49 protein-coding genes and 1 other RNA gene are annotated in these 57,671 nt (G+C 70.7%); 24 read left to right on the top strand and 26 right to left on the bottom strand.

The features are described 5' to 3' along the window. Positions 1 to 10: 10 nt before the first annotated feature. Positions 11 to 796 carry a polyphosphate--glucose phosphotransferase gene (ppgK, locus tag AB0K67_RS29300; protein WP_364066801.1) on the top strand — a complete coding sequence of 262 codons (786 nt, stop codon included), beginning with the start codon at positions 11 to 13 and terminating at the stop codon, positions 794 to 796. Between the two features lie 113 nt (positions 797 to 909). Here ppgK and AB0K67_RS29295 read toward each other — a convergent pair whose 3' ends face one another. Beyond that, complete coding sequence (locus AB0K67_RS29295; RefSeq protein WP_364066799.1) at positions 910 to 1,341, bottom strand: MarR family transcriptional regulator; 432 nt, start codon at positions 1,339 to 1,341, stop codon at positions 910 to 912. A 58-nt stretch (positions 1,342 to 1,399) separates the two neighbouring features. Here AB0K67_RS29295 and AB0K67_RS29290 point away from each other — a divergent pair, with 58 nt between their 5' ends. From AB0K67_RS29290 to AB0K67_RS29280, 3 genes are all read left to right on the top strand, one after another. Beyond that, entirely contained in the window at positions 1,400 to 1,759 is a 360-nt protein-coding gene (locus AB0K67_RS29290) for a VOC family protein (RefSeq protein ID WP_364066797.1), read from the top strand. Positions 1,760 to 1,968: 209 nt separating this feature from the next. Further along, positions 1,969 to 5,805: an ATP-dependent RNA helicase HrpA gene (gene hrpA, locus AB0K67_RS29285; RefSeq protein WP_364067195.1), complete on the top strand. Its 3,837-nt coding sequence runs from the start codon at positions 1,969 to 1,971 to the stop codon at positions 5,803 to 5,805. 116 nt (positions 5,806 to 5,921) lie between these two features. Continuing rightward, positions 5,922 to 6,575 (top strand): HAD family hydrolase, encoded by a 654-nt coding sequence (locus AB0K67_RS29280; RefSeq protein WP_364066795.1) that lies wholly within the window; start codon positions 5,922 to 5,924, stop codon positions 6,573 to 6,575. 105 nt (positions 6,576 to 6,680) lie between these two features. Here the strand turns inward: AB0K67_RS29280 and AB0K67_RS29275 are convergent, their stop codons facing one another. The 6 genes from AB0K67_RS29275 to AB0K67_RS29250 form a co-directional block, all read right to left on the bottom strand. Next, a complete protein-coding gene (locus tag AB0K67_RS29275; protein WP_364066793.1) occupies positions 6,681 to 7,004 on the bottom strand; it encodes a DUF5709 domain-containing protein in 324 nt (107 codons plus the stop codon). Between the two features lie 108 nt (positions 7,005 to 7,112). Continuing rightward, positions 7,113 to 8,657, bottom strand: a complete 1,545-nt coding sequence (locus tag AB0K67_RS29270; RefSeq protein WP_364066791.1) for a gamma-glutamyltransferase — start codon at positions 8,655 to 8,657, stop codon at positions 7,113 to 7,115. Positions 8,658 to 8,691: 34 nt separating this feature from the next. Continuing rightward, entirely contained in the window at positions 8,692 to 9,003 is a 312-nt protein-coding gene (locus AB0K67_RS29265; RefSeq protein WP_364066789.1) for a MerR family transcriptional regulator, read from the bottom strand. A 62-nt stretch (positions 9,004 to 9,065) separates the two neighbouring features. Then, entirely contained in the window at positions 9,066 to 9,497 is a 432-nt protein-coding gene (locus AB0K67_RS29260) for an Hsp20/alpha crystallin family protein (protein ID WP_364067193.1), read from the bottom strand. 166 nt (positions 9,498 to 9,663) lie between these two features. Continuing rightward, a complete protein-coding gene (locus tag AB0K67_RS29255) occupies positions 9,664 to 11,397 on the bottom strand; it encodes an ABC transporter ATP-binding protein (RefSeq protein WP_364066787.1) in 1,734 nt (577 codons plus the stop codon). Positions 11,398 to 11,534: 137 nt separating this feature from the next. Beyond that, on the bottom strand, positions 11,535 to 12,692 hold the full coding sequence (locus AB0K67_RS29250) for a helix-turn-helix domain-containing protein (protein WP_364066785.1): 1,158 nt from the start codon (positions 12,690 to 12,692) through the stop codon (positions 11,535 to 11,537). A gap of 106 nt (positions 12,693 to 12,798) precedes the next feature. On the opposite strand from AB0K67_RS29250, the gene AB0K67_RS29245 reads away from it, so the two are divergent. Beyond that, complete coding sequence (locus tag AB0K67_RS29245; protein WP_364066783.1) at positions 12,799 to 14,892, top strand: M6 family metalloprotease domain-containing protein; 2,094 nt, start codon at positions 12,799 to 12,801, stop codon at positions 14,890 to 14,892. A 67-nt stretch (positions 14,893 to 14,959) separates the two neighbouring features. On the opposite strand, the gene AB0K67_RS29240 is transcribed toward AB0K67_RS29245, so the two are convergent. Continuing rightward, a complete protein-coding gene (locus tag AB0K67_RS29240) occupies positions 14,960 to 15,832 on the bottom strand; it encodes a hypothetical protein (protein WP_364066781.1) in 873 nt (290 codons plus the stop codon). 64 nt (positions 15,833 to 15,896) lie between these two features. Here AB0K67_RS29240 and AB0K67_RS29235 point away from each other — a divergent pair, with 64 nt between their 5' ends. Further along, entirely contained in the window at positions 15,897 to 16,748 is an 852-nt protein-coding gene (locus AB0K67_RS29235) for a tyrosine-protein phosphatase (RefSeq protein ID WP_364066779.1), read from the top strand. Positions 16,749 to 16,962: 214 nt separating this feature from the next. Here the strand turns inward: AB0K67_RS29235 and AB0K67_RS29230 are convergent, their stop codons facing one another. The 4 genes from AB0K67_RS29230 to AB0K67_RS29215 form a co-directional block, all read right to left on the bottom strand. Further along, positions 16,963 to 18,015 (bottom strand): Gfo/Idh/MocA family oxidoreductase, encoded by a 1,053-nt coding sequence (locus tag AB0K67_RS29230; protein ID WP_364066777.1) that lies wholly within the window; start codon positions 18,013 to 18,015, stop codon positions 16,963 to 16,965. 64 nt (positions 18,016 to 18,079) lie between these two features. Further along, positions 18,080 to 18,979 (bottom strand): PAC2 family protein, encoded by a 900-nt coding sequence (locus AB0K67_RS29225; RefSeq protein WP_364066775.1) that lies wholly within the window; start codon positions 18,977 to 18,979, stop codon positions 18,080 to 18,082. A 341-nt stretch (positions 18,980 to 19,320) separates the two neighbouring features. Further along, on the bottom strand, positions 19,321 to 20,337 hold the full coding sequence (locus AB0K67_RS29220) for a hypothetical protein (protein ID WP_364066774.1): 1,017 nt from the start codon (positions 20,335 to 20,337) through the stop codon (positions 19,321 to 19,323). Positions 20,338 to 20,480: 143 nt separating this feature from the next. Continuing rightward, a complete protein-coding gene (locus AB0K67_RS29215) occupies positions 20,481 to 22,580 on the bottom strand; it encodes an AAA family ATPase (RefSeq protein ID WP_364066773.1) in 2,100 nt (699 codons plus the stop codon). 243 nt (positions 22,581 to 22,823) lie between these two features. Between AB0K67_RS29215 and AB0K67_RS29210 the strand changes: the two genes are divergently transcribed. The 3 genes from AB0K67_RS29210 to glpK all read left to right on the top strand — a co-directional run bounded on the left by AB0K67_RS29210 (position 22,824) and on the right by glpK (position 25,770). After that, on the top strand, positions 22,824 to 23,285 hold the full coding sequence (locus tag AB0K67_RS29210; protein ID WP_364066771.1) for a GNAT family N-acetyltransferase: 462 nt from the start codon (positions 22,824 to 22,826) through the stop codon (positions 23,283 to 23,285). A gap of 157 nt (positions 23,286 to 23,442) precedes the next feature. Further along, complete coding sequence (locus AB0K67_RS29205; protein ID WP_364066769.1) at positions 23,443 to 24,249, top strand: MIP/aquaporin family protein; 807 nt, start codon at positions 23,443 to 23,445, stop codon at positions 24,247 to 24,249. A gap of 9 nt (positions 24,250 to 24,258) precedes the next feature. Beyond that, positions 24,259 to 25,770, top strand: a complete 1,512-nt coding sequence (glpK, locus tag AB0K67_RS29200) for a glycerol kinase GlpK (RefSeq protein WP_364066767.1) — start codon at positions 24,259 to 24,261, stop codon at positions 25,768 to 25,770. 568 nt (positions 25,771 to 26,338) lie between these two features. Here the strand turns inward: glpK and AB0K67_RS29195 are convergent. The 3 genes from AB0K67_RS29195 to AB0K67_RS29185 form a co-directional block, all read right to left on the bottom strand. Further along, on the bottom strand, positions 26,339 to 27,187 hold the full coding sequence (locus tag AB0K67_RS29195) for an ABC transporter permease subunit (RefSeq protein WP_364066765.1): 849 nt from the start codon (positions 27,185 to 27,187) through the stop codon (positions 26,339 to 26,341). Continuing rightward, entirely contained in the window at positions 27,184 to 30,117 is a 2,934-nt protein-coding gene (locus AB0K67_RS29190) for a CocE/NonD family hydrolase (RefSeq protein ID WP_364066763.1), read from the bottom strand. Before AB0K67_RS29190 ends, AB0K67_RS29195 begins: the two co-directional genes overlap by 4 nt. Before the next feature lie 103 nt (positions 30,118 to 30,220). Further along, on the bottom strand, positions 30,221 to 30,628 hold the full coding sequence (locus AB0K67_RS29185; protein WP_364066762.1) for a PaaI family thioesterase: 408 nt from the start codon (positions 30,626 to 30,628) through the stop codon (positions 30,221 to 30,223). 110 nt (positions 30,629 to 30,738) lie between these two features. Here AB0K67_RS29185 and AB0K67_RS29180 point away from each other — a divergent pair, with 110 nt between their 5' ends. The 4 genes from AB0K67_RS29180 (at position 30,739) to AB0K67_RS29165 (ending at position 33,974) form a co-directional block, all read left to right on the top strand. Further along, entirely contained in the window at positions 30,739 to 31,533 is a 795-nt protein-coding gene (locus AB0K67_RS29180; RefSeq protein WP_364066760.1) for a hypothetical protein, read from the top strand. After that, positions 31,515 to 32,069: a cytochrome P450 gene (locus AB0K67_RS29175; protein WP_364066758.1), complete on the top strand. Its 555-nt coding sequence runs from the start codon at positions 31,515 to 31,517 to the stop codon at positions 32,067 to 32,069. The genes AB0K67_RS29180 and AB0K67_RS29175 overlap by 19 nt, the downstream gene beginning before the upstream one ends. Positions 32,070 to 32,382: 313 nt before the next feature. After that, the gene (locus tag AB0K67_RS29170) at positions 32,383 to 32,709 is read left to right on the top strand and encodes a hypothetical protein (RefSeq protein ID WP_364066756.1); all 327 of its coding nucleotides are present in this window, start codon (positions 32,383 to 32,385) and stop codon (positions 32,707 to 32,709) included. An 80-nt stretch (positions 32,710 to 32,789) separates the two neighbouring features. Continuing rightward, positions 32,790 to 33,974, top strand: coding sequence for a hypothetical protein (locus AB0K67_RS29165; protein WP_364066754.1), 1,185 nt, complete (start codon positions 32,790 to 32,792; stop codon positions 33,972 to 33,974). 10 nt (positions 33,975 to 33,984) lie between these two features. Here the strand turns inward: AB0K67_RS29165 and AB0K67_RS29160 are convergent, their stop codons facing one another. Next, positions 33,985 to 35,019 carry a CopD family protein gene (locus tag AB0K67_RS29160; protein ID WP_364066752.1) on the bottom strand — a complete coding sequence of 345 codons (1,035 nt, stop codon included), beginning with the start codon at positions 35,017 to 35,019 and terminating at the stop codon, positions 33,985 to 33,987. Beyond that, positions 35,016 to 35,756, bottom strand: coding sequence for a copper resistance CopC family protein (locus AB0K67_RS29155; protein WP_364066750.1), 741 nt, complete (start codon positions 35,754 to 35,756; stop codon positions 35,016 to 35,018). Before AB0K67_RS29155 ends, AB0K67_RS29160 begins: the two co-directional genes overlap by 4 nt. Before the next feature lie 52 nt (positions 35,757 to 35,808). Between AB0K67_RS29155 and AB0K67_RS29150 the strand changes: the two genes are divergently transcribed. Further along, the gene (locus AB0K67_RS29150; protein ID WP_364066748.1) at positions 35,809 to 36,579 is read left to right on the top strand and encodes a class I SAM-dependent methyltransferase; all 771 of its coding nucleotides are present in this window, start codon (positions 35,809 to 35,811) and stop codon (positions 36,577 to 36,579) included. A 102-nt stretch (positions 36,580 to 36,681) separates the two neighbouring features. Here AB0K67_RS29150 and AB0K67_RS29145 read toward each other — a convergent pair whose 3' ends face one another. Both AB0K67_RS29145 and AB0K67_RS29140 read right to left on the bottom strand, forming a co-directional pair. Further along, positions 36,682 to 37,281, bottom strand: coding sequence for a TetR family transcriptional regulator C-terminal domain-containing protein (locus AB0K67_RS29145; RefSeq protein WP_364066746.1), 600 nt, complete (start codon positions 37,279 to 37,281; stop codon positions 36,682 to 36,684). A gap of 162 nt (positions 37,282 to 37,443) precedes the next feature. Continuing rightward, the gene (locus AB0K67_RS29140; protein WP_364066744.1) at positions 37,444 to 38,730 is read right to left on the bottom strand and encodes a HAMP domain-containing sensor histidine kinase; all 1,287 of its coding nucleotides are present in this window, start codon (positions 38,728 to 38,730) and stop codon (positions 37,444 to 37,446) included. Positions 38,731 to 38,943: 213 nt separating this feature from the next. On the opposite strand from AB0K67_RS29140, the gene AB0K67_RS29135 reads away from it, so the two are divergent. The 3 genes from AB0K67_RS29135 to AB0K67_RS29125 are packed head-to-tail and all read left to right on the top strand — an operon-like array spanning position 38,944 to position 42,644. Next, entirely contained in the window at positions 38,944 to 40,110 is a 1,167-nt protein-coding gene (locus AB0K67_RS29135; RefSeq protein WP_364066742.1) for an acyl-CoA dehydrogenase family protein, read from the top strand. After that, positions 40,107 to 41,129 (top strand): acyl-CoA dehydrogenase family protein, encoded by a 1,023-nt coding sequence (locus AB0K67_RS29130; protein ID WP_364066740.1) that lies wholly within the window; start codon positions 40,107 to 40,109, stop codon positions 41,127 to 41,129. The genes AB0K67_RS29135 and AB0K67_RS29130 overlap by 4 nt, the downstream gene beginning before the upstream one ends. Next, complete coding sequence (locus AB0K67_RS29125; protein ID WP_364066738.1) at positions 41,130 to 42,644, top strand: AMP-binding protein; 1,515 nt, start codon at positions 41,130 to 41,132, stop codon at positions 42,642 to 42,644. 45 nt (positions 42,645 to 42,689) lie between these two features. Here the strand turns inward: AB0K67_RS29125 and AB0K67_RS29120 are convergent, their stop codons facing one another. From AB0K67_RS29120 to AB0K67_RS29105, 4 genes are all read right to left on the bottom strand, one after another. After that, positions 42,690 to 43,634: a zinc-binding dehydrogenase gene (locus AB0K67_RS29120; RefSeq protein ID WP_364066736.1), complete on the bottom strand. Its 945-nt coding sequence runs from the start codon at positions 43,632 to 43,634 to the stop codon at positions 42,690 to 42,692. Between the two features lie 101 nt (positions 43,635 to 43,735). Then, the gene (locus AB0K67_RS29115; RefSeq protein ID WP_364066734.1) at positions 43,736 to 45,166 is read right to left on the bottom strand and encodes an Nramp family divalent metal transporter; all 1,431 of its coding nucleotides are present in this window, start codon (positions 45,164 to 45,166) and stop codon (positions 43,736 to 43,738) included. 64 nt (positions 45,167 to 45,230) lie between these two features. Beyond that, positions 45,231 to 46,040, bottom strand: coding sequence for a GNAT family N-acetyltransferase (locus tag AB0K67_RS29110; RefSeq protein WP_364066732.1), 810 nt, complete (start codon positions 46,038 to 46,040; stop codon positions 45,231 to 45,233). Positions 46,041 to 46,158: 118 nt separating this feature from the next. After that, positions 46,159 to 46,701 (bottom strand): DinB family protein, encoded by a 543-nt coding sequence (locus AB0K67_RS29105; protein ID WP_364066730.1) that lies wholly within the window; start codon positions 46,699 to 46,701, stop codon positions 46,159 to 46,161. Positions 46,702 to 46,790: 89 nt separating this feature from the next. Here AB0K67_RS29105 and AB0K67_RS29100 point away from each other — a divergent pair, with 89 nt between their 5' ends. The 3 genes from AB0K67_RS29100 to AB0K67_RS29090 all read left to right on the top strand — a co-directional run bounded on the left by AB0K67_RS29100 (position 46,791) and on the right by AB0K67_RS29090 (position 50,178). Beyond that, complete coding sequence (locus tag AB0K67_RS29100; RefSeq protein WP_364066728.1) at positions 46,791 to 47,750, top strand: YafY family protein; 960 nt, start codon at positions 46,791 to 46,793, stop codon at positions 47,748 to 47,750. An 884-nt stretch (positions 47,751 to 48,634) separates the two neighbouring features. Then, a complete protein-coding gene (locus AB0K67_RS29095; protein ID WP_364066726.1) occupies positions 48,635 to 49,528 on the top strand; it encodes an alpha/beta hydrolase in 894 nt (297 codons plus the stop codon). Next, positions 49,525 to 50,178, top strand: coding sequence for a TetR/AcrR family transcriptional regulator C-terminal domain-containing protein (locus AB0K67_RS29090; RefSeq protein ID WP_364066724.1), 654 nt, complete (start codon positions 49,525 to 49,527; stop codon positions 50,176 to 50,178). The genes AB0K67_RS29095 and AB0K67_RS29090 overlap by 4 nt, the downstream gene beginning before the upstream one ends. Before the next feature lie 181 nt (positions 50,179 to 50,359). Here the strand turns inward: AB0K67_RS29090 and AB0K67_RS29085 are convergent, their stop codons facing one another. The 3 genes from AB0K67_RS29085 to AB0K67_RS29075 all read right to left on the bottom strand — a co-directional run bounded on the left by AB0K67_RS29085 (position 50,360) and on the right by AB0K67_RS29075 (position 54,074). Continuing rightward, positions 50,360 to 51,460, bottom strand: a complete 1,101-nt coding sequence (locus tag AB0K67_RS29085; RefSeq protein WP_364066722.1) for a M20 family metallopeptidase — start codon at positions 51,458 to 51,460, stop codon at positions 50,360 to 50,362. A gap of 40 nt (positions 51,461 to 51,500) precedes the next feature. Next, entirely contained in the window at positions 51,501 to 52,526 is a 1,026-nt protein-coding gene (locus AB0K67_RS29080; RefSeq protein WP_364066720.1) for a dipeptidase, read from the bottom strand. A gap of 96 nt (positions 52,527 to 52,622) precedes the next feature. Beyond that, positions 52,623 to 54,074 carry an NAD(P)/FAD-dependent oxidoreductase gene (locus AB0K67_RS29075; RefSeq protein ID WP_364066718.1) on the bottom strand — a complete coding sequence of 484 codons (1,452 nt, stop codon included), beginning with the start codon at positions 54,072 to 54,074 and terminating at the stop codon, positions 52,623 to 52,625. A 103-nt stretch (positions 54,075 to 54,177) separates the two neighbouring features. Between AB0K67_RS29075 and AB0K67_RS29070 the strand changes: the two genes are divergently transcribed. The 4 genes from AB0K67_RS29070 to rnpB all read left to right on the top strand — a co-directional run bounded on the left by AB0K67_RS29070 (position 54,178) and on the right by rnpB (position 57,482). Next, positions 54,178 to 54,978, top strand: coding sequence for a Nif3-like dinuclear metal center hexameric protein (locus tag AB0K67_RS29070; RefSeq protein ID WP_364066716.1), 801 nt, complete (start codon positions 54,178 to 54,180; stop codon positions 54,976 to 54,978). 2 nt (positions 54,979 to 54,980) lie between these two features. After that, positions 54,981 to 55,721 carry a C4-type zinc ribbon domain-containing protein gene (locus AB0K67_RS29065; RefSeq protein ID WP_364066714.1) on the top strand — a complete coding sequence of 247 codons (741 nt, stop codon included), beginning with the start codon at positions 54,981 to 54,983 and terminating at the stop codon, positions 55,719 to 55,721. Then, on the top strand, positions 55,718 to 56,992 hold the full coding sequence (locus AB0K67_RS29060; protein WP_364066712.1) for a bifunctional RNase H/acid phosphatase: 1,275 nt from the start codon (positions 55,718 to 55,720) through the stop codon (positions 56,990 to 56,992). The genes AB0K67_RS29065 and AB0K67_RS29060 overlap by 4 nt, the downstream gene beginning before the upstream one ends. Positions 56,993 to 57,091: 99 nt before the next feature. Next, an RNA gene (rnpB, locus tag AB0K67_RS29055) (RNase P RNA component class A) lies at positions 57,092 to 57,482 on the top strand. Positions 57,483 to 57,671: the final 189 nt, after the last annotated feature.

The raw sequence follows: 57,671 nt of genomic DNA, 5'->3' as shown, positions 1-57,671 counted from the left end.
GAGGAAAAGCATGAAAGTCTTGGGCATCGACATCGGCGGTTCCGGCATCAAGGGCGCGCCGGTCGACACGGAGACCGGTGAATTGGTGGAGGAGCGGCTGCGCATTGCCACGCCTGAGCCGTCGGGGCCGGACCCGGTGGCCGGAGTGGTGAGCGCGATCAAAGAACATTTCGACTGGAACGGTCCCGTCGGCGTGACCTTTCCCGGCGTCGTCGTGGGCGGTGTGGTGCGCTCGGCGGCCAACATCGACCGCTCGTGGATCGGCGTGGACGCGGCCCGGCTGTTCGGCGGCGCGACCGTGCTCAACGACGCCGACGCGGCGGGCCTGGCCGAGATGCGCTTCGGCGAGGGGCGCGGGCGGCAGGGGACGGTGCTGGTGCTCACGTTCGGCACCGGCATCGGCAGCGCGCTGTTCACCGACGGGGTGCTCGTGCCCAACACCGAGCTGGGGCACCTGGAGCTGCGCGGCAAGGACGCCGAGCACCGCGCCTCCGCCAGGGTGCGCGAGGAGCACGACCTGAGCTGGGAGAAGTGGGCGGGGCGGGTGGAGGAGTACCTGCGGCACGTCGAGATGCTGTTCTCGCCCTCGCTGATCATCATCGGCGGCGGTGTGAGCAGGAAGGCCGAGAAGTTCCTGCCGCACGTGAAGCTCGACACGCCCATCGTGCCCGCCGGTCTGCAGAACCAGGCCGGCATCATCGGCGCCGCCCACGCCGCCGCCGGACGCGCAGAGCCGCCGCAAGCGTCCGGCCGCGCGACGGCCGCGCATAGCCGCCGCAAGCCCCCGGACGCGTGACGGCCGCTGCAGGCCCGTCGCGCGCCGAGGTCTTTCACGGACGTGGTGCCCGAGCCGGTCACCGCGAGCAGGCCCGTCGCGCGCGCCGGGCCTTTCACTTCACGCCGGCGGCGTCAGCCTCCGAGGGCCTCGGCCATGGTGGCGAGGCGGCGCGCCAGCGCCTCCGCCTCCTCCGGGGTCATGGGGGAGTTCATCCGCTGCTCGACGGCCGTCACATCGGCCCTGGCCGCATCCAGGCGCCGCCGCCCCTCCTCGGTGAGCCGGGCGGGCAGCGCCCGGCCCGACGGGGCCGTCGCGGGCCGCTCGACGAGCCCGGCCTCCTGCAGGTGCTGCAGCAGCACGTTCATCGACTGCCGGGTGACGAACGTGCCGCGCGCCAGCTCGGCGTTCGACATGCCGGGCCGCTGCCTGAGCAGCTCCAGGCACGAGTACTGCGGGGTGGTCAGCCCGTGGGCGCGCAACGCGTCGTCCATGGCCGCCCGCAGGGCCGCCTGCACCCGCTTGAGCTGGTAACCCACGCTGAGATCGAGGTCCTCTTGCGCCATGTCAGCATTCTGACATACAGTCTCTATGTCAAAGTCCTGACATCGCAGAGGAGACACCATGACCGCCATCGGAATCGACTTCGTCGCCCTCCAGGTCCGTGACCTCGACAGGGCCGCCGAGTTCTACGAGAGCCGCCTCGGCCTCAAGCGCGCCCCCTCCGCCCCGCCCGGCGCCGTGGTCTTCGCCACCGAGCCCGTTCCCTTCGCCGTACGGGAGCCGCTCCCCGGCGTCGAGCTGCCCGAGCGCCCCGGCACCGGCGCCGTCCTGTGGTTCGCCGCCGACGACGCCCAGAAGCTGCACGACGAGCTCAAGGAGGCCGGCGTGCCGATCGTGGCGCCGCCGGCGGACGGCCCGTTCGGGCGCGTGTTCAGCTTCGCCGACCCCGACGGCTACGTGATCACCGTGCACACCCGCTAGGGCGGCGATATTTGGGATGCGCGCGGCGGGCGCGTGGGGCAGCATGGACGGTTGGCTCCGGTGACGCGGGGCTCAAATATCCTGAAAGCAGTATGGGAACGCCTTCGTTGTCCTCGCCGTCCACACCTTCCCACCAGGCCCACCCGGCCCACCAGGCCCGACCGGCCCGTGCCGATCGGCCGGCCCGGCCTTCCGGATCCCTCGCGGAGATCCAGGCCCGCCTGCCCGAGCTCATGCCGCGCGACCAGCGGCGGCTGCGGCGCAGGCTCGACGGCATGCGCCGGGTGCGCTCCCGCGAGGCGCGCGACAAGATCGCCGCCGAGATTCTGGCCGACGTGGAGCGTGCCGAGCAGCGCCTCGAACGCCGCCGCGCGGCCGTGCCGGCGGTGACCTACCCGGAGAACCTTCCGGTCTCGCAGCGCAAGGACGACATCCTCGCCGCGATCCGCGACAACCAGGTCGTGATCATCGCCGGCGAGACGGGCTCCGGCAAGACCACCCAGATCCCCAAGATCTGCCTGGAGCTCGGGCGGGGCGTACGCGGTGTGATCGGCCACACCCAGCCCCGCCGCATCGCCGCCCGCACGGTCGCCGAGCGCGTGGCCGAAGAGCTCGGCACCGAGCTGGGCGAGGTGGTCGGCTACAAGGTCCGCTTCACCGACCAGGCGAGCGACCGCACCCTGGTCAAGCTGATGACCGACGGCATCCTGCTGGCCGAGCTGCAGAACGACCGCATGCTCGACCAGTACGACACGCTGATCATCGACGAGGCCCACGAGCGCAGCCTCAACATCGACTTCATCCTGGGCTATCTGAAACAGCTGCTGCCCAAGCGCCCCGACCTCAAGGTCATCATCACCAGCGCCACCATCGACCCCGAGCGCTTCTCCCGCCACTTCGACGACGCGCCCATCATCGAGGTCTCCGGCCGCACGTACCCGGTCGAGGTGCGCTACCGCCCGCTGGGCGACGACGACGACCAGACGCAGGGCATCGTCGACGCCTGCCGCGAGCTGATCGGCGAGGGCCCCGGCGACATCCTGGTGTTCCTGTCCGGCGAGCGGGAGATCCGCGACGCCGCCGACGCCCTGGGCAAGGCCGAGTTCCGCAACACCGAGGTGCTGCCGCTGTACGCCCGGCTGAGCGCCGCCGAGCAGCACCGCGTCTTCCAGCCCCACACCGGCCGCCGCATCGTGCTGGCCACCAACGTCGCCGAGACGTCCCTGACCGTGCCCGGCATCAAATACGTCGTCGACCCCGGGTACGCGCGCATCTCCCGCTACAGCCACCGCACGAAGGTGCAGCGGCTGCCGATCGAGCCGATCTCGCAGGCCAGCGCCAACCAGCGCAAGGGCCGCTCCGGCCGTACGTCCGAGGGCATCTGCATCCGGCTGTACGAGGAGGAGGACTTCCTCAACCGGCCGGAGTTCACCGACCCCGAGATCCTGCGCACCAACCTGGCCTCCGTCATCCTGCAGATGACCTCCATCGGGCTGGGCGACATCGAGGCGTTCCCGTTCGTCGAGCCGCCGGACCGCCGCCAGGTCAAGGACGGCATCAACCTCCTGCACGAGCTGGGCGCGTTCGACGCGGGCAACAAGCTCACCCCGATCGGCCGCAAGCTCGCCCAGCTCCCCGTGGACCCGCGCCTTGGCCGCATGGTGCTGGAGGCGGAGAAGAACGGCTGCCTGCGCGAGGTCATGGTGATCGCCGCCGCGCTGTCCATCCAGGACCCGCGCGAGCGCCCCGCCGACAAGCAGCAGCAGGCCGACGAGAAGCACCGCCGCTTCGCCGACCCCGAGTCGGACTTCATGGCCTACGTCAACCTGTGGAACTACCTGCGCGACAAGCAGAAAGAGCTGTCCTCCAGCGCGTTCCGCCGGCTGTGCAAGGCCGAGTTCCTCAACTACCTGCGCGTGCGCGAGTGGCAGGACATCTACAGCCAGCTCCGCCAGACGCTCGGCGTCCAGCCCAACAGCCGGCCCGCCGACCCGCAGCAGATCCACGCCTCGCTGCTGGTCGGCCTGCTGTCCCACATCGGCGTCAAAGACGTGCTGGACAAGCAGCGCGATCAGGGCGGCCGCCGGCCGATCCAGGAGTACATCGGCGCGCGCAACGCCCGCTTCGCCATCTTCCCCGGCTCCGCGCTGGCGAAGAAGCAGCCGCAGTGGGTCATGTCGGCCGAGCTGGTCGAGACCTCGCGCCTGTGGGCCAGGGTCAACGCCAAGATCGAACCCGAGTGGGTCGAGCCGCTCGCCCAGCACCTGGTCAAGCGCACCTACTCCGAGCCCCACTGGGAGAAGAAGCAGGGCGCGGTGATCGCCCTGGAGAAGGTCACGCTGTACGGCGTGCCGCTCGTCGTCGGCCGCAAGGTCAACTACGGCCGCATCGACCCCGACCTGTCGCGCGAGCTGTTCATCAGGCACGCGCTGGTCGAGGGCGACTGGGACACCCACCACAAGTTCCTCAAGGAGAACCGCCGGCTGCTCGGCGAGGTCGAGGAGCTGGAGAATCGCGCACGCCGCCGCGACATCCTCGTGGACGACGAGACGCTCTTCGACTTCTACGACCAGCGGGTGCCCGCCGACGTCGTCTCGGCCCGCCACTTCGACGCCTGGTGGAAGAAGGCGAGCAAGGAGCAGCCCGACCTGCTCACGTTCTCGCCCGAGATGCTGGTCAACGAGGGCGCCGACGTCAGCGCCCGCGACTACCCCGACACCTGGAAGCAGCTCGGTCAGCGGATGAAGCTGACCTACCAGTTCGAGCCGGGGGCCGACGCCGACGGCGTCACCGTCCACGTGCCGCTGGCGCTGCTCAACCAGATCACCTCCGACGGCTTCGACTGGCAGATCCCCGGCCTGCGCGAAGAGCTGATCACCGCGCTGATCCGGTCGCTGCCGAAGAACCTGCGGCGCAACTTCGTACCCGCGCCCAACTACGCCAAGCAGGTGCTGGCCGGGGTCAAGCCGGGCGGCGAGCCGCTGCTGGAAGCCGTCGAGCGCGAGCTGTTCAAGCTCACCGGGGTACGCGTGCCGCGCGACGCCTGGCAGCTCGACCAGGTGCCCGACCACCTGCGCATCACGTACCGGGTGATCGACGAGAAGCGGCGCACGGTGGCCGAGGGCAAAGACCTCGACGAGCTCAAGCGCCGCCTGGCCCCGCGCCTGCGCGAGACGCTCTCCCAGGCCGGTGACGACCTCGAGCAGACCGGCCTGCACACGTGGAGCTTCGGCACCCTGCCCAAGGTGTTCGAGCAGGGACGCATGAAGGGCTATCCGGCGCTCGTGGACGCCGGCGACTCCGTCTCCATCAAGATCTTCGAGACCGAGGCGGAGCAGCGCCGCTCCCACTGGCCGGGCGTGCGCCGCCTGCTCCTGCTCAACGTCACCAACCCCGCCAGGTCCCTGCTCGGCGGCCTGTCCAACCAGGCCAAGCTGGCCCTGTCGCGCAGCCCGCACGGCGGCGCGGTGGCGCTGTTCGACGACGTGATCAACGCGGCGGTCGACAAGCTCATGCTGGAGGCGGGCGGCGCCGTCTGGGAGCCGGACGCCTACGACCGCCTCTACCAGCACGTCCGCGCCAACCTGTACGACACCGCGAGCGACGTGCTGGCCAAGGTCGAGCAGATCCTCAGCGTCTGGCACGAGGCGGGGGTCCGGCTGGAGTCCCTGCGCCCGAGCGCCGCCACCGACGACGTACGCGACCAGCTCGGCAGGCTCGTCTATCCCGGCTTCGTCACCGCCACCGGCTATCGCAGGCTGCCCGACGTGCTGCGCTACCTGCGCGCCATCGACCGCCGCCTCACCAAGCTGCCCGAGGACCCGTGGCGCGACGAGGAGTGGATGGACCGCGTCCACAAGGTCGAGGACGACTATGACGAGCTGCTGGACAAGCTGCCTCCGGCGCGGCGGAACGACCCCGACGTGGTGGAGATCCGGTGGATGATCGAGGAGCTGCGGGTGAGCTTCTTCGCCCAGACCCTCGGCACCCCCACGCCCGTCTCGGAGAAGCGCATCGCCAAGGCGATGGACCGGCTCCTGCCCTGAGCTTTGGCGCGGTCGCCGACACGCCCGGCGCGTGAGAGAATCGCCCCTTGCGTCGATTGTCCGGTTCTCCAGGGCCGGGTGGCCGGCGCTCCGTGGCCGTTCGCGCAGGAGGATCGATGATCAGAGCAGTGGTGTTCGACGTCGGTGAGACGCTCATCAGCGAGAACCGCATCTGGCGCCGCTGGGCCGAGCGGCTGGGCGTCACGCCCTTCGAGCTCATGGGCGCGCTGGGCGGCATGGCGGCCATGGACCGGCCGCACACCGACGCCTTCCGCCTGCTGCGCCCCGAAATCGACCTCGACGCCGAGGCGGCGGCCTGGGAGCGCGACGACCCCGATGGCCTGCGCAACCGCTTCGACGCCGATGACCTCTACCCCGACGTGCGCGAGGCGCTGGCGGCCATCAGGGCGGCGGGATACCAGGTGATCATCGCCGGCAACCAGCCGCGCCGGGCCTACGACGCGCTCGTGGCCATGGACCTGCCCGCCGACTCGGTGCACACCTCCGACGGCTGGGGGGTGGCCAAGCCGGAGGCGGGCTTCTTCGCCAAGGTGGCCGAGGTCGCGGGGTGCGCGCCCGGCGAGATCCTGTACGTGGGGGACAGGCTGGACAACGACGTGCTGCCGGCCGCGAAGGCGGGCATGCGCACCGCGCTGCTGCGCCGCGGCCCCTGGGGTTACCTGCACGCCGAAAGGCCGCAGGCGAAGGCCGCCGATGTCATCATCGACGACCTCCACGCCGTGCTCCCCGCCCTGCGCGACCTCACCTGAGTCACCTGGCGGGCGACCCTCGCGTGCGACTCCTTGCGGGCGACAGGCGAGGTCGCCGGACCGCGCCTGAGGTCCTCGGCGCGCGGGTCAGCTGAGGTGCGCGGGTCAGCTGAGGTCGTCCTCCGAGTCGATGCGCAGCGCCCGCTCCTCGGGCGACAGGTCGTCGGTGTCGCCGACGTACAGCGTGGCGATCTCCTCGCCGTCCAGGTCGGGGCCGAGCCCCTCGTCCGGCTGGGTCAGCCGGTGCTTGGGGCGCGGCCCGCGCAGCCGCTCGGGCGCCTCGCGCCGCAGGCGCTCGTCGAGCGTGTCGTGATGCCGGGGGTCGTCTTCGACGATCTCATGCCGGAATCCGAGGTCGTCGGTCCACTCCTCGACCTCGATCTCCTGCTCGTCGGCCAGACCGAACCGATCCGGCGGCAGCTCCGTCATACGACTACCCCTACCCTCTGGACGGGCCGGAATCCTAGGATCCGCCCTTCTTCGAAAGCCTGGGCCGGTTTCCGGGCGGCCCTGTAGCGGCACCCGCTACCCGAGGGGTCAGCGTCCAATCGCGGAGCCGACGAGCGAGCGCGGGTCGGCCGCGCCCGCCAGCATGCCGTCCTCGCGTACGTCGATGAGGTGGGCGTGGCCGAACGAGCTCCCGTAGGGGAGCGCCGCCACCCGGTGGCCGAGCGCCGCGAGCCCGTCGGACCAGCCGGCGCCCTCCTCCAGGTCGAGCACGGCGTCGTCGGGCGCGTCCCAGGTGTCGAACCCGGTGCCGCCGGTGCCGAGCCGCCAGCGCGGCGCGGCGATCGCGCGTCCCGGCTCCTCGCCGTGGCGCAGCAGGCGGGTGATGACCTGCAGCAGGATCTGCGGCTGGGCGTCGCCGCCCATGGTGCCGACGACGGACCTGAGCGTGCCGTCGGGGCGGGTGATCAGGGCCGGGGTCAGCGTGTGGGGCGGGCGGCGGCCGGGGCCGTACTCGGCGGGATGGCCGGGCTTGAGCGAGAAGCCGATGCCGCGGTTGTGGAGGTTGATCCCGGTACGGGGCTCGAACACCATGCTGCCGAACCCGGCCGCGTTCGACTGGATGAGCGAGACGCCCATGCCGTCGCCGTCGACCACGCACAGGTACGTCGTGTCACCGGGCTGTGCGGGCGCGGCGAGCCGCAGCCTGGACCGGGAGTCGATACGCGCCCGCCGCCGGTCGATCTCGGCCGGGTCGAGCAGGTCCTTGGCGTCCTCGTGCAGCACGTCGAGCCGGTCGTGCCCGGCGATCCTGGCCGACTCGGCGAGCAGGTGGGCCCAGGCGGGGTGGGCCGGCGATGCGGGCAGGTCGAGGCCCTCGGCGATGGCGAGGGACATCAGCAGCAGATAGCCCTGGGAGTTGGGCGGCATCGAGTAGACGTCGTGTCCGTACGCGCGGGTCTTGAGCGGCTCCACCCAGTCGGCGCCCGGCAGCGCCAGGTCGGCCTCGATGTACTCGCCGGCCCCGAGCTCCATCAGGCCCTGACCGAACTCGCCCAGGTAGAAGCCCTTGCGGCCGCGTTCGGCCACGGCCTTGAGCGCGCGGGCCACGCCGGGCCGGGTGACGCGGTCGCCCGCGGCGCGTACGGAGGCGAAGTCGCCGCCGCCGGGCCGCCGGGCGGCGCTCGCCGCGCCCGCCGGCATCAGCGGCGAGGCGGGGAACCCGGCTTCGGCCAGCCGGATCGCGGGCGCCAGCAGCTCGGCCATGGGCAGCCTGGCGTACTTGGCGTGGAGCGCGACCCAGCCGTCCACGCACCCGGGCACGGTGACGGATCTGATGTCGTGCAGGTGGGGCATGCGGGTATGGCCCTCGGCCCGCAGGCGGGCGGGATCGGCACCGGATCCGGCCCGTCCTGAGGCGTTCAGCGCGGTGACGGTCGCACCGTCGTGGACGAGGGCGAACAGGTCGCCGCCGAGCCCGCACATGTGGGGGGCGACGACCGCGAGCACGGCGTTGGCGGCGATCGCCGCGTCGGCGGCCGAGCCGCCGCGCTCCAGCATCGCCAGCCCGGCCGCCGATGCCAGGTGGTCGACGCTGCACACCATGCCGGATGGCGCGTATCTCGTGTTGTGCACGGCACGAGCGTACGCGCCTTCGTCACGCCCGACGTCACTCCTTCTCGCGCAGCCGCGCCTTGGTCTCCTCGAGCTCCTGGCGCAGGGCGGCGATCTCCCGCTCCAGCTCCAGGATGCGGCGGATGGCGATGAGCGTCATGCCTTCCTCGGCCATGCGGGTGACGTGCTGGACGATGAGGATGTCGCGCCGCGAGTAACGCCGCTGGCCGCCGCTCGACCGGCTGGGCTTGATCACGTCGTGCTGGTCGAGCCGGCGCAGGAAGGCGTGCTGCACCTTCAGCATCTCCGCCACCTGCCCGAGCGAATAGAGAGGCGCGTGCTCGTCGTCGAGGGGCAGGTCCGGCATGTCATCTCCTCACGTGGTCGGGGGCGGGGGCGGTCCGAGGATGCCCGCCCCCGGACCGCGTGTCAGGCCTTGAGAGCCTTGGGCTCGCCGCGCCGGATCGCTACCTTACGCGGCTTCGCCCGCTCCAGAACGGGGATGCGCACGGTGAGCACGCCGTTCGCGTAACCCGCGTCGATCTTGTCGCTGTCGAGGTGCTCCGACAGGTAGACACGCCGCGTGAACGTGCCCATCGAACGCTCGCGCACGAAGAGCCGCGCGTCGTCGGGAACCTGCTCCTCGCGCCGGGCGGTGACGCTCAGGACGCCGCGGTCCACGGTCACGTCGATCGAGTCGGGGTCGATGCCGGGCAGGTCGAAGCGCAGGATCACGTCGTCGTCGCGGCGCACGCCGTCCATCGGCATGATCGCGCCGTCGCCGTCGAAGGCCTGCCGGGCGATGCGGTTGAACTGGCGCTCGAACTCCTGCAGGAACGGGTCGATCGAGGTCAGCAACATTTCCACGTCCCTCCCTTGTTGGTTGTGAGTCTGTAGCTAACCTCCAACTTCAGTTATAGGTTAGCTACTCATCCGTTCGCAACCAAATCGGGGGAAAACCTATTCCCGCCCAGGTCAGGCGAGGATGCCGCTCAGCAGGCCGAGCACATGCCACGTTCAAACGCGGTCAGACGAATTCCGCGGGCTGGTCCCGGCTCACCAGGGCCGCGTAGTGCCCGCCGCGGGCGATCAGCTCGTCGTGGGTGCCGCGCTCCACGATCCGCCCGTGGTCGAGCACCACGATCTGATCGGCGTCGCGCACGGTGGACAGGCGATGGGCGATGGTGATCGTCGTACGCCCCTTCGCCAGCGCGTCGAGCGCCTCCTGCACGGCCTTCTCCGTCTGCGTGTCCAGCGCGCTGGTCGCCTCGTCGAGCACCAGGATCGGCGGGTCGCGCAGGATCGTACGGGCGATGGCCAGGCGCTGCTTCTCGCCGCCGGAGAAGCGGTAGCCGCGCTCGCCCACCACCGTGTCGTAGCCGTCGGGCAGCGCCGCGATGTGGTCGTGGATGCGCGCCGCCCGCGCCGCCGCCTGAAGCTCCTCGTCGGTGGCCGACGGGCGGGCGAAGCGCAGGTTGTCGGCGACGGAGGCGTGGAACAGGTACGTCTCCTGCGAGACCACCCCCACGGTCGCGCTGAGCGTCGCGAACGTCAGCTCACGCACGTCCACGCCGTCGATGGTGACCCGGCCGCCGGTGACGTCGTACAGGCGGGGCAGCAGGTAGCTCAGCGTGGTCTTGCCCGAGCCCGTCTCGCCCACGATGGCCAGCGACGAGCCCGCGGGCACCGTCAGGTCGATACCGGTGAGCGTGGGCGTGTCGCCGTAGGAGAAGTCGACCTGCTCGAAGCGGACCTCGCCGCGCACGTCCGTCAGCTCCCGTGTACCGGGTTGGATGTCCACCGGCAGGTCGAGATACTCGAAGATGCGCCCGAACAGCGCCAGCGAGGTCTGCACCTCGACGCCGAGCCGCAGCAGCGACACCATCGGCCGGAACAGGCTCGTCTGCAGCGTCGTGAACGCCACCAGCGTGCCCACCGAGATCGCCTCGGTGTGACCTGCGGCCCAGTAGATGGTGGCGGGCATGGCGGCCATCACGAGCTGGATGGACGCCTGCCGCCAGCGCCCCGCCATGCTGGTGGCGACGCCCAGCTCGGCCAGCTCGTGCGAGGACCTGGCGAAGCGCTCGGTCAGCTCCGCCGAGCGGCCCATCGTGCGCCCGAGCAGGATGCCGCTGATCGACAGCGACTCCTGCACCATGGAGGCGATGCCGGCCAGCTTGCGCTGCCGCTCGGAGGTGATGCGCTTGCGCTCGGCACCGACCTTGCGGCTGATCCACACGAACACCGGCAGCAGCGCGAGCGAGAGCAGCGTCAGCCGCCAGTCGAGCGCGGCCATGGCGGCGACCGTGGCGATCACCGTGGTCAGGTTGGAGACGAGCGAGGCGGCCGTCGAGGTGACGACCGCCTGCATGCCGCCGATGTCGTTGGCGATGCGCGACTGCACCTCGCCGGTTCTGGTGCGGGTGAAGAACGCGAGCGACATGCGCTGCAGGTGGGCGTAGACGGAGACGCGCAGGTCGTGCATGACCCGCTGGCCCACGGTGGTGGACACCAGCGTCTGCAGCACGTCGAACACCGTCGTCGTGATCGCCACGAGGATCATGCCGAGCGCCAGCAGCGTGAGCAGCCCGGCGTCCCTGGCCGGGATCGCGACGTCGAGCACTTCGCGCAGCAGGAACGGCGAGGCCAGCCCCACCAGCGAGGACAGCAGGATGAGCAGGGCCACGACGGCCAGGCGGCCGCGGTAGGCGCCGAACAGCCTGATGATGCGCCCGATCGGCGCGCGCGGTTCCTCCGCCAACGTGGAGCTCCCTTCGCAGACGGCCATCCCCACAGAGGGTAGGTCGCGGCCGGCCGGCGAGCCGCGCGCGGGCGGGCCAGGAACAGCCTGCGCCGCGACGACTTCGGCGCCCGCCGGAGAGCCGCGCGTGGATGGGGTCAGGACTGATCCGGCAGGTTCCTCGGCAGGTAGCGCCCGGACAGGCGGGCCAGCTTCAGGCTGAGGTGCAAGGCCAGCCGCTCACCGCCGTCCTTCAGGTCGGTGCGCGCCAGCTCCTCCACCCGCTGCAGCCGGTAGTACAGCGAGGTGCGGTGCAGCCGCAGCGCCCGCGAGGTGGCCACCGCGCTGCCCGCCAGGTCGAGGTACGTCTCCAGCGTCTCCAGCAGCGGCAGGTACTGCTCGTCGGCGAGCAGCCCTTCGAGCCCCGGATGCAGCTCCTGGTCGGGCAGGCGGGTGAGCATCCGGTAGACGCCGAGCCTGGCCCACTCCGCCGTGGGCCCGAGCCCCGGCACCCGGGCCGCCACCTCGGCCGCGCGCCTGGCCTCCCGGTACGACTCCGCCGCCTGCGCGAGCTCCGGCCTGGACCGCCCGATCCCGACCACCACCGGCACCGGCATGGCCGCGTGCAGCTCGTCGGCCGGCACCGGCGGCCCCGCCGTGAGCAGCACCCCGTGGTCGTAGCGCACCAGGTGCAGCGGGTGGTGCCCGCTCAGCCGCCGCCGCAGCGCCAGCAGTCCCTGCTCCACCGCCAGCCGGAGCGCGTCGTCCGGCTCGGCCGTACGCGGCCTGGCCACCTGTACGGTCACCGGCTGCGACTGCGGGAAGGCGCCGGCCTCGATGAGCTGCCTGGCCGCGTCCTCCTCGCCGAGCAGCAGCCCGGTCACCGCCTCCAGCTCCCGCTGCGAGGCGAGGTCGCCGGCCAGGCTCTCGTGGAATAAGGCCAGCGCCAGGCCCGGCGCCGCGCGGGCGGCCTCGGCGACGTCGGCGTCGGGCATGGGCGGTTCGGCGTCGATGAACCACAGGAAGCCGAGCAGGCCGTCGGCGTGCCGTACGGGGACGCAGACCCGCGGCAGCAGCCCGAGCTGCGGCGCGCCCGGGGTGCGCAGCGGCTCGGTGGCCTCGTTGATCCCGGCGGCGCGCAGCCACTGCCGCACCTCGGGCACGGTGTGCCGGCGCAGGATCGAGTCGCGGCGGACGTCGTCCACCGCGCCGCTCTGCTCGCTGTAGGCGACCACGCGCTGGTTGCGGTCCTCCAGGAGCAGGGGGCGCCCGAGACGCGTGGCGAGCTCGTCCACGGCCCGCTGAAGATCCGCCACGATGGCACCTTTACCTGCATTTTTCATCAAATGACGGAAATGTCACTACAGGTCTTCCCTACAACTGCTCGGTGATCTCCGTCAACAGTCTCTATACGGTCATGCCGTGAACGCCCCGAAGAAGCTGCTGAAGGGTCTCCTGGCGGCCATCGTGCTGTTCCCGGTGAGCCTGGTGGCGACCCCCGCTTCCGCAGCACCCCCCGAGAACCCGGAACATCCCTGGCGGCGCGACCACTGGCCGCAGACCCAGCCCTGGCAACTCGACGAGTCCCTCGACGCCGGTGAGCAGGCTCTGCGCAAGACGCCGAGCAGCGGGCTCAAGCCCATCGACCCGCAGAACTGGAAGAACCCCGACAACATGACGTGGGCGGACTACAAGAAGCCGCCCGGCACGAAGTGGAACGACCCGAACGTCAAGGGGTCGCAGCGCACCTTCAAGGGCGCGCTCGTGCTGCTCGACTACCCCAACCAGCCGTTCGTGGTGACCCAGCCGCAGAACTCCACGGTGTACGGCAACCCGAGCGCCGACGCCCACGACATCCCGCGCGAGAAGGTCGCCAAGTTCTACGAGGACTTCCTCAACACCCCGAACGCCCTCAACAAGGGGCACACCATCCACGAATACTGGATGGAGGACTCCGGCGGCCGCATCGGGGTGGAGCTGACCGGGTTCGGCCCGTACATGATGCCGGGCAAGGACCACGAGTACGCGATGGAGTACCAGCGCGAGTCGTGCCCGGCCGGCGACACCTGCAACAGGAACCTGCGCGCCGACGGCAACGCCGCCTGGATCGCCGACGTCGGCCAGGAGGTGGCCGACCAGTTCGACTTCATCTTCTACCTCAGCGCCGGGCAGGACGAGTCGGCCACCTGGCAGGAGTTCGGGATGATGAAGTTCCCGACCAAGGAGGACGTCACCGACGAGTGGGGCCCGCCGGACGACGCGCTGCCCAACTGGTCGCCCACCCGCTACGTCGAGTGGACCTCCTGGCAGGCCGGCTCCAACTTCTGGCCCAACGCCCGCTTCGGCATCGACTCGGTGCAGGCCGAAAGCTCCGGCATGGCGACGTTCGCCCACGAGCTGAGCCACATCATGGGCATCGCCGACAACTACAACAACCCGTACGGGCAGCCGCCGCGGCGCTCGTACACCGGCATCTGGGAGATGCTGAGCCGCGGCAGCTTCAACGGACCCGGCGGCCCGCACTCCCGCTGGCTGATCCCGCCGGTCGCGGGCGCGTCCATGGGTTCACACCACATGCTCCGCAACAAGATCAAGCTGAACATGGTGGACGAGGCGAACGTGCTGCGGCTCAGCCGCGAGGCGCTCGCCGAGTCGGGCCTGGTCACCGCCAGGGTGACCGCGCGCGTGGTCAAGCCGGGCAAGAACGAGCTGTCCGGCATCAACATCGCCATGGATCAGGACCGCAGCAGCTGCGACACCACCGATCCGCTGTGCGACGGCGGCGGCTACGACAACTACACCATCGAGGTCGTGGACCGCATGGGCAGCGACTCGTTCACCCCCGACTCCGGCGTTCTGCTCGCCAAGACCAAGGACGAGGACCGGGCGCCGTTCGAGTGGGTGATCGACGCCAACCCGCAGGACATCGGCATGACCGACTACGTGCTGCCCGACGGCACGAAGGTCCCGATCACCGTCGGCGACTACCGCCAGCTCTCCGACGCCCTCTTCCACGCCGGCACCGACTCCGGCAGCGAGTACGAGTACGTCGACGAGGCCAACCGGCTGCACTTCTACATCACCGACGTGCACCGCAACCGTGAGGGCGAGCTGTCGTACACGGTCGCGATCCGCTCGCTCGACGGCGCGGGCCCGCAGCGGCGCGGGGTCAAGCTGCTGCCCTCGGCCGGCCTGCCGTCCGGCAAGAACGTCTCCACCTGCAAGTTCCCGCTGATCAACACCGGCAAGAAGGCCCCGGCGCGCGGGCAGCACCCCGAGGACGTCAGCGCCTACCTCAACGCCGACATCTACCGGCTCACGGCCGAGGTCCAGGGCAAGGGCTGGAGCGTCCGCGTGCCGAACGCGCTGGCCTCCGTGGAGTTCGGCAAGCAGAAGCTGGTCAGCGTGGACGCCGTGCGCGACGGCGGCGCTCACGTGGCCAAGGTCAAGCTCACGGCCACGTCCGAGAGCGACCCGGCCAAGAAGATGACGGCCACCTGCACCGTCATCGGCTGACCGGCGATCCACTGGACGACGATGGGGCGCGGCCGGCGCGGGCCGTGCCTCATCGTCCCCAGATCGGCTAGGTCAGGGGCGAGCGGAGCAGCTCGCCCGCCGTCTGCCTGGCCTCCATGATGCTCTCCTCGAACAGCTTGCGGACGTGGCTCGCCTGGTCCGACAGCTCCCTGATGCGGTCGTGCGCCAGCTCGTCGCGTACGGTCTCCGCCAGCAGCTGCTGGTACTCCGGCGTCTTGGCGGCGAGCTTCTCCAGCCGCTGGTGCGCGTGATACGCCTTGTCCGCCTTGATCACCTGCTTGGCGTACTTCTCAAGGTGGCGTACGCGCCGGGTCAGCGACGTCCAGGCCGCGTCCAGCGCGCTGGTGTACGGCCGGAACGCCTCCTCCATGTCCGGCGGCAGCTCACGCGGCACCAGCTTGCGCTGCTCGGCGTGCATCGACGACAGCCGCCGCAGCCGCTGCGCGATCTGCCAGAGCTCCTCCGGCAGCGACACCTGGTTGTCCACGCTGTCGATCAGCCGTTCCTTGTGCACGGTGGAGTTCAGGATGGCATCCACGGCGTTCTGCGCCCTGCGCAGCAGCATCTGGCAGGGATGATCGAGATCCTCGGGTAGCACGTAGTGCTCGGCGTGCGCTCTGGCCAGCTGCAGTCTTCGCCTGGTCGTGCGGTAGGCGCCGTCCGTCGCCAGCCACCTGAGCAGCACGATGACACCGGCTCCCATGCCCATGACGAACAGCGGCGCGCTGCCGGTGATCATGAACAGCAGAAGGAGGAGGGCCGGGAGGACGAACAACACGGCCGGATTGTGCGTGGTGTCCATGCGCGCACCGGTACGAGCCTGGCGGAGAATGTGCGGGCTCGACCGCAGCTCGGCCGAGACCTCCGGGCGCAGCGATGGATCGATCACCAGCCGGGGAGGCAGAGCTCGTGGATCCATACGTTCATGCTGCGTTATGAATCTCCAATTCGCTGCATTCTCGGGGACATATAGGGTCGTGATCGTGAGCGAGACGACGAGGTGGATCGACCTTGAAGGCGCGGTCAACGCGCGTGACCTGGGCGGATTGCCCACGATTGACGGTGGCCGCACCCGGCGCGGGCGGCTCTACCGCGCCGACAACCTGCAGGCGCTCACTCCCGCCGACGTGGCGCTCCTCGTCGGCGAGCTCAACCTGCGGCACGTGGTCGATCTGCGCTCGACCGCCGAGGTGCACCTGGAAGGCCCCGGCCCGCTGACCCGGGTGCCGGAGGTGCGCCACCACCATCTGACGCTCTTCGCCGAGGGCGGCCGGCACACCGACGTCGATGCCGACACCGATGCCGACACTGATGCCGACACTGATGCCGACACCGAGGCCGACGCCGCCATAGATGGCATCGACGGCGAGCGGGTGCTGCCCTGGGTGGACCGGGTGCTCGACGAGGAGCTGCGGGTCACCGGGTTCTACTTCGGCTACCTGCGCGACCGGCCCGACGCGGTGGTGGCCGCGCTGCGGACGATGGCGCTGGACGACGGCGCTGCGCTGGTGCACTGCGCGGCGGGCAAGGACCGCACCGGCGTGGTGTCGGCGCTGGCCCTGGAGGTCGCGGGCGTCACCAGGGAGGCCATCGTCGAGGACTACGTGGCCACGGGGGAGCGGATCGAGCTGATACTCAAGCGGCTGCGCAGCAGCGACACGTACCGGGACGACCTCGACTCCAGGCCCGCCGACGACCACATGCCGCGCGCCCGCTACATCGAGCAGTTCCTCGGTGTGCTCGACGACCGGTTCGGCGGCCCGATGGGGTGGCTGGCCGCGAACGGCTGGACCGACGCCGACACGGCGGCGCTCCGCGGGCGCCTGCGCGACTGACGGCCCGGCGCTTTGGACCGACGGGCCGCTCTGAGGACGGCGAGCCGCTTGTGGGTGGCGGGCCGCTCTGAGGACGGCGAGCCGCTTGTGGGCGGCGGGCCGTTTTGAGGACGGCGAGCCGCTTGTGGGCGGCGGGCCGCTCTGGGGACGGTGAGCCGCTAGCGGGCGGAGGGCCGCTTGGACGGCGGGTTGTTTCCGTGCGGACTGCCCGGCTTCAGCCGAGGTTGACGACGACGCCTTCGGAGGCCGACCGGCGGGCCGCCTCGATGACGGTCAGCGCCTCCACAACGCTCTGCGGATCCACCGGGGGCGCGCCGCCGTCGCGCAGCGCCGCCGCCACCTGCCGGTAGAAGTCCAGGTACGCCCCCGGCTCGGTGCGCACGACGCGCCGCTCATCCGCGGGCTGATCCTCGGTGCCCAGCACGCCCCAGCGCTCCTCCACGTCGTCGCCGAAGCCTGGCGTGTCGGGCGTCATCCCGGCCCGCAGCCGCTCCTCCTGCACGTCCATGCCGTGCTTGACGAAGCCGGACGCCGAGCCGAGCACCCGGAACCTGGGCCCGAACCGGGCGGCCACGGAGCTGACCCACAGGTGCGACCGCGCCCCGTTCGCGTGGGTCAGCGCGATGAAGGTGTCGTCGTCGGCCGCCACCCCTTCGCGCCGCACGTCGCTCTCGCAGTAGACCGCGCGTACCGGGCCGAGCAGCTGCAGCGCCTGATCGATCAGGTGGCTGCCGAGGTCGTAGAGCAGCCCGGGAACATCGTCAGGGCCGCCGCTCTCACGCCAGCCGCCCTTGGGCACCGGACGCCATCGTTCGAAGCGCGACTCGAAGCGCAGCACCCGGCCCAGCGCCCCTTCCTCGACCAGGCGGCGCACGGTGCGGAAGTCGCCGTCCCAGCGGCGGTTCTGGAACACGGTGAGCATGAGGCCGCGCTCCTCGGCCAGGCGGATCAGCTCGCGCCCCTCATCGGCGGTCCTGGCCAGCGGCTTGTCCACGACCACCGGCAGGCCCTCCTTGAGCGCGGACGCGGCCGTTGACACGTGGGTGCGGTTGGGGGAGGCGACCACGACGAGGTCGCAGCGGCCCCACAGCTCCTGTACGTCGTCCACTGCGGCGGCCCCGTACCTGGCGGCCACCTCGGCCCGGCGATCGGGGTTCCTGGTCACCACGGCGGCCAGGGACAGGCCGGGGGCGGCGTGGATCAGCGGGGCGTGAAAGTAGGCGCCCGCCGTGCCGTAGCCGACGAGGCCGACGCGGATCTCGCTCATCGGCTCAGGGTAACCGCTGCCCACCCGCCCGCCCTAGAGCGCCCGCTACTCCTCGTCACGCCCGCTACTCCTCGTCACGCTCGGCCAGGAAACGCTCGAACTGGGCGGCCAGCTCGTCGCCGGTGGGCATCGGCGTGGCCTCCGCCAGCAGGTTCTCCTTCTGGGCGCCCGCGGCGAACGCGTCGTACTGCTGCTCAAGGCCGATGATCGCGGTGGACAGCTCGGCGGAGGCCCTGATCTGCTCCTCGATCTCCGTCGTCGTACGCCGGGCGGCCTCGTGCAGCTTCTCCATCGGGAAGACCAGCCCCGTGCCGCGCGTCACCGCCTCGAGCGCGGTCACGGCGGCGGTCGGGTACTCGGCCTGCGACAGGTAGTGCGGCACGTGCACGGCGTAGCCCACGGCGTCATGGCCCTTGGCGCCCAGCCGCAGCTCCAGCAGGGCAGCCGCGCTGCCGGGCACCTGCACACGGCCGAACACGCTGGACTGCGTGGAGATCAGCTCGGGCCGGCTGGCGTGCGCGGTGATGCCGAGCGGCCTGGTGTGCGGCACGGCCATGGGGATACCGTGCACGGTCACCAGCTTGCTCACGTTCAGCCGCTCCACCAGCTCGCCCACGGCCTTGGCGAACAGCTCCCACTCCCGGTCGGGCTCCGGTCCGTTCATCACCAGGAACGGGGTGCCGGTCGCGTCCTCGGCGGCGTGCACGGCCAGCTCGGGGCTCTCCCAGTCCACCCACCGGTCGGTGTCGAACGTCATGATGGGACGCCGCGACCGGTAGTCGAGCAGCCGGTCCACGTCGAACCTCGCCACGACCCGGTGCTCCAGCTCGGCCAGCAGGTGGCCCAGCGCGAGGCGTCCGGCACCGCCCGCGTCGACGAAGCCGTCGAAGTGGTACAGCAAGACCGGATCATGCAGCTCGGGCGCGTCGTCTGCGAGCTCGTAGAGATCCTTCGGGTCGAACACGGTTGGACAGCCTTTCCCTAGGTACTCTTCACCAGAACCTACGGCGGGACAGAACGATTCCGTGCACGGCACCCTATCGGGACGAACCAGTTCGTATGGACGAAGACCCGAAGGCGTAGGCGTCCTGGACGACGCCGATCTCCCTGGTCAGAGCGGGCGACATCGCGATCACGGCGCGCGCATGCCGCAAGCGGGGCCCTGGCGGACGGCGAAGGTGACACTTTGCTGGCCACCGCAGGCTCAAGGCGGTCACGCACGCAGCGCTCATCGAGAAGGGCACCGACGCCATGCGGGTGTTCCCGGTCGTGGGCACGGCCCGCATGGTCGTCAGTGAGATCGAGCTAGTCGGCCAGCTCGCGCTGGAAGCCGGTGACCTGGCCGCGCAGCACCGGATCGGCGAACCGGCGCGTCTCCTTGGCCCAGTCGAGGTAGCCGCGCATCCAGTTCTCGAGCCCTGTCACGCAGCGGAGGGTGCTGTGCCGGCGGTTCTCGTCGGTGCCGAGCTCGTCGAACGTGCGCTGAAGGTCCGCCTTGGCCGCTTCGAAAACGCGTACGCGCTCGGAGATCTTCTCGTTGACCATTTCCACGGCGACCTGAAGGGGGCAGTTCAGGGCCTTCCAATAGACGATGACGAGATTGTGGAATTCCCCTTGCAGCAGCTCGCGCCTTAAGCCGATCAGGTCGTTGGTGCAGACGACGACGTGCCCGGCTTCGTGGACGAGCGTGCGATACGCGGTCGAGGCGCGGATGTCGTCGGGCACCTCGAACTGCTCGGCAAGTTCGATGATGTCGAACGAGGGCGGGACGTAGGCGATGTTGAGCTTGTGCTCGACATAACTGTCGGGATCGGGGATCTCACCCCTCGTGCGGTTATCGACCTCCCACTGGGCGGTTTCGAAGCAGTCCTGAAGGTGGGTGGCGAAACGGTTCCACCACTGTGCGCTGGCGTGCAGGAGCATGCGGTCACGGATATCGGCCAGCCCGTGGAGTATCGGCCCTGCGGAGTCGTGCAGCGGCTCGCCGTTCAGCACCGCACGGAACTTGTCCGCCATACGCCGCGCCAGGTCGGGGTCCGAGCCCACCTCGGCCAGCTCGAACTGGTCGTCGTAGACGTGGAACCAGCTGTTGAGGTCGGCGGCCAGCGCCAGGGCCGGCACCGACGCCTCCGGATAGAGCCTGGCGACGAGCCGGGAGTACGACTCCCCTGCGAAGCGCGAGGCCGCGGTCTCGTCGGCGACGAGTTTGAGCCGCCGAGCCCAGGAGATCGTGTGCTCGGCAGCGACGGCCTCGAAGGGATTGATCCTGGAGGGGTACGGAATGGAAGGGGTGGGTAGCGAAACAGGCGGTATTTCGGGCATAAGTGCGCAGCCTCCCCACGGGAACTGTGGCAAATGCCCCTCGTTGGGGCAGATGTCGTTCCCGTGGGCCTACCCGAAGCAGAATTTGCCCAATCATCTAGTCGATTACGGGTAAGGGCGAAAAAGATTACGGACTGGGCGATTTAGCTGTCGTATGCATCATCCTGTGCGACCGTGACCGCTTGGTCCAAATCGAGCGCTGCACCCGCCTCAAACTCCATTTTGTAACGGTCCTCGCCGAGGAGCTTCTTGCACTCCTTGACGCATTTGTCGTGGTCCGCCGTGAGGAACGGGGCGCCGAGCATGGGCAGGCCGGACGAGCGCCAGTTCTGGTGCAGCGCACCGAGCAGCATCACGGCCCGCTCGGCCTGGCCCATAGACGAGTAGATCTTGGCGATCGTCTCGAGCGCCATGAGCGTGCCGACGGTGTCATGGAAGTAGCGCTTGATGCGCAGCGCCTCCTGGGCGGTCGCCAGCGCTTCCTCCAGCCTGTTCATCGCCATCATCGGGAGCGACAACGCCCAGTGCGCGTACGAGCTCACCCACAGCTCCCCGCGCTCGCGGCAGACCTGCAGGCAGTCCGTCAACAGCGACTCGGCCTCGTTGACGTCCCCTTGCTCGGTGAGCACGATGGACAGCTCCACGATGGCGGGAAGCAGGCCCGGGTTGAGCTCCTTGTTGTCGGTGTTGAACTCGATCGCCACGCCGAGCAGAGCGCTCGCCTTCTGCAGATCGCCCTGCAGCATCGCGGCCGTGCCCTGCATCTTGGAACCGAGGATCACGGCCCGGGAGTCGCCCACCTGGACTGCCTCGACGCTGCAGGCCTCGGCCGTCTCACGCGCGCCCACGCTGTCGCCCTGGGCGCTGCGGACATACGACAGCACCCACAGCGCCTTGCAGCGCTCCTTGCTGGGCTTCGGGTTGGCCTCAAGGGCGCGTTCGAGATAGAGACGGCCCTCGCGGGCGAAGCCGCAGCACACCCACATGAACCACAGCGACGACAGCAGGGTGAGCGCCAGCGGCTCCTTGCCCGGCGTGGACAGCGCGTGCTCAAGCGCGAGGCGGACGTTGTCGTGCTCCTGCCGCATGCGGACGAACCAGTAGATCTGCCGCGGCCCCGACCAGGCGTCCTCGCTGCGCTGCGCCAGGCTCAGGTAGTACTCCAGGTGGCGCTGGCGCAGCTGCTGGGTCTGGCCCAATTTCTCCAGCCACTCCTCGCCGTACTCGGCCAGCGTGTCGATCAGCTTGTAGCGCACGCCCGCGTGGTTGCTTCTGATGAGCAGGATCGACTTCTCCACCAGGCCCGTCACCAGGTCGGTGATGTCCTCCGACGGCAGCCGCCCGTCGGAGCAGACGAAGCGGGCCGCCTCCAGCTCGAAGTCGCCGGCGAACACCGACAGCCGCGCCCACAGCAGCCGCTCGGCGGGCTCGCACAGCTCGTGGCTCCAGCCGATCGCCGCGCGCAGCGTCTGGTGCCGCGGCAGCGCCGTACGGCTCGCGCCCGCCAGCAGGCTGAACCGGTCGGCCAGTAAAGCGAGGATCTGCTCGACCGACAGCGCGCGCAGCCGCACCGCCGCCAGCTCGATCGCCAGCGGGATGCCGTCGAGCCTGCGGCACAGCTCCGCCACCGGGCCGATGTTGTCCTCATCGAGCACGAAGTCGGGCACGCTGGCGCTCGCGCGGGCCGCGAACAGCTGCACCGACTCGTTGGTGAACAGGCTCTCCGCCGGGTCGTCACCCGGCACCTGCAGCGGCGGCACCGGCACGACGTGCTCGTACGGCAGGTGCAGCGACTGGCGGCTGGTGGCCAGCACCTTCAGGTTGGGCGCCGCCTCCAGCAGCTCGTGCACCAGCTCGGCGCAGCCCTGCACCAAGTGCTCGCACGTGTCGATGATGAGCAGCATGTCGCGCTCGCCCACCCAATCCGACAGCGACTCCGACTCCGCCCGCGAGGACTGGTCGGCGATGCCGAGCGCCGAGGCGATCGTGTGCCTGACCATGCCCGCGTCCTGCAGCCGGGCGAGGTCGGCGAACCACACGCCGTCGGGATATTGGGCGCGCACCTGATGGGCCAGGCGCAGCACCGTACGCGACTTGCCCACACCTCCGATGCCTGTCACGGTCACCAGGCGTGACTCGTTGAGGTGCCGTTTGAGGTTGGCGAGGAGACGTGTCCTGCCGATGAAGCTGGTCAGCTCCGCCGGTAGATTGCCTTCTCGCCGCCAGCCTGTCGGGGTGGCCATGAGCAGCCTCACGGGGGGATCGGCGACACCTGCCTACGCATCGTACCGCTGACCTCGCGAACTGTCCTTGATCCCGACGACACATCGGGAATGGGTTTGTACGCCTCGGTAGCATGTACGGCGTGAAGGATTTCCTACCCGAGCAGACCTTGGACGACACCGACCTCGGCTGGGGCGACTGGCGCGAGGCCGACGACGACTCCTTCTACCTCGAGAACCGGCCCCCGCACTGGGACTGACCAGGTGACCTCCGGCGACCACGTTCTGCGCCCCGCCAGGCCCGCCGACTACGACGCCATCGCCGCCGTGGTCGACGACTGGTGGGGCCGGCCGGTACGCGCCTCGCTGCCCCGGCTCTTCCTCGACCACTTCCACGCCACCAGCCTCATCGCCGAACGCCCCGGCTCCGGCGACCTGGCCGGCTTCCTCATCGGGTTCCCGTCGCCGTCGCTGCCCGACGATGCGTACATCCACTTCGTCGGCGTCCACCCCGCGGCCCGGGGGAGCGGTCTGGCGCGCACCCTGTACGAGAGCTTCTTCGCCCTCGCCCGTGATCACGGGCGGCGGGTCGTCCGGGCGATCACCGCGCCCGTCAACACGGCGTCCATCGCCTTTCACCGCAAGATGGGCTTCACGGTCTCCGGCCCGGTGCCCGACTACAACGGCCCCGGCACCAGCCTGATCACCTTCACCCGTTCTCTCTGACGGTTTCTCCGTACGTCGTCCGGCGAGAGGCGTCCGTGTTGTGCGGCGAGAGGCGTACGGACGGCACGTCAAGCACTTTGCGTAACTTATCCACCACTTTCCGTATGTGTTGATCGTTGATCGGGAAAGTCTCTGATCACGGTAAGGAGGTGGTTCGGTGGCGCATATCCTCACCCGGCGGAAGCTGACCGGCGAGCTCGTCGCGGAGTTCCTCGGCACGATGGTGCTCATCTTGTTCGGCTGCGGCGTCGTCGCACAGGTCATCGCCGCCGAGCTGGGCGACCACGACAGCATCGCGTGGGCGTGGGGCATCGGCGTGACGCTCGGCGTGTACGTCGCCGGCCGGACCACGGGAGCCCACATCAACCCGGCCGTGACGCTGGGATTCGCCCTGTTCAGGGGGTTCCCGTGGCCGAAGGTCCTGCCGTACGCGCTGGCCCAGACCCTCGGCGCGTTCGTCGCCGCGCTCATCGTGCGCTGGAACTACACCGAAGTGCTGGCCATGGCCGACCCCGGGCACACGATCAAGACCCAGATCGTCTTCTCCACCCTGCCCGGCAACGGCACACTGCCGGTCTCCATGTGGGGCGGGCTGCGCGACCAGATCATCGGCACCGCGATCCTGCTGTTCGTCGTCTTCGCGCTCTCCGACGTCCTCAACATGGCGCCGGGAGCGAACATGGGGCCGTTCCTCATCGGCCTGCTCATCGTCGGCATCGGCATGTCGTTCGGCACCGACGCCGGTTACGCCATCAACCCGGCCCGCGACTTCGGCCCCCGCCTGGCCAGCTGGCTCACCGGCTACGAAGGCGCCTGGCGAGATCAGCATGGGGACCCGTACTGGTGGGTCCCCATCGTCGGCCCGCTGGTCGGCGGAGCGCTCGGCGCCGCGCTCTACCAGCTGTGCATCGCCCGTTTCCTGCCGCAGGGCGAGGACCGCGACACCGTCAAGCCGTCAGATTGAGAGTGAGCCATGCCTGATTTCGTCGGCGCGGTGGATCAGGGCACCACCAGCACCCGCTTCATGATCTTCGATCACGACGGCGCCGAGTACGCGAAGTACCAGCTCGAACACGAGCAGATCCTGCCCAGGGCCGGCTGGGTCGAGCACAACCCGATCGAGATCTGGACCAGGACCGCCGCCGTCATCCAGACCACCCTTCAGCGCACCGGCCTGCACTTCGACGACCTGGCCGCGCTCGGCGTCACCAACCAGCGGGAGACCACCGTGGTGTGGAACCCGCGTACCGGCCGCCCTTACTACAACGCCATCGTCTGGCAGGACACCCGTACCGACCGCATCGCCGCCGCGCTCGAAAGCGACGGCCGCGGGCAGGTCATCCGCGACAAGACGGGGCTGCGGCCGGACGCGTACTTCTCCGGCGGCAAGATCCAGTGGATCCTCGAGAACGTGGACGGCGTCCGCGAGGCCGTCGACCGCGGCGAGGCCGTTTTCGGCAACACCGACACCTGGACGCTGTGGAACCTCACCGGCGGCGTCAACGGCGGCGTGCACATCACCGACGTCACCAACGCCAGCCGCACCATGCTGATGGACCTCGACACGCTCGACTGGGACGACGAGCTGCTGTCGTTCTTCGGCATCCCGCGCCAGATGCTGCCCGAGATCCGCCCCTCCTCCGACCCTTCGACCTACGGTGTCACCTTCCGGTACGGCCCGCTCGGCGGCGAAGTCCCCATCACCGCCATACTCGGCGACCAGCAGGCCGCCACCGTCGGCCAGGTCTGCTTCGCGCCCGGCGAGGCCAAGAACACCTATGGCACCGGCAACTTCCTGCTGCTCAACACCGGCACCTCCCGCGTACGCTCGGAAAGCGGCCTGCTCACCACCGTCGCCTACAAGTTCGGCGACCAGCCCGCCGTCTACGCGCTCGAAGGCTCGATCGCCGTGACGGGCTCCGCCGTGCAGTGGCTGCGCGACCAGCTGCACATCATCACCTCCGCCCCGCAGAGCGAGACCCTGGCGCGGCAGGTGGCCGACAACGGCGGCGTGTACTTCGTACCGGCCTTCTCCGGGCTCTTCGCGCCGTACTGGCGGGCCGACGCGCGCGGCGCCATCGTCGGGCTGTCCCGCTTCAACACCGACGCCCACATCGCCCGCGCGACCCTGGAGGCCATCTGCTACCAGACCCGCGACGTGGTCGAGGCGATGCAGCGCGACTCGGGGGTGGTCCTGGACGTCCTGCGAGTGGACGGCGGTGTCACCTCGAACGACCTGTGCATGCAACTCCAGTCCGACATCCTCGGCGTTCCCGTCAGCCGCCCCACGGTCTCCGAGACGACCGCCCTGGGTGCGGCGTACGCGGCCGGCCTCGCCGTCGGCTACTGGCAGGACACCGACGAACTCCGCACCCACTGGGCGGAGGACCGCCGCTGGGAGCCGACGTGGACGGAGGAGCAGCGCGAACAGGGCTACGCCGGCTGGAAGAAGGCCGTCACGAAGTCCTTCGGCTGGCTCGACTAGCGCCGCCGAACCGACCCCGCCCTTCGACCGGCTCGGGGCACTGAGACGGACATGGGTGTGGGGCTAGTGGTGTGGGTGGGGCTGACCACGTTGTGGGGCTAGTGGTGTGGTAGGGCTGACGCGGATGCTGGGCGAGCGGAGTGGGGTTGGGCCTGACACGGTAGCGATGAGGTCGCGCTCCCACCCGGTCGGGCGAGACCGTGCCCACCCGGCGCACGAGGTTCCGGGCCTGCCGGTCTGGCGAGCTTGCGCCTCCCACCCGCCGGGCCTTTGGGCTCCCAGCCTGCCACGCGAGATGGCGTGTCCTGCCGGTCTGGCGAGCTTGCGCCTCCCACCCGCCGGGCCTTTGGGCTCCCAGCCTGCCACGCGAGGCGGCGGGCCCTGCCGGTCCGGCGAATTCGCGACACCTCGCCCGGCGCGTGACATTCGTGCCCCGTCCGTCTGGCGAGGCTGTGTTCACAGGTCCCGGCGGACGAGGGACGCACACCCTCGCCGCCGGGACGCACAGCGTGCGCAGCAGCCGGCTCTGCCGGGTGGCGGCTCACCGGCGGTCGGTCGGCGGACCAGCTCAGCTCACTACGTCCTTCGTACGGAAGCGGCGGAAGGCGATCGCGATCAGGATGGCCGCGTACGTGATCGACACCGATGCGCCCTTGGCCATGCCGCTCCAGTCGAGCTCCGGCGCCAGGGCGTCGAGCCAGGCGTTGTTCCAGAACGTGGGCAGGAACTCGCGCAGCGACCCCAGCGCCTCGACCGCCTGCAGGATCGTGCAGACGATCCACAGCCCGACCGCCCCGCCCACGGCGCCGAGCGGGGAGTCGGTCATGGTGGAGAGCAGGAACGCCAGGGCGGCCACCACGAGCTGGCTGACCAGGGCGTACCCGATCACGATGCCGAACCGGGGCAGGACGTCGAGCGCCGGTATGACCTCGCCGGTGCCGGGCACCTGGATGTCGTCCCAGCCGAACGCCAGCGTGCCGGCGAGCAGCGCCATCAGCGGCAGGCAGATCACCGCCGCGGCCGCGTAACCGAGCGCGACGATCAGCTTCTGGCGCAGCAGCCGGTCGCGGGGGATCGGCGCCGCCAGCAGGTAGCGCAGCGACGACCAGTTGGCCTCGCTGGCCACGGTGTCGCCGCAGAACAGCGCCACCGCCACCACCAGCAGGAAGTTGGCGGAGACCGACAGGGCGAAGGCGGCGAAGTTGAGGCCGCTTTCGGTGGCGAGGTCGGAGATGCGCAGCGACGACTGCCCCTGCCCGCTCGACTGCGGCCCGAACTGGAACGCGATCACCAGGATCCACGGCAGTGCGAGCAGCAGCCCGAACATGCCGATCGTGCGCCGCCGCTTGAACTGCCTGACGATCTCGACCCGCAGCGGCAGCGTGCGGCGGGGCGCGTAACCGGTCGCGGCGGTCATGACTTGTCTCCGATGAGGTCGAGGAACACGTCTTCCAGGCGCGGCCCGTGCCCGTTGCCGGTCGCGGCCGAGCTGAGCAGCCGCGACACGGGGCCGGTCGAGACCAGCCGCCCGCGCCGCATCACCACGACGTGGCTGCAGCTCTGCTCGACCTCCGCCAGCAGGTGGCTGGAGACGATCACGGTACGGCCGTCGCGCGCGTAGCGCTTGAGCACCTCACGCATCTCGCGGATCTGGGGTGGGTCGAGCCCGTTGGTGGGTTCGTCGAGCACGAGCAGGTCGGGCAGGCCGAGCATCGCCTGGGCGATGGCGAGGCGTTGCCGCATGCCCTGGGAGTAGGTGCGTACGGCCCGCTCCAGCGCCTTGCCGAGCCCGGCGATCTCCAGGGCCTCGTCGAAGTGCGCGTCGGCGACGGGCCTGCCGGTGGCCGCCCAGTAGAGCTCGATGTTGTCGCGGCCGGACAGGTGCGGCAGGAAGCCGGGGCCTTCGACGAACGAGCCCAGCCGGGACAGCACGGGCGCGCCCGGCGTCACGCGTTCGCCGAAGATGCGGATCTCGCCGGCGTCGGGCTGGATGAGGCCCATCATCATCCGCATCGTGGTCGTCTTGCCCGCGCCGTTGGGGCCGAGCAGGCCCAGCACCTGGCCCTGCTCGACGCGGAACGACAGGTTGTCGACGGCCAGCTCACCGTTGCGGTACGCCTTGGTCAGCCCGCTGATCTCCAGCGGCACCTCCGAAGAAGAGGCCGTGGGCCCTTCGTCCGCGGCGGTGTCACCGGAGCCGGCGCGCTCGTGTGCCTTGCTCCTGTCGCCGTTCACGACGACCACGCGCGCGGACGGCGAACCGCCCGGGCTCACCTTCTCGGTGCCGTTGGAGCTCACCTTCTCCGCGGCCGCGCTCTCGCCGTCTGCGCCTTCCGCAGCCCTTCCGTTGGAGCTTGCGTTCTCTACGGACCTGCTCTCCACGGCCGTGCCATTCGCGACTGCGCCATCTGCGCTGTCCGCGACCGCGCCATCCGTGTTTGCGCCATCATCCGCGTTCACGCCATCCGCGACGGCGGCCTTCGCCGATGCGCCGGTGGCGGTGCTCACCACGTCGGGTGTCGGGTCCGTGCCGATCGGACGGGCGCTCTTACCGGCGAGGGCGGGGCGGCGGCGGGACGAGGTGCGGCCCGTCACCAGGATGACGGCGGCCACCACCACGGCGACCAGCGGCATCGCCCACACCCACCAGGCGACCCCGGTCGGCGCCGCGGCCAGCGTGCGGACGGTGGGGATCGTCACCGCCGGGGAGGCCAGCTCGACCTGGTAGGCGGCCGGCTGGTCCGGCGTCGCATAACCCATGTCGGTCGTCGTCACCACCAGGCGCAGGCGGTGGCCCACGGCGAAGCGGTGATCGACGGCCGGCAGCGTGATCGTCGCCTCGGCGCTCTGCGAGCCCTCCGGGATGGAGACCCGGAACGGCGCCACCAGCCCGGCGGGGAGTGTGGGCGGCTGGACGGTGTCGGCCACGTCGTACAGCTTGGCGAACAGCGTCACATCTCCCGAGCCCGACACCCTGACCTTGACGGTCGGGCTGCCCGTGAGCTGGAGCGGAGCGGTGAGCGGCTGCGACTCGAAGGCGGCGCTCTGGCCCGGCATGTCGATGGACACGCCGCTGCCCTGGCCGCCCAGCAGGCCGCCGATGCCGGGAACGCTGGAGATGGAGGCGGGCGCGCCGCCCGGCGGATTGACGATGTTCTGGGTGGGGCCCGCGAGCCGGACCGTCGTGGTGTCGGTGCCGGTCAGGCCGGGGTAGGAGCCGGCCTCGGGGTGGAGGCGGATGCGCTGGCGGGTGCCGGGGTCGCGCCCGCCGTCACGGGTCACCGTGAACGCGCTCACCGGCGGCGCGGCATCGCCGGAGCCCTCACCCTTGAGGTAGCGGGCGAACCAGGCCGCGGTCTGCTCGAACAGCCAGTCGGCCTCGCCGTTGCCGCCGTCGTGGCCGCCGTCGAACCAGGCGATGCTCACCGGCGTGCCGCCGCTCGCGATGGCCTTGGCGTTGGCGTCGGCGTGGCTGATCGGGAACAGCGAGTCGCGCTGCCCCTGAATGAGCAGGGTCGGAGCCTTGATCTGCCCGGCCACCGTGACGGGGCTCGACTTGCGCAGCAGCTCCACCGCTTCGGGCGTGGCCCGGCCGTCGGTGGCGACCTTCTGGTAGATGTCGCAGATCTCGGGCAGGAACCGGCCGCAGCGCGCCTGCTCGGGCGTCAGTGGCGCGGCGGCCTCGCGGCGGCCGAGCAGCGACGCGGTGTCGAGCGAGACGCCCTGGCCGAAGAAGATGCCGGCCCACATGCGCTTGAAGACCCCGTCGGTCCCGTCGGTCTCCCCCTGCCTGGCGGCGTTGGGGAACAGCGCGTCCGCCAGGTCGGACCAGGTGATCTGCGGGACGATCGCGTCGACGCGCTTGTCGTAGGCCGCCGTCATCAGCGCGATGGCGCCGCCGTAGGAGCCGCCCGCGATGCCCACGCGCGGGTCGCCCGCCGCGTCGAGCTGCACGTCGGGGCGTTTGGCGAGCCAGTCGATGAGCTGCTTGACGTCTTTGACCTCGTAGTCGGGCGAGTTGAGCGCGATCTGACCGCCGGAGCGGCCGAAGCCGCGTGCCGACCACGTGAGCACGCCGTAGCCCTGCTGGGCGAGGCGGATCGCCTGGTCACGCATGCTTCGCTTGCTGCCGCCGAACCCGTGGGCGAGCATGACGACAGGAGCTTTCCCGCCATCGGGCGGCGGGAAGAACGTCGTGTCGAGCTGGACCTGTTGGTCGTCAGCCGGTCCATCGACGACGGTTATCTGCTGGTCTTGGCCCCGCACTTGAGGCGCCGACGGCCATACGAGCCATGTCGCCACCCCAATGAGGGCGAGTGCCACTACCAGAGCGGCCACACGCTTCATGTGGTGAGCCTACTTTCCGCACCTGAGAGATCCCTGAGACGGCGTACGCGCGGACGCACGCCGAGTGACGAAGCGGCAGAGCAGGGGGTCTTCACGACGGTTGTCACGCCAGGAGCGCGTAGACCGTCGTCGCCTGGGCGGTGACGTCGGAGCCGCCGTCGGCCCGCATGGTGATGTCGGCGAAGGCCAGCGTGCGCCCGAGCTTGGTCAGGCGTACGTCGACCAGCACGTCTTTGCCGGTCACCGGCCGCTGGAACGTAGTGGACTGCTGCACCGTCGTCATCGGCACGAACCCGCCGCGCGCCGCCGAGATCGCGACGACCGTGGCCGTGTCGGCGGCGGCCATCATGGCCTGGCCGCACAGCCCGCCGCCCTCTCTGGCCAGGTCGTCGGACCAGGGGAGGCGGACGATCGCGTGGCGCTCGCCGACCTCCTCCACGCGCAACCCGAGCTGACGGATCCAGGGGGCGAAGTATTCCTGGAGGATCGCCTCTGCTTCTTCTGAAGTCACGCGGCCATCATGCACGCTGGACGGGACGGGCGGACCGCCTCGCTCACGACCTGTGGACAAGCGGCCCCGGCCCGCCGACGCCTGTGGACGAGCCGGGAGGACGGACGCGCATGCCGGCCATGAACGACGACGACAACAGCGACAACAGCGACAACAGCGACAGAAACGACGACAACGCCGCGGTCGAGGTGTTCCTGCCCTCCACCTACGAGAAGGCCGTCCCGTACAACCTCTTCGCCCGCCTCCGCGAGGAGAGCCCCGTCTGCCGGATTCCCGAGCCCGCCGTCGGCCCCTGGCGGGCCGGTCCCGGTTACTGGGCGGTTTTCCGGCACGCCGACGTCAAGCATGTCCTGCGCACCCCCGAGGACTTCTCCTCCCACCTCGGCGCCACCCAGATCCGCGACCCCGACACCCCGGCCGACCTGGAGTTCGTCCAGGTGCAGATGCTGAACATGGACCCGCCTGGCCATTCCAGGCTGCGCAGGATCGTGGCGGCGGCGTTCACGCCGCGCGCCGTGCGCGCCCTGGAGCGGACGATCGCGCAGCGGGCGGCGGCGCTGTTCGAGGAGGGGGAGTGCGACTTCGTGGAGGTGGCCGCCGACCTGCCCGTGTGGACGCTCGCGCACATCATGGGCGTGCCCGAGCAGGACAAGCGGCTGCTGTACGACTGGGCGTCCCGCGTCATCGGCTACCAGGACGCCGACTACGCGGGCCTGTCCACGGCGGACGTCAACGCCCTGACCCCCATGGGCCGCCGGGCCGTGCAGGTGAGGCCGCGGCCGGAGCCGGGCGTCAACCCGCGGTCGCGGGCGGCGCTCGCCGACATGTTCGCATACGCGCACGCGCTGGCCGAGTCCCCCGTGGACGACGAGTCGATCATTCCGCGATGCGCAGGGGCGGCTTGACGGAGGCCGAGTTCGAGAACATGTTCTTCCTGTTCGCCGTCGCCGGGAACGAGACCCTGCGCAACGGCATCCCCGGCGGCCTGCTCACGCTCCTTGAGCATCCCGCCGAGTTCGACCGCCTGCGCGCCGACCCGGTGCTGCTGGACTCCGCGATCGAGGAGATGCTGCGGTTCTGGCCGCTGGTCATGCACTTCAGGCGTACGGCGACCCGCGACCTCACGCTCGGCGGCCGGCGGATCAGGGCCGGCGAGAAGGTGGTCGTCTACCACGCCTCCGCCAACCGTGACCCGGCCGTCTTCCCCGACCCGGACCGCTTCGACATCGCCCGTACCCCCAACGACCACGTGAGCTTCGGTTTCGGCCCGCACTTCTGCCTGGGCGCGCACCTGGCCCGCGCCCAGCTCCGCTCGGTGTTCAGGGAGCTGCTCTCCTGGGACGTCGAGCTCGTGGGCACGCCCCGCCGTCTCGTCTCCAACTTCCAGAACGGCCTCAAGCATCTCCCCGTACGCCTGCGCCGCCGCACGAGCAACCGCTGAGGCCACCACGACAACCGCGGAAAAACCCCGCGACTGGCCGCACCCCCCGCCGCCTACCATCGGTGCCTGTGGTGGACTACCTGAGCATCAACCGGGCCGACTGGAACGCGCGCGTCCCCCTCCACGTCTCCAGCGACTTCTACGACGTCGAAGGTTTCAAGAAGGGACGCAACGCGCTGCGTACGACATCGTCTACACCGGCATCGGCGCTCTCGTCTGGCTGCCCGACATCACCCGCTGGGCCGAGACCGTCGCCAGGCTCCTGAACCCCGGCGGCTTCCTCTACCTCGCCGAGTTCCACCCGATCACCGAGGTGTTCGACGACGAGACCGGCACCGCCCTCACGCACGACTACTTCGACAAAGGGCCCCACATCTGGTCGGATCCGGGCACCTACACCGGCGGTCTGCACGATCACCCGACGTCGGTGCAGTTCAGGCACGGCATGGGCGAGATCGTCACGGCGCTCGTGAACGCAGGTCTGCGCCTTGAGTTCCTGCACGAGCACGAGTACACGCTGTTCCGCCGCTTCTACGCGCTCACCGAGCGCGACGGCGCCTACTGGGCTCCGGAGGGCGCGCCCAGGGTGCCGCTCATGTTCTCGCTGCGCGCCTGCGCACCTCCGGCGGCAGGGCGCTGATCTCGTACGTCGTCCTTCGAAGCGGCCCTGAAACCCCTCCGGGCACGGCTTTTCGGACGCTTGACCGTAAGATTTCCGGCGTGAAGTCTCCAGCATCGCTCAAGAAGGCAGCCGCCTGGGCCGCGCCCTACTGGACCCGCGGCGAGGCGGGCCGCGACACACCGCACGACCTGTTCAGGGTGCTCTACTTCGGCTGGCTGGTGGCGCTCACGCTCAAGCTGCTCGGTTCGGCCTGGGACGTCTCCTGGCACTTCAAGTGGCTGCGCGACGACCTGGCGCCCCCGCACCTGCTCAACTCCGTCGGCACGGCCCTCGTCGTCGCCCTGACCGTGATCCACGGCTACACCGGCTACGGCGTGGACAAGGCGGCGCTCAGGCTCATCCAGTGGGGCACCGGCGTCTTCCTCGTCGCGGTGCCGCTCGACCTGATCAACCACCGCATCAACGGGCTCGACATCACCTCGTGGAGCCCGTCCCACATGATGCTGTACGCGGGGACGTTCCTCATGATCGCAGGCGTCATCCGCGGCTGGTACATGGGAGCCCCGCCCGGCCGCGAGCGTACGGTCGTGCTGGGCGCGTTCTTCGCGTTCTTCCTGGAGAACGTGCACTTCCCCGAGCAGCACCAGGAGTACGGCGTGCTCTCGCTCGGCGCGTGGGACAACGGCGCGACCTACGCCGAACCGATCCTGCTGCGGTTCGCGGCCGACCAGATGCAGCGGCCGGTCGACAGGGAGATGATGGCCGGGTTCACGCTGCCCGTGCCCGACTACGTCTACCCGGTCTACGCGGTGATCGCCGGGCTGGCGGTGCTGGTGCTGGCCAGGCGGCTGATCGGCCGGTTCGGGGCCGCCACGCTCGTCGCGGCGGGCTATGTGGGGTTCAGGACGGTCATCTGGCCGCTGCTGACCTTCACCGGCTTCCCGCCGTCGGCGATCCCGTTCTTCCTGATCGCGGCCGGGCTGCTGGTGGACGTGGCGTTCCTGGTGCGCTGGCCGTACGTGCGGGCGGTGCTGGGCGCGGTCATCGCGACGGCCGCCGCGTATGGCGCGCTGGTCGTGCAGAACGCGGCCATGGGGCCCGTCTACGGCGCGATCAAGGGCCAGGAGGGGCTGCTCGGCGCGCCCCCACTGGCCACCTCGTCGGCGGTGTGGGCCGGGATCGGCCTGCTCGTCGCCTGGCTCGCGATCGAGGCCATCACGAGCCGGCGGAACGTGCCCGCCGGTGCCCCGGCCCCGGTGGTGGCGGCGCCGGCCACCACCTGAGCAGCGGCGGTCAGGCGATCGAGGAGCGGGTGATCGCCACCGCCACCCCGTACGCCAGACCCATCACGCTCACCTCGGCCACCGTCCACCCGATCAGGGCGGTGGCCTGTCCTTTCCTGATGGCGGGCAGCAGCCGGAACCGGATGTGCCCGGCCAGCGGCACCAGCAGCGCCACCAGCGCCGCCTTGGTCACCACCAGCAGCCCGTAGTCGCTGGTCACGATCGCGTCGGGCAGGGTCACGCCGGGCGTGAGCGCCATCGTGCTGAGACCCGTGATCAGCCCCGACAGCGACACCAGCAGCAGGCACATGGTGGCGATCTTGGAGAACCTGGGCAGCGCCAGGGCCAGCAGGTCGCGGCGCCGGGAGAGGAACGCAACCGTGACGATCAGCCCGCCGGTCCACGCCGCCGAGCCCATCACGTGGACCTCCATCGAGATCATGATGGGGTCGTGCCAGATCGAGTTGACCGCGTGGCCGGTGACCGGGATCGGCAGCAGCCCGAACAGCGCCACGATGATCCGCAGCTCGGCCGGCACCTTCTCGCCGAACCGCACCGCCATCAGCCCGATCCCGGCCGCCGCCAGCGCGCACGCGGCGCTGAACAGCAGGCCCTGGCCCGTGCCGACGCTGTCGACGTAGTCGGCGATCATTCCGAACGTCGGCACGACGCCGGGGTTCAGCTCTGCGGTCTGGAAGACGATGGTGAGCAGCGCGCAGATCGCCCACGCCCACGCGGCCGTCACGGCCAGCGGGCGCACCCGCCGCAGCACCGGCTCGGTACGCTCCGGCGCGTCGAAGCCGAGCAGCTTGGGCAGCAGGCTGAGCCCGACCACGGCCACGGCGGCGATGTCGAGCAGCGCCCGCACCACGGGCAGGCCGATCGCCACGACGGGCCCCGGCATGGGGATGCCCGGTACGGACTCCTGCGCGGTCAGCGAACTGGCCGCCACGGCGGCGACGACCGCGCACACCCCGAACGCGCCGGCCAGCAGCCGCCCGCCGGTCTCGCGCGTCTGGGGCAGCGGGGGAGCAGCGACACTCACGCCCCCGCCCCCTCACCGGGACGCCCGCCGCCGGCCCCGGTCCCGGCTTCGCCTTCGCTCCCGGCGCCTGCGGTGGACGCGGCGGCCGCGGGCGCGGCGGGTGCCTCGGAGGGCGCGGCGGCCGGCGCCGCGGGGGCCGCAGAAGCAGTAGGGGCCACGGGAGCGGCGGGTCCGGCGGTGCCGGAGGCTGCAGGGGCCGCAGGAGCGGCGGGGGCCGAGCGGCGCAGTGCGACGACGGTGCCTATGGCGAGCACGACCAGCGCCCCCAGAACCCACACCACGGCCATCCCGGCACCACCGTTGGCGGCCGCCTCGGCAGCGGCCGCGTCGGAGCCGGGCTCCTGCGCGGCGGGTGGGGTGGCGGGCGCGGCGGCGCCTCCGGCCGTCACGGTGAACCCGATCTTCCCGGTGACCGGGTGCCCGTCGGCCGACAGGATGCGGTAGCCGACCGTGTACGAGCCGGCGGGCAACGGCTTGACCTGTACGGTGACGCGTTCGGCCGCGACGACGGCGGCGCCGTCGGCCCACGAGCCTCCGTCGGCGGACGTGACGCCTACCTGCGCGTACCCCTGACGCACCGCCTGGTCGAACACCAGCGTCACCCGTTCGGGCGGGGCCGTCAGCGTGGCACCGTCCTTGGGATCGCTGCTGATCAGCACGTTGTGCGCCCGCGCCGGCGACCAGAGCACCCCGGTCGCGGCGACGGCGAGCAGCAGGACCGTGAGTAGCCGCCTCACAGATCGCAACCTTCCATCGAACCTCGTCATGAACCTGTATATGGTCCCATCCATGGCGGACCTGTTCGGCGGCGCGGCCCCCTACTACGCGCGATACCGCTTCCGCCACCCGGAGCCGGCGATCGGGCATCTGGCGGAGGCGTTCGGGGCGGACAGCACGGTGCTCGACCTCGGCTGCGGCCCTGGCACGGTGGCGATCCCGCTGGCCGGGCGGGTGCGCGAGGTCCTGGCCGTCGATCCCGACGAGGACATGCTCGCGGAGGGCAGGCGCCTGGCGGCGCGGCGGCCGAACGTGCGCTGGATCGCCGGCGACTCCGAGCGGCTGCGGGAGCTGCCCGCGTTCGACCACGTGGTGATGGCCAGGTCGTTCCACTGGATGGACCGGCGGGCGGTGCTCGCCGAGCTGGACGCGCTGCTGCCGCCGGACGGCGTGGTGGCGCTGGTGGGCCCGGCGGTCGATCACCCCGAGTTGCCGTGGGAGCCGGCGATGCGGCGGGTGCGGGACGCGTTCGGCATCAACACGTTCACGGCGCGCAACAGCTACCAGGCGACCGGCGTGCCGCACGAGGCCGTGCTCGGCGGCTCGCCGTTCAGCGTGCTCGGCAGGGCGCGGTTCGAGCAGCGGCTGACGTACGACGTGGCGGCCGTGATCGGCCTGCAGCTGTCGTACTCCTACACCGCGCCGGCCCGCCTCGGCGACCGGCTCGGCGCCTTCACCGAGGCGGCCAGGCGCGCGCTGCTCGCCGACCATCCGCCGGGCACGTGGGAGGTGACGACGGTCACGGAGGTGCTGACGGCGCGACGCCCGCCCGGATCCCCATGAGCTTCCCCGTGCGCCTGCCGGCCCCGGGTCCGCCTCCGGCGGCTCTCGGCGCGGGCCGGAGGAGCCAGGCGGAGGCCGTCCGATGAGACCGGAGGGTGAGGGTCACAGGTTCTCCGCGGGCACCCCCAGCTCCATCGCCGCCGCCGTGCGGATGAGCACGTTGACCCGGCGCCGTGACAACACCTTGGGATGCGTGTGCGTCTGCACCGCCAGCCCGTCGATCAGGGCGAACAGCCGCCACGTGGTCGCGTCGGGATCCTCGCAGTCGAAGTCGCCGCTCGCCACGCCCGCCTCGATGATCGTGCGCATCAGCGTGCGGCCCCTGGCGTCGATGCGCCGCGAGATCTCCTCGAGCTCGTCACTGCGCATGGCCTCGGACCAGGCGTCGATCCACAGCCGCCAGCCCTCCGTGGGGATCGCCGGCGAGCAGAGCCTGAGCAGGGAGCGCAGGCGTTCGAGCGGCGTGCCCGAGGAACGCTCGACATCGGCGAGCGCCTCGAGATGCACGCGCGCCGCGTAGCCGAATGCCTGCGCGAACAGCTGCTCCTTGGTCTCGAAGTGGTAGAAGAGCAGGGCCTGGCTGACTCCGGCGGCCCTGGCGATGTCCAGGGTCCTGGTGTGCCCGAAACCTTGCTCCGCGATCACCTCGCAGGCCGTCTTCAGCAAATCCTCGCGCCGTAATCGGCTGAAACCAGTTGTCACAGCGAGTAACTCTAACTTCTGATCACTAGTATTTATAGGACAAAACGGACGTCGGTCCTTCTGGTTATGTGAAGCCCCTGTATGTCTCAGTTGTCCCGTTCATCATGATCATGGTAGCCATGGCACTAGAACGGCTTTCGGTTGGGGTCGCAACACATTCCGTCAGCCGTTACTTCTCGGCATTCTGACTACAAAACGGGCACCCTTGTCGGAGTCCTCGACCCGCAGCGTCCCGTGGTGCGTCTCGGCGATCTCCCGCGCGATCGGCAGGCCGAGACCCGTGCCGCCCGCGTCCCGGTTGCGGGCCGCGTCCAGGCGCAGGAAACGCCGGAACACCCGCTCGCGATCCTCGGGCGCGATGCCCGCGCCGTCGTCCAGCACCTCCATCACCGCCTGGCCGCCCTCGCCCCGCACGGTGATGGTGATCGTGCTCTCGGCGTGCCGCTCGGCGTTGTCCAGCAGGTTCGTCAGCAGACGCGCCAGCCGGTGCCGGTCGCCGGTGACCACCACGCCCGGCTGCAGCGAGGTGACGATCCGCTTCGAGCGCTGCCTGGCGGTCTCGCCGGCGACCAGCTCGCCCAGGTCCACCGGCTCCAGGGCGCCGGGCTCGCCCGCGTCCAGCCGGGCCAGCGTGAGCAGGTCGCTGACGATGTTCTGCAGCCGGTCGATGCTCGTCAGCAGCTTCGACGCGGTCTCGCGCCAGTCGTTCTCGTCGGGATCGAGCAGCGCCATCTCCAGCTCGGTCCGCATGGCCGTGATCGGGCTGCGCAGGTCGTGCGAGGCGTCGGAGACGAAGCGGCGCTGCTGGTCGAGCGCGGACTCCAGGCGTTCGAGCGTCTGGTTCGCGGTCAGGGCCAGGCCCTTGATCTCGGCGGCGGTCTCCGGTACGGGCAGCCGCAGCGAACCGTCGCCGGCGGTGATCTCGGCCAGCCGTTCGGTGATGTCCTGGACCGGAGCCAGCGTCCTGGCGACCACCCGCGAGACGCCGAACCAGGCCAGCGCCACCAGCGTCACGGTGAACAGGAGGAGGAACGCGATCGCGGCCGGGCTGACGTACCAAGGCGGCAGCGGGCCGAAGGCGTAGACGAGCCAGTCGCCCTCCGGCTCGTACACGCGGAACGACACCATGATCTCGCAGCGGCCGCCGAACTCGGGCAGGTCGCAGATCGTGGCGACGCGGGTGGCCTCGTCGAGCGCGGGGGTGGCGTGGCTCAGGCGCGGCGATCCCGCCAGGTTCGGCGTCGAGGAGACCACCTGCCCGGAGGCGTTCACCACCTGCAGCCCGTCGAGGTCCATCGAGGTCACGCGGGGGAGATGGTCGTCCTTGATGAGGTGCACCACCCGCAGCGCGCTGCTGAGGACCTCGCGGGTCCTGATGTCCACGATCGTGCTGCGCGTCGCCCAGAGCAGCAGCGCCGCCGCCCCTACGCAGAGCAGCGCTGTGGCCACGCCGGCGAGCGTCGCCAGCTGCGTGCGTATGGACCGGCCCGGCCGTGCGATCACTCCCCATCCCCCTGAAGGCCAGGTGACCACATCGGGCGGCTTCTCCTCGAATCACCGGAGATTCCATGACGAATCGGGCGGGCAAGCACTAGAGCAATGCTCTATGCGTGCCGCGGTGAGCTGATTAGAGTAAGTGAGCACTGATGCCGAGGAGTCGAAGTGAACCTTGCTGAGTATCGGCGCGCAGCCCGCCAGTGGCTGCAGGAGAACGTACCGTCCGGCGACTACCCCGAAGCGGAGGCCATCCCCCGCGCCAAGGAGTTCATGGCCAAGCTGTACGACGCCGGCTACTCCGGCATCAGCTGGCCGAAGCAGTGGGGCGGACAGGGCCTGACCCAGGCGGAGGAGCGGGCCTTCGCCGAGGAGGCCCGCGACTTCACCCTGCCCACCTACGTCTTCTCGATCGGCCTCGGCATGACCGGGCCCACGATCGTCGACCGCGGCACCGACGCCCAGCGTGCACGGTTCATCCGCCCGCTGCTGCGCGGCGAGGAGATCTGGTGCCAGCTCTTCTCCGAGCCCGGCGCCGGCAGCGACGTGGCCGGCCTGCAGACCAGGGCCGTACGCGACGGCGACCACTGGATCATCGACGGCCAGAAGGTGTGGACGTCCGTCGCCCAGCACGCCGACTGGGGCCTGCTGCTCGCCCGCACCGACGTGGAGCAGCCCAAGCACAAGGGCCTGACCATGTTCGTGGTGGACATGCACCACCCGGGCGTGACCGTCAGGCCGCTGAAGGACATGTCGGGCCGGGCCAACTTCAACGAGGTGTTCGTCGACGCCGTCCCCATCCCCGACGAGCACCGCATCGGCGAGGTCAACGACGGCTGGAGCGTCGCCGTCACGACGCTGCTGCACGAGCGGCTGTCGATCTCGGCGGGCGTCGGCATGAGCGGCCAGAAGGAGAACCCGGCCGCGCTCGGCGCGCTGCGCAAGGAGGTCGACACCTCCGACCCGCTGGTCCGCGACCAGCTCGTCGAGCTGCACATCCGCAGCCGCGCCCTGGAGCTGTTCAACGAGCGGCTGGCCCAGGAGACGAAGGCGGGGGTCTTCCCCGGCGCCCGCGGCAGCGCCGCCAAGCTGCTGCTCGCCGAGCTGACCCAGTTCCAGGCCGACCTCGCCACCCGCCTCGTCGGCCCCGAGGCCACGCTGGCCGGCCACCCGCTCGCCCGCGCGATCTCCATGGCCCCCGGCATGGCGCTGGGCGGCGGCACCAACGAGATCATGCGCAACATCATCGGTGACCGCGTGCTCGGCCTGCCGCCGGAGCCGCGCGTGGACAAGAACGTGCCGTTCAAGGACCTGAAGGTGGGGACGCAGGGGTGAAGCTCGTACTCAGCACCGAACAGCAGGAGCTGCGCGCGGCCGTACGCGCCTTCCTCAGCGCCGCATCGCCGGTGTCGAAGGCCCGCGACGGTTACGACCCGCAGGTGTACGCGCGGCTGGGCGGCGAGCTCGGCCTGTCCGGCCTGATCGTCCCCGAGGAGTACGGCGGCGCCGGCGCCGGGCTGACCGAGCTGGCCGTCGCGCTGGAGGAGACCGGCGCGGCCCTGCTGCCGGGACCGTTCCTCGCCACCGCGTTCGCCGCCATCACGCTGAGCGGGGTGCCCGACAAGGAGCTGCTCGCCGGCATCGCCGAGGGCCGCATCGCCGCCACCGTGCACGCGAGCGAGGTCGCCTACGACGGCGCCACCGCCACCGGACGGCTCGGCCAGGTGCTCTCCGGCATGGAGGCGGACGTGCTGATCGTGCCCGCCGGAGCAGACGACGGCCCCGTGCTGCTGGCCGTCGAGCTGGCCGGGCCCGGAGTTGGCAGGAGCCCGCTGGAGACGCTCGACATCACCCGCGGCCAGGCCGAGGTGGTGCTCGACGGCGCCCCGGCCCGGCTGCTCGGGCCCGTCCCCGAGACGGGCGTCTTCGAGCGGATGTGCGTGGCGCTGGCCGCCGAGCAGCTCGGCGTGATGCGCGCCGCGCTCGACGCCATCGTGGCCTACGCCAAGATCCGGGTCGCGTTCGGCCGCTACATCGGCTCCTACCAGGGCGTCAAGCACAAGCTCGCCGACATGCACGCCAAGCTCGAACAGGCCGAGTCGATCGTCAGGTACGCCGCGTGGGCCGCCGACGAGTCGCCCGCCGACCTGCCCGAGGCCGCCGCGCTCGCCCAGGCGTACGTCGGCCGCGCCTGCTTCGAGGTGGCCCGCGACCACCTGCTGCTGCACGGCGGCATCGGCTACACCTGGGAGCACGACGCCCACCTGTTCTACAAGCGGGCCAAGGCCGACGAGGTGCTGCTCGGCGCGCCCCGCCTCCACCGCGCCAGGCTCGCCGAACTGCTGGAGCTCTGAATGGACATCAGCGGGCTACCCGGCTTCTACGCCATCGCCGCCGCCGACCCCGGCCGCCTCGCCGTGATCGACGCCGACGGCACGCGGACCACGTACGGCGACCTGCTCGCCCGCGTCAACCAGGTCTCCCACGGCCTGCGCGCCGCCCGCGGCCTCGCCACCGGCGACGTCGCCGCGGGCGTGCTGCCCAACGGCATCGACGCCCTGATCATGGTCATGGCCACCGCCCAGATCGGGCTCTACTACGTGCCGATCAACTGGCACCTGACCGCCTCGGAGATCGCGTACATCCTCAAAGACTGCGACGCCAAGGTCGTCGTGACCGGGCCGGAGTACGCCGTGCCCGGCGGCGAGATCGGCACGGACGGGCTCGCCGGAGGGCAGCCCGCCGGCGCGCCGGACGACCGCACCGCCGGGGCCGTCATGTGGTACACCTCCGGCACCACCGGCTTCCCCAAAGGCGTGCAGCGCCCGCTGCCCGGCAGGGAGCCCGAGGCGACGCTGCCGCTGCACCAGTGGTTCATCGGCGAGGTCGCCGACCTGAAGCCGGGCGACGCGCGGCACCTGGTCACCTCGCCGATGTACCACTCGGCGCCCTGCGCGCACGCCCAGCTCGCGCTGCACCTCGGGCACACCGTGGTCATCGCGCCCCGCTTCGACCCGGCCGGAACGCTGGAGCTGATCGAACGCCACCGCATCGACAACGCGATGATGGTGCCGACCATGTTCCACCGCATGCTGCGGCTGCCCGGCGACGTCAAGGCCAGATACGACGTCTCCAGCCTGCGGCAGGTCGTCCACACCGCCGCCGCCTGCCCCGTGGCGGTCAAGAAACAGATCATGGAGTGGTGGGGGCCGGTCCTGTACGAGTACTACGGCTCCACCGAGTCCTCCATCGCCTTCGCCGTCAAGCCGCACGAGTGGCTGGCCCGCCCCGGCACCGTCGGGCGGCCGGTGCCCACGTTCGAGGCGAAGATCTGCGACGAGTCCGGCGACGAGCTGCCGCCCGGCGAGCCCGGCCTGGTCTACGTCAAGTCCGGCATCGGCACGTTCGAATACCGCAAGGACCCCGCCAAGACGGCCGCCTCCAAGCTGGGGGAGCTGGGGGAGTGGTACACCCCCGGAGACATCGGCTACCTCGACGACGACGGCTACCTGTTCCTGTGCGACCGGCGTACCGACATGATCGTCTCAGGCGGGGTGAACATCTATCCCGCCGAGATCGAGGCGGCGCTGCTCGAACACCCCGCGGTGGCCGACGTGGCCGTCATCGGGGTGCCCGACGAGGAGTGGGGGCACAACGTGGTCGCCCTCATCCAGCCCGCCGCGAGCGCCGAGCCCGGGCCTGCGCTGACGGCCGCGCTGCTGGAGCACTGCGGGCCGCGTATCGCCAGGTTCAAGCATCCCAAGGTGATCGAGTACCGCGAGACGCTGCCACGGACGCCGACGGGGAAGCTGTCGCGGTCGAAGGTGCGCGAGGACTACCTGGCCTCCCGGCCCGGCACCGGTTCCTGATCGGCGACGGGGCTTACTCGGCCGGGCTCATTCGGCCGACGGGGTTCACTCGGCGACGAGGAGGAGCGCCTTGCCCACCAGCCGGCGTTCCTCCAGCGCCGCGTGCGCCTCGGCGGCCCGCTCCAGCGGCACCGCGAGCCCCACCTCGGCCGTCAGCCGCCTGGCCGCGGCCTCCCGCATGGTCTGCTCGGCTAGCCCCCTGAACTCCTCCGGCGCGAACTGGACCTGCTCCATCCCGACGACCAGCACCCCGCGCCGCTCGGCCTCGGCCGGGTCGATCAGCGCGGCCGACCCGCTCGGTACCCCGTACGCGAAGAACCGCCCGCCCGGCCCCAGCAGCCGGAAGGCGGACCCGCCCACCTCGCCCCCGACCCCGTCGAAGACCACGTCGAACGTTCCCGCGAACTCGGCGTAGCCGATGACCTTCGCCGCGCCCGCCGCCGAGGCCGCTTCCCGCTTGGCCGGGTCGTGCGCCGCCGCCGTCACCGTCGCGCCGGCCGCACGCGCCAGCCGTACGACGGCCAGCCCGAGCGCCCCACCGGCCCCCGTGACCAGCACCTCGGCGCCCGGCTTCAGCTCCGCCGCCCCCACCAGGCTCAGCGCGGCCGGACCCACCTGGATCAGCGCCGCCGCCTGCCGCCACGTGACCTCACCGGGCACCTCCACGACGGTCTCCACCCCGGCGACGGCCCGCTCGGCGTACGCGCCTCCGCCGGGGAGCTGCGCGGCCACCCGCCTGCCCAGCCATCCGGCGTCCACCCCGTCGCCCACGGACACGACCCGCCCGGCCACCCCGGTGCCCGGCACGAACGGCGGCTCGGCGGGGAACCAGTCCCGCCCCCACCCGGCGCGCAACTGGGCGTCGATGGACATGACGTCCACCACGCAAACGCCGATGACCACCTGCCCGGGACCGGCCACCGGCTCCGGCGCCCGGCTCACCTGGAGCACCTCGGGGCCGCCGTACTTCGTCACTTCAACGACTCGCATGCGGCCGAGTCTGGTACCTCGACTTCGCTTGAGGTCAAGCGCCGGCGTGCGCGGCGAGGATTCGCCGCGCACGCCGGGCCGCACGCCGATCGCAGCAGCCGTCAGCCGAACAGGTTCTGCGCCTGCTGGAAGACCACGATCACGGTCAGCGTGCCGAAGAACAGCACCGACCAGATCAGCGCGCCCAGCCGGTACGAGCGCACCTTGAGCGCCTCCGGCAGCGCCTTCCGGTTGAGGACGATCAGCAGGATCGAGTACACGAACATCATCACGGCCGCGAAGCACGCCGAGAACACCAGCAGGATCAGCGGCTGGTCCAGGCCCGCCAGCAGGATCACCGTGCCGAACAGCGCCAGCGCCCACACCACGATGAAGTAGACGCGGTTGACCGAGATCGGCTTGTCCCGCAGGTAGACCGTCTTGATCGTGTCGGAGGCCAGCCGCGAGGTGTAGTCGACGATGCCCATCGCCGAGGCGAACAGCGCCAGCGCGCCGATCACCCAGAACAGGATGCCGAACCACGGCCCGACGACGTCCTGCAGCACCTCGCCCTCGGCCTGCAGGAAAGCGATGCTGTTCTCCAGCCCCGGCTTACCGAACACCGTCGAGTACGCCAGCATCGACATGAGCGCGATCGTCACGAACGACACGACCGCGAACGTCCACGCCTGCTCCACGTTCGCAAAGCGCCACCAGTTCTTCCAGCGCGCCAGGTTCTCCTTGGTCGGCGCGAACTGGAACCCGGTCGACGAGACCGCTTCCTCCTGGCCGGTGACCGGGCTGACCAGGCGCGGCACGTACAGGCCCATGCCGAAGCCCTTGTCGCGGATCCAGTTGCTCTGGCACAGGTTCTGGCCGCCGCCCGCGCCCGCGTACGCGATGGCGCCCATGAGCACGGCGAACTCCAGCGGCGGGACCGGGAACCGGGCGTCGACCGTCAGGCCCCGGCCGAGCTGCACCCAGCTCTCGGCGGTGATCGCGACCACGATGCCCACCACGATCAGCGTCGCGACCAGGGCGATCTTCACGAAGATCACCTTCTCCAGCGCGGTGTAGATCACCGGCGCCAGCGTCAGCCCGAGCGCGATCACGATCAGCATGGCGATCGCGATGTAGCGCACCGAGCCCTCACCCGTGCCGGTCAGGTACGTCACCATGGTCGCGGACGTGGTCACCCAGCCCGGCCAGAGGTTCGAGCACAACGTCATGATCACGAAGACCAGGCCCCAGTGCTTCCACATCCGGCTGAACCCGGTCAGCGCCGTCTCGCCGGTGGCCAGCGTGTAGCGCTCGATCTCCATGTTGAGGAACCACTGGGTGATGATGCCGATCGCGGCACCCCAGATGAAGACGAGACCGACCTGCGAGGCGATGTACGGCCACAGGATGAACTCGCCCGACGCCAGCCCGACACCGGCGCCCACCAGGCCGGGGCCGATGATGCGCCAGGTGGAGCGCGGCGGCTCGGGAAGGTCGCGGACTTCTACGGTGGGCAGGACTCGCGAAGGAACGGTGGGAGTGAACTCCGACATGCGGATCTCCTTGTTCGGCATTCCTGCCGTCACATTACAGAGACCTATAACGGCGGTGGAATACCTAAGTAATCGACACGACATATTCTCCGCGAGTGGTGAAACCCACCACAAGTCCGCCCGCCGCCATGGCTCCGCCCAGCGCCTCGCGCATCGCCCGCCGCCAGGCGCGGGCCGCGTACGCGTTGTCCCGGCGCAGGCGTTCGATGTCGCTCGGCGTGCCGACGAGTTGCGTACGGCTCTGTGGTGAAATGCCAGGCTCAAGCGCCGGCTGTGGTGAAATGTCGGGCTCAAGCACCGGCTCCCCGTTCGGCCCCTCCCACAGCCGCACGGCGGCTTCCCGCGGATCGTGATCTGCCCCGGTGTCTTCGTCGAGATGCCAGACCGCCATGAGCCTGTCGGACTCGTCCCCCTCGTTGATCGCATCGGCCATCACCCCGTAGAAGTCCGGCAGGTACTCCTCGGGGCGGGCGCCCAGCTTGACCAGGTTGAAGTAGGCATTCCGGCGTACGAGGGGGTCGAACGTCCACGTGATCCGCTCAAGCCCCCGCTCCAGGCACCACCACTTCTGGTGGGCCTTGAGCGCGTACCCGATGCCCCGCCCCACCACGGCGCCCGTCACATGCGAGTGCAGCGCCCGCCCCGCCGCCCGGAACCCGACCGACGCCCCCACCAGCTCGTCGCCCGCGTACGCACCCGCCACGTAGTTGCCGGTGTGCGCGAACTCCACCATCAGCTCCACCGTCGCCGGCACGTTCGTCGGCCCGGGCCGCCAGATCTCGTCGAAGAGCCGGTAGACCTGCTCGAACTCGCCGATCTCGCACAGCTCCCTGACCACCACCCCGGCCCTGGCCGCCGCCTCCTCGTGCTCCATGCCCCCATTTACGCACGTCACCGGTATGTGCCCGCACCCGGCACCACCCTCCGTCCCGGAGTCCGGACGGCGGGCCCGGAGGACGGGGGCGCGCCGGCGACCCGCCCCCGGCCACCTTTCACCCCATGGTCTTCGCGCCGTCGAGGGACTCGCGGATGATGTCGGCATGGCCCGCGTGCTGGGTCGTCTCGGCGATGATGTGCAGCACCACCCGGCGCGCCGACCAGCGCGCCCCAGGCTCGTTCCACGGCGCCTCCGGCAGCGGGTGGGCGACGTTGAGGTCCGGCAGGGTGGCGACCACCTCGTCCGTCCTGCGGGCCACCTCCTCGTACGCCGCCAGCACCCCGGCCAGCGTCTCATCGGGCAGCAGCCGGAAGTCGGCGGCCCGCTGGGCGAAGTCCTCCTCGGTCATGTCGGTGAAGTTCTTCATGGCCGAGGTGCCGTTCAGGATGAAGTCCACCCAGCTCCGCTCGACCGAGGTCACGTGCTTGATCAGGCCGCCCAGGCACAGCTCGCTGGCGGTCGTACGCGCGCGGGCCTGCTCGTCGGTGAGGTCGCGGGTGGTGAAACGCAGGAAGTGGCGGGCCTGCGCCAGCTCGGCCAGCAGGTCGGCGCGCTCGCCGGTCACTTCGGGGGTGCTGCTCAGCGTCTCAACGGTCATGGGTGATGCCCTTCTTCTCGGTCGCTTCCCTCCACGATGACCTCCATTGCGGCCACTTTCCGTCCGCAATGACAAAGACAATGGAGAACATGGCGAACACCAGCACCCGTACGTTGCGACTGCTCTCCCTCCTGCAGACCCACCGCTACTGGCCGGGCAGGGAGCTGGCCGAACGGCTCGGCGTGTCGCCGCGCACCCTGCGCAGGGACATCGACCGCCTCCGCGAGCTGGGCTACCCGGTGCGGGCGCAGCGCGGCGTGGACGGCGGCTACCAGCTCGCCGCGGGCGCGGCCCTGCCGCCGCTGGTGATCGACGACGAGGAGGCGGTCGCCCTGGCCGTGGGCCTGCAGGCCGCCGCACAGAACCCGGTCGAAGGCATCGCGGAGTCGTCCGTACGGGTGCTGGCGAAGGTCGTCCAGGTGATGCCGGTACGCCTGCGCCGGCGCATCGACGCGCTGCGCGCCATGACCGTCTCCGCCGGCTGGGGCAACCCCGCCAGGGCCGCCGCCGACCCCGCCGTCCTCACCACGGTCGCCCTCGCCTGCCGTGACAGCGAACGCATCCGGTTCTCCTACACCGCCGCCGGCGGCAACAGGACCGAGCGGAACGTCGAGCCGCACCGCCTGGTGTCCATCGGCCACCGCTGGTACCTCGTCGCCTACGATCTCACCCGCCACGACTGGCGCAGCTTCCGCGTCGACCGGATGTCCGCCCCCGAGAGCACCGGCGCCCGCTTCCGCCCCCGCGAGCTGCCCACCGCCGACGCCGCCGAGTTCGTCCAGGCCGGCCTCGACAACATGCAGCCGCAGACGTACCGGACGAAGGTCCTCGTGTACGCCCCGGCCGACGAGGTGCGGGCGCGCATCGGCCGGTGGGCCACGGTCGAGGAGGCCGAAGACGGGCACTGCCTCGTCTACATGGGCACCGACGACCTCGACTGGCCGATCATGGCCCTCGGCAGCCTGGAGGCCGACTTCCGCGTCATCAGCCCACCCGAGCTCCTCACCCGCATCCACGCCTGGGGCGCCCGCTTCACCCGCGCCCGGTGACCACGTCCCCGCCTCTGGGCCAAATGATCACGTCCTTACGTCCGGGCCAGGGATCACGTCCCCGCGTGCAGGCCTGGTGATCACGTGCTTGCGTACGGGTTCAGTGATGACGTGCCTGCGTGCGGGCCTGGTGATCACGTGCAGGTGAGCGGGCTCAGTGGTCGCGCGTTCCTACGTGGCTGATAAGCCGGGAGACAGGATCCAGCCGCTGCCACGCTGACTACACGCCGCGCTGCGGCCCGCTCGTTTCGTCCTTTCTCGTCCGTCTCCACACCGCCCATGGCCGGGCCGCACGTGACCTACGGGACGGCTGGCCGCGATGTCGATCGCGTCCCATAACCGCAGACCGCCGATGCCGCCCTTGAGATCACGTCCGCTGCGCGCCGAGACGGCGGCGACGGCGGCGCGCTCCTGCTCGGCGTGCCTCACCGGCCCGCCCCCACCGCGCCTCGACCAGCCTGCCAGTCCGCCCTTGACCGCGCTTCGGCCGGACCGCCGGCCCTCCCGAGACGCTCCGGCCAGGGCCGTCGGTCCGCTCAACGACGCACGGCCGGGCTGGCAGCCCGCCGCCGACTCGCTCCGGACGGAGAATGCCTGGCCGCCCATTCGCGGACGTAACCGCGACACCCTCCGGTCGGAACGCCAGCTGGGCTTGCCCACCACCTTTCCACTGGAACGCCGGCTGGGCCCGCCCAACCGCATCCCGACCGGAGCGCCGGGCCGAGGCATGCGGCCCGAGACGGCTTGTGGCGGCCTGCGGCGGCGTGAAGCCGTGACCACCCCTTCTCCCCCGCGGAGAGCTGCTGCCCCAACCACTCCTCGATGTCTACGTCGTAGACTCCAACTACAGTGTAGACAGGCGGCGTAAGGAGACAGGGAGAACCATGGCGATCGAGTCGATTGAGGTGCCCGGAGCCCGGCTGCACGTGGAGCGCGCAGGCGACGGCCCCGCACTGCTGCTGATCCCCGGCGGCGGAGGCGACGCCGCCATGTACGCGGACGTCGTGGAGCCGCTCTCGCGGACGTTCACCGTGATCACCTACGACCGGCGCGGCAACTCGCGCAGCCCGTTCACCCGCCCCGACGCCTCGATCACACCCGCCACCCAGGCGGACGACGCGGCCGCCGTCCTCGACCACCACGGCCTCGACCGCGCCTACGTCTTCGGCAGCAGCGGCGGCGCGATCATCGCCCTGGAGATGGTGATCAGGCACCCAGACCGCCTCTTGGGCGCCGTCGTGCACGAGGCGCCGCTGGTCCAGCTCCTGCCGGCCGGCTCCGCGGAGCGCCGGGAGATCGACCACATCGCCCGCCTCAGCCAGGAGGGGCATCTGATGCGGGCGTACGCGGCCTTCGGCGCGATGACCCTGTCCGACCCGCCGCGGATCTTCCTGTCACCCGCCGGCCAGACCGCCATCGCCGCCGGAACCCGCCTCATGCTCGCCGCCGACACCCTGACGCGGAAGGTCACCCGCCGCGACCCTGACCCGATGACCCGTCAGCTCCACAACGCCGAGCTGCTGCTGCGCCGCGAGCTGCCCGCCTTCTGCTACGACTACCGGCCCGACCTGACCGCCCTCGCCGCCACCACGGCGCCGTGGTGCCTGGCCGCCGGGCGCGACAGCGTCGGCAAGCCGTATCACACCGCCGTCCGCCTGCTGTCGGAACGCCTTGGCGTACCCTGCCATGAGTTCCCCGGCGGCCACGTCCCGTACATGCAGCACCCGGAGGAATTCACCGCGACACTCAGCGCCGTCCTGGAGGGCTTCGCACCATGACGACCGATTCCAGACCGACGGGCGAGGTGCCCGAGCCGCCCACCCGGCCCAGGCTCACCCGCGAGTACCTCGCCACCGCCGCGCTCGCCCTCATCGACGCCCACGGCCTGCGCAAGTTCTCCATGCGCAAGCTCGGCACCGCGGTCGGTTTCGACCCCATGGCCGTCTATCGCCACTACGACGACCAGGAGGCGCTCTTCGACGGCGTCGCCGAGGCGATGTTCGACGAGATCGACGTGGACACCCTGCCCTGGGACGGCACCTGGCAGGAACTCGTCCGCGAATACTGCCTGCGGCTGCGCGACACCCTCCTGCGCCATCCCCACGCCGTCCAGGTGTTCGCGACCCGGCCGGTACGCTCTCCCGCCGCCATCGACGCCGGCGTCAAAATGCTGAGCGAGCTCCAGGCCGACGGCATCCCTCCGGCGCAGGCCCTGCGCCTCACCCGCTGCCTGCGCGAGTTCACCGTCGGCCACGCCCTCGCCATCGCCGTCACCAAGCTCGGCGCGGAACGCCGCAGCCGCAAACCCGAGCCCGGCAGCCCCGACTACAACCTCCTCGCCGAAGCCGCCGACGCCACCACCCTCGACGACCACTTCGAACCCGGCCTGACCGCCCTCCTGGAGGGCTTCGCCCACCCCACCTCCTGAGGCCACTGCCAGGTCTCGCCCCTTAGGGCCGTTGTGGGTGCCGCTCGTTGGGCTGGCCGCTGCGGGTTTCGCTCTCTAGACCCCGCTTTGGGCCTTACCCGCCGGGTAGCAGTGCGCCTGTCCGTTGAGGTCGCTGCGGGGCGTGCTTGCTGGGTAGTCGGTCACCCCGCACAACGGCCGATCAGCGGACCGCCTCGATCAGGGCGCGGAGGAGGGCCGTGCGGCCGGGGAGCTCCGACACAAGCACGTGCTCGTGGTCCGCGTGCGCCCCGCCGCCCACCGCGCCCAGCCCGTCGAGGGTCGGGCAGCCTACGCCGGCCGTGAAGTTGCCGTCGGAGGCGCCGCCCACCGAGGCGGAGGTGAGCGGCGGCAGGCCCAGCTCCGCCGCCAGCTCCTGGGCGCGGGCGAAGAGCGCGGCCGACATGGACGCTTCGAGCGGCGGCCGGTTAGGCCCGCCGACGACCTCCAGGCGGGTGCCGGGCACGACGGGCCGCAGGGCGTGCATCGCCGCGTCGACCCGCTCCTGCTCGGCCACCTCGGCGACCCGTACGTCCACCCCGACCGACGCGAAGGCGGGAACGGTGTTGAGCGTCGAGCCGCCCGACAGGACCGTCGGCGTCACGGTCGTCGCGCCCGCCCCCAGCCCGGCGATGGCCAGGATCTGGTGGGCCAGCTCGATGCCCGCGTTGGCCCCCTTCTCCGGCTCCAGCCCGGCGTGCGCGGCCTTGCCGTGGACGTTGACGGTGTAGAGCGAGGTGCCCTTCCTGGACGTCTTCAGCGCCCCGCCGTCGGCGCTCGCCTCCATGACGAACGCGGCGGCCAGCCCCCGCGCGGTGTCCTGGATCAGCCGCGACGACGTGAGCGAGCCGACCTCCTCGTCCCCGGTGATGAGCAGCGTGATGCCGTCGAGCGAGTCGAGCCCGGCCAGGGCGTGGAACGTCTGCACCAGCCCCGCCTTCATGTCGAACACGCCCGGCCCCCTGGCCACCCCGTCGATTACCGACCAGGGGTGGGTGGCGAGGCTGCCCATCGGCCAGACCGTGTCGTGGTGGCCGAGCAGCAGCACCTTGGGCGTGCCGAACGACCAGCGCAGGTGGGTGACACCGTCGATCACCAGGAACTCGGGCTCGCTGCCCAGGTGGCGGGTGCCCATTGCGGCCACCACCTTGGCGCTGCGGGCCACGGCCTCCAGGTCGCTGGAGAACGACTCGCAGCAGACCAGCTCCTCAAGGTCGGCCAGCATGCCGGCGAGCTCCGGAAAGGTGGTGTGGTGGTCGGTCATGCCGGTCGTCCCCCGAAGGTCGTACGTACGTGAACCCGCATCAGAGCAGCTCCCCGAACAGGCGCCGCACATTACCGCCGATGATCTGCATGACGTCCTTCTCCGGCAGACCGCGCGCCAGCAGTCCTTCGGTCACCATGGGCAGCCCGGCGGGACCCTCCAGGCCCGGGATCGCCTTCTTCGGGTCGAGGCCCCTCACGGGGACGTCCTCGCAGCACGGCGGCGTCAGGTCGTCCATCACCTCGCGGATGAAGTCGGGCCCGAGCCCCACGTGGTCGATGCCGGCCACGGAGACGATGTGCTCGATGTGGTCGAGCAGCCGGTCGAGCGTCATGTCCTCCTCGCGCTCGGCGAGGAACGGGGCGAAGAAGTTGACGCAGATGACGCCCCCGTTGGCGGCGATGGCGCGGAGCTGGTCGTCGGTGAGGTTGCGGTGGTGGTCGCGCAGGGCGCGGGCGGAGGAGTGGGTGGCGATGACCGGCCTGGTGGCCAGCTCGAGCACGTGGGCGACGCCGGAGGCGCCGAGGTGGGAGACGTCGAAGATGATGCCGAGCCGCTCGATCTCCCGCAGCGCCTCGACCCCGTGGGAGGTGAGCCTGCTGCCGGTGTCGTCTTCGCCGCTGCCGTCGGCCAGGGGAGTGCGGCCGAAGTGGGCGATCGACGCCACCCTGACGCCCAGGCGGTGCATGGTGGAGATGAGCTCGACGTCGGCGTCGAGGCCGGGCATGCTCTCCATCGCCAGCACCAGCGCGATCTTGCCCGCGTCGAGCGCCCGGTCGATGTCGCCTGCGTCGAGGCAGAGGCTCACGTGGTCGGGATTACCCTCGGCCAGCACGTGAGCGCACTCGATCATGCGCAGCGTCTGCCGCAGCGCGCCCTCGGGCCGGTATTGGTCGTCGATGAAGACCGGCAGCACCTGCACGTTGACCCCGCCGTCCTGGAGCTGCGGCAGCCATCGCTCACGGAAGAACGAGGCCCACTGCTGCGGCGGCCGTGCGGAGACCGCCATGAGAAGGTCGTTGTGGGTGTCGGCCACGATAGCGCGCTGATGCAGGGGAAGCGTCATGCTCAGGACGTTATCGCGCGCCCGTGACCTGCACCATCGTGCCCCGGTCCGATCTTTGGCGTCCGATCCTGGTCTGACGCACCATCACGGCGGCTCCTACCCTGCTCCGACGGGCTGGTACGCGGGCTCCGGCGGCCTGGCCGTCAGCCTGCGGTAGAGCGTGGTGGGCCCAGGCCAGTTGTTCGTCACGCGCCCGTCGGCCGTCTTGTACCAGCTCCGGCAGCCCGCGCCCCACACCATCCTGCTCATGGCCGCGTCGAGCTGCCGCCGCCAGGCCGCCATCGCCTCCGGCCGCACCTCGATGGGCCCTGACCTGCCGAGGTACGGCAGGCACGCCATGATGTGCGCCACCTGGCACTCGATCATGAAGACGATGGAGTTGTGCCCGAGGTTGGTGTTGGGCCCGTACAGCATGAAGAGGTTCGGAAAGCCCGGCACGGAGATGCCGAGATACGCCTCGGCGCCGTCCTTCCACCGCTCGTGCAGCGAGCGCCCCTCGCGCCCGATCACCTCCATCGGCGTCAGGAACTCGGTGCTCTTGAAGCCGGTGGCGTACACGATGGTGTCCACCTCGTACGTGCCCGCACCGGTCTCGACCCCCTTGGGGGTGATGCGCGCGATGGGATCGGTCACCAGCGACACGTTGGGCCTGCTCAGCGCCGGATAGAAGGAACTGTCGATGATCACCCGCTTGCAGCCGGGCGGATAGTCGGGCGTGAGCTTGGCCCGCAGCCCGGGGTCGGGCACCTGATCGCGCAGGTGGCGCAGCGCCCGCTGCCTGAGCAGCCCCTCGCTCCAGCCCCGCGCCAGCGCCGGATAGAGGGTGCCCTCGGCGTAACGGTAGATCCACTCGCGGTAGGCCCGCTGCAACCCCGGCACGAACCGGAACGCCAGCCGCGCGACCGGCCCGAACACGGCGTCCGGCTTGGGGATCACCCAGTTGGGCGTGCGCTGGAAGAGGTAGAGGTGCGCGGCCCGCTCCGCGACCCGCGGCACGAGCTGGGCCGCCGACGAACCGGTGCCGATCACCGCGACGCGCCTGCCGGTGAGATCGTGGTCGTGGTTCCAGCGGGCCGAGTGGAAGGAGACCCCCTCGAAGTCCTCCATGCCGGAAATGTCCGGCAGACGAGGCCGGTTGAGCTGTCCCACCGCCATGACGACCACGTCGAACGTCTCCGTACGCGCGCCGTCGGCGGACGACGTGGTGATGTGCCAGGCGCCGCCCTCGAAGACCGCCCGCCGTACCTCCGTCCGTAAGCGGATTTTCCGCCTGACGCCGTATTTATCGGCGCAATGGTGGAGGTATCCGAGGATTTCCGGCTGCTCGGGGTAGCGCCGCGTCCAGCTCGTGTACTTCTCGAATGAGTACGAGTACAGATGCGAGGGAATGTCGCACCCCGCCCCGGGATAGGTGTTGTCCCGCCACGTCCCGCCGAGATCGTCCGCCTTCTCGAAGACGCTGTACGTGCGGATCCCGGCCTTCTCCAGCCGGATCGCCATGCACAGCCCGCCGAAACCCGCTCCGATGATCGCGACGCGTGGCGCCATGCCCGTCCCTCCGCAAGTCAGGATTCACTTACATTACGCCGAACGCCGCCGCCGCGACACCCCTCGATCTCCCGCGTACCGGTAGTCTGCGCAGGTGGCTGCTGTGACGTTGAATGACGTGATCGGAGTGCTCGAGGCGGCCTATCCGCCCGCCCGGGCCGAGTCGTGGGACGCGGTGGGGCTGGTCAGCGGAGATCCGGCGCAGGAGGTGCGGCGGGTGCTGTTCGCGGTCGACCCGGTCGCCGCCGTGGCCGACGAGGCGCTGGAGTGGGGCGCCGACCTGATCGTCACCCACCACCCTCTCTACCTGCGCGGCACCACCACCGTGGCCACCACCACGCCCAAGGGCCGCCTCGTCCACACTCTGATCAAGAACGACATCGCCCTCTACACCGCCCACACCAACGCCGACGTGGCCAACCCCGGCGTCTCCGACGCCCTCGCCAGGGCGGTCGGGCTGACCGGAGACCTCGTGCCGCTCCAGCCGTTCCCCGACGACCCGTGGCGCGGGCTCGGCCGCATCGGCGAGCCGCCCGAGGAGACGACGCTGGAGGAGTTCGCCGAGCGCGTGGCCAAGGGCCTGCCGCGCACGTCGTGGGGTATCCGCGTGGCCGGCGACCCCACACGTCCCGTGCGGCGCGTCGCGGTCAGCGGGGGAGCGGGCGACTCCCTGCTCGGCGCGGCCAGGGCCGCCGGCGTCGACGTCTTCCTCACCGCCGATCTCCGCCATCACCCGGCCAGCGAGTTCGTTGAGGCGGGTGGCCCTGCGCTGATCGACGCCGCGCACTGGGCGACCGAGTGGCCCTGGCTCGACAGCGCGGCGTCCATCCTGCGCGAGAGTGGCGTTAACGTTGAAACGCGTGTCTCCGCCACGGTCACCGATGCTTGGACAAGAGGATATTGATCATGAAAGCAGCCCCTGAGGCACAGAAGCGACTGCTCGACCTGGCAGAGCTCGACACCACGCTTGATCGGCTGGCACACCGCCGCCGCACCTTGCCCGAGCTGGCCGAGATCGACGAGCGCTCCAAGCTGTACGCCAGGCTCGTCACCCAGGTGATCGAGGCCGAGACCGAGGCGGGCGACCTGGCGCGCGAGCAGGCCAAGGCCGAAAGCGACGTCGATGCCGTACGCACCCGCGCAGAGCGCGACCAGAAGCGCCTCGACTCCGGGGCCGTCACCTCGCCGCGCGACCTCGCGAGCCTGCAGTCCGAGATCGCCTCGCTCCACAAGCGGCAGGGCGACCTGGAAGAGGTCGTTCTTGAGATCATGGAACGCCGCGAGGCCGCCGACACCAAGGTGACCGACCTGATCGCCAAGCGCGACGAGGTCCGCGCCGAGCTGTCGGCCGCCGAGGAGCGCCGCGACGCCGCGCTCGCCGAGATCGAGAAGGAGGTGGCCGAGGTCCAGGGCCGCCGCACGACCGTCGCCGGCGACATCCCCGCCGACCTGCTCAAGCTCTACGAGAAGCTCAGGGAGCAGTACGGCGTCGGCGCGGCCATGCTGCGCGGCGGCCGGTGCCAGGGCTGCAAGGTGGCGCTGTCCATCGCTGAGATGAACGCCATCAAGGCCGCCCCCCACGACGAGGTGCTCCGGTGCGAGGAGTGCCGCCGCATCCTCGTCCGTACCGCAGAGTCGGGCCTGTGACCTCCTACGTCATCGAGGCCGACGGCGGCTCGCGCGGCAACCCGGGTCCGGCCGGCTACGGCGCGGTCGTCAAAGACGCCTCCGACGGGCAGGTCCTGGCTGAGGCGGCGGAGGCGATCGGCGTCACGACCAACAACGTCGCCGAATACCGCGGGCTGATCGCCGGCCTGCGCGCCGCGCTCGACCTGGGCGGCGAGGGCGCGCAGGTGGCCGTACGCATGGACTCCAAGCTCGTCATCGAGCAGATGGCGGGCCGCTGGAAGATCAAGAACGAGGGCCTGCGCCCGCTGGCGGCCGAGGCGGGCTCGCTGGTCAGGCGGCTGCGGGTGACCGAGTGGACCTGGATCCCGCGCGAGCGCAACCAGCACGCCGACCGCCTGGCCAACGAGGCCATGGACGCCGCCGCCCAGGGCCTGGCGTGGAAGGCGGGCGGCACCGCGTCCGGTGGAGCGGGGGAGTCCGCTCCGGCGGGCGCGTCCGGTTCGGCGGGAGTGTCGGGTACGGCGGCGCCGTCCGTGCCGAAGCAGACCGACCTCCTCGACGCGGGCGACATCGCCGAGCTGTCCGCCCCCACGGCCTCGGTCGCCACAGCCCAGCAGACGACGGCCAGGCGTACGGGTGCGGGCACCGGCACCGGCTGGGCCCCGCCCACCCGCGTCGCCACCTCGCTGCTCCTGCTGCGCCACGGCGAGACCGAGCTGTCCGTCGAACGCCGCTTCTCCGGTCGCGGCGACGCCGAGCTGACGGCCAACGGCCTGGCCCAGGCGTCGGCGGCGGCCGAGCGGCTGGCGCGGGAGCCGTACCGGCTGGATGTCATCGTCTCCTCGCCGCTGAAGCGCGCCCGCCAGACCGCGCAGGCGGTCGCCCAGCGGACCGGCCTCGACGTGGAGGTCTGGGACGACCTCCGGGAGGCCGACTTCGGCGCGTGGGAGGGGCACACGTTCACGGAGGTGCAGCGCCGCTGGCCCGCCGAGCTGAACGCCTGGCTCTCCGACCCCGATGTGGCCCCGCCCGGTGGCGAGAGCTTCGCCGAGACCTCCCGCCGCGTGCAGGCGGCCAGGGAGCGCCTGATCGAGCGGTACGAAGGCCGCACCGTGCTCGCGGTCTCCCACGTCACGCCGATCAAGCTGCTCCTTCAGGACGCGCTCACAGCGCCCCTGCAGGGCATCTACCGCATGCACCTCGACCTGGCGTGCCTGTCGCTGATCGAGTACTACGCCGACGGCCCCGCCGTGGTGAAGACTTTCAACGACACGGCCCACCTCCGCTGACATCGCCCGGGGCCGGGTTCGTGGGCACGGCCCCGGGCATGAGCGATCAGATCTCGCCGTTGACGGGGGATGACCGAGGGTTTGATACCCTCCTGCAGACGAGTCGGCCGGGCGGCCGCGTCGGGCCTCCGGGCCCGCCGAGGAAGGTCCGGGCTCCACAGGGCAGGGTGGTCGGTAACACCGACCCGGGGTGACCCGCGGGAAAGTGCCACAGAAAGCAGACCGCCTCCCGGTCTCGGCCGGAAGGTAAGGGTGAAAGGGTGGTGTAAGAGACCACCAGCGCCTGCGGTGACGCAGGCGGCTCGGTAAACCCCACCCGGAGCAAGGTCAAGAAGGGACTCCCTTCGGGGTGTCCCGCGCGCGACGCTTGAGGGCTGCCCGCCCGAGTCGCGCGGGTAGACCGCTTGAGGCCGCCGGCAACGGCGGTCCTAGATGGATGGCCGCCCCTTCGCAAGAAGGACAGAACCCGGCCTACAGGCCGACTCGTCCCTCACCTCTTCCCCTGACCTGCGGCGAAAGCCTCAGCCGTCGCCATAAAAGCTCTCAGTGGACGCATCGGGGACGCACTCGCTGGAAGTCTGCTGCTCAGTTACGGCAGCCGTAGATTGTTGTGATCATGGTGTTGTCTCGGCGTAGGTATGCCATCGCTGGTGGCAGAGGCGCGCTCGATATTGGTGCC

Source organism: Nonomuraea sp. NPDC052634 (assembly GCF_040678535.1).
Classification (GTDB): domain Bacteria; phylum Actinomycetota; class Actinomycetes; order Streptosporangiales; family Streptosporangiaceae; genus Nonomuraea; species Nonomuraea fastidiosa.
Note: the sequence above shows the minus strand (reverse complement) of the source record. Positions and strands in the feature narration are given on the sequence as shown.

Bases quoted from the DNA above. Each gene is read 5' to 3' on its own strand.
- ppgK (WP_364066801.1), top strand. From the start codon at position 11: ATGAAAGTCTTGGGCATCGACATCGGCGGTTCCGGCATCAAGGGCGCG.
- AB0K67_RS29295 (WP_364066799.1), bottom strand. From the start codon at position 1,341: ATGGCGCAAGAGGACCTCGATCTCAGCGTGGGTTACCAGCTCAAGCGG.
- AB0K67_RS29290 (WP_364066797.1), top strand. From the start codon at position 1,400: ATGACCGCCATCGGAATCGACTTCGTCGCCCTCCAGGTCCGTGACCTC.
- AB0K67_RS29280 (WP_364066795.1), top strand. From the start codon at position 5,922: ATGATCAGAGCAGTGGTGTTCGACGTCGGTGAGACGCTCATCAGCGAG.
- AB0K67_RS29275 (WP_364066793.1), bottom strand. From the start codon at position 7,004: ATGACGGAGCTGCCGCCGGATCGGTTCGGTCTGGCCGACGAGCAGGAG.
- AB0K67_RS29265 (WP_364066789.1), bottom strand. From the start codon at position 9,003: ATGCCGGACCTGCCCCTCGACGACGAGCACGCGCCTCTCTATTCGCTC.
- AB0K67_RS29260 (WP_364067193.1), bottom strand. From the start codon at position 9,497: ATGTTGCTGACCTCGATCGACCCGTTCCTGCAGGAGTTCGAGCGCCAG.
- AB0K67_RS29240 (WP_364066781.1), bottom strand. From the start codon at position 15,832: ATGGATCCACGAGCTCTGCCTCCCCGGCTGGTGATCGATCCATCGCTG.
- AB0K67_RS29230 (WP_364066777.1), bottom strand. From the start codon at position 18,015: ATGAGCGAGATCCGCGTCGGCCTCGTCGGCTACGGCACGGCGGGCGCC.
- AB0K67_RS29220 (WP_364066774.1), bottom strand. From the start codon at position 20,337: ATGCCCGAAATACCGCCTGTTTCGCTACCCACCCCTTCCATTCCGTAC.
- AB0K67_RS29215 (WP_364066773.1), bottom strand. From the start codon at position 22,580: ATGGCCACCCCGACAGGCTGGCGGCGAGAAGGCAATCTACCGGCGGAG.
- glpK (WP_364066767.1), top strand. From the start codon at position 24,259: ATGCCTGATTTCGTCGGCGCGGTGGATCAGGGCACCACCAGCACCCGC.
- AB0K67_RS29195 (WP_364066765.1), bottom strand. From the start codon at position 27,187: ATGACCGCCGCGACCGGTTACGCGCCCCGCCGCACGCTGCCGCTGCGG.
- AB0K67_RS29190 (WP_364066763.1), bottom strand. From the start codon at position 30,117: ATGAAGCGTGTGGCCGCTCTGGTAGTGGCACTCGCCCTCATTGGGGTG.
- AB0K67_RS29180 (WP_364066760.1), top strand. From the start codon at position 30,739: ATGCCGGCCATGAACGACGACGACAACAGCGACAACAGCGACAACAGC.
- AB0K67_RS29175 (WP_364066758.1), top strand. From the start codon at position 31,515: ATGCGCAGGGGCGGCTTGACGGAGGCCGAGTTCGAGAACATGTTCTTC.
- AB0K67_RS29150 (WP_364066748.1), top strand. From the start codon at position 35,809: ATGGCGGACCTGTTCGGCGGCGCGGCCCCCTACTACGCGCGATACCGC.
- AB0K67_RS29125 (WP_364066738.1), top strand. From the start codon at position 41,130: ATGGACATCAGCGGGCTACCCGGCTTCTACGCCATCGCCGCCGCCGAC.
- AB0K67_RS29120 (WP_364066736.1), bottom strand. From the start codon at position 43,634: ATGCGAGTCGTTGAAGTGACGAAGTACGGCGGCCCCGAGGTGCTCCAG.
- AB0K67_RS29115 (WP_364066734.1), bottom strand. From the start codon at position 45,166: ATGTCGGAGTTCACTCCCACCGTTCCTTCGCGAGTCCTGCCCACCGTA.
- AB0K67_RS29110 (WP_364066732.1), bottom strand. From the start codon at position 46,040: ATGGAGCACGAGGAGGCGGCGGCCAGGGCCGGGGTGGTGGTCAGGGAG.
- AB0K67_RS29105 (WP_364066730.1), bottom strand. From the start codon at position 46,701: ATGACCGTTGAGACGCTGAGCAGCACCCCCGAAGTGACCGGCGAGCGC.
- AB0K67_RS29100 (WP_364066728.1), top strand. From the start codon at position 46,791: ATGGCGAACACCAGCACCCGTACGTTGCGACTGCTCTCCCTCCTGCAG.
- AB0K67_RS29095 (WP_364066726.1), top strand. From the start codon at position 48,635: ATGGCGATCGAGTCGATTGAGGTGCCCGGAGCCCGGCTGCACGTGGAG.
- AB0K67_RS29090 (WP_364066724.1), top strand. From the start codon at position 49,525: ATGACGACCGATTCCAGACCGACGGGCGAGGTGCCCGAGCCGCCCACC.
- AB0K67_RS29085 (WP_364066722.1), bottom strand. From the start codon at position 51,460: ATGACCGACCACCACACCACCTTTCCGGAGCTCGCCGGCATGCTGGCC.
- AB0K67_RS29080 (WP_364066720.1), bottom strand. From the start codon at position 52,526: ATGACGCTTCCCCTGCATCAGCGCGCTATCGTGGCCGACACCCACAAC.
- AB0K67_RS29075 (WP_364066718.1), bottom strand. From the start codon at position 54,074: ATGGCGCCACGCGTCGCGATCATCGGAGCGGGTTTCGGCGGGCTGTGC.
- AB0K67_RS29065 (WP_364066714.1), top strand. From the start codon at position 54,981: ATGAAAGCAGCCCCTGAGGCACAGAAGCGACTGCTCGACCTGGCAGAG.